Origin of the sequence: Pikeienuella sp. (genome assembly GCF_046290545.1) — a bacterium.
Lineage (GTDB): Bacteria > Pseudomonadota > Alphaproteobacteria > Rhodobacterales > Rhodobacteraceae > Pikeienuella.
In genome coordinates this window covers 56,146-112,200 of record NZ_JBKAGV010000016.1, presented here as the reverse complement: position 1 = coordinate 112,200, position 56,055 = coordinate 56,146, and the positions used below count along the sequence as shown (strand labels likewise).

Below are 56,055 nucleotides of genomic sequence, written 5' to 3'. Positions count from 1 at the left end.
ACCATAACACTGTCGCCTTGAAGGTTCACCAATGATCTGGCGACGCAACGGGTTTCGACCGAGAGCGCAGGCCTCAAGACCTCGTGTTCGTAGTCGTCGACGTAGAAGGCGGCGCTTCCCGGCGCCAGTCGATCCCTGACGATCACGCATTCTCCCGAGCCGTGGGCGCGGGCTATCGCGAGCGCAACACCCGGGAACAGGCTCCAGCTGTTGATCGTCGGTTCTTCGAGTATGGACCGCATATCCACCACGACTCCATCCAGCCGGAGACCGCGATAGATGTAGTAGCGTGGCGCGTCCGATGAAGAGGCGACAAGTTTCTCGAGCCGCCGGAGGCGGCTCGACGCTTTCCCACCACTGCGAACAAGCGCGACGTCAGCCGCAAGCCCTTCGTCCTGATAGTCTCGCACAAGCTCGACCAGCGAAGGCGGGAGGCCTCTGGTTTCATAGCTGGAGAAGGGCGACGTGCCGGAGGACTTCTCGTGTAGCCATTGCGCAATGTCCTGGATGGCTTCGAAATGTCCCAAGGAACGCCTCCGGCTCCGAAATCAAGATCGGTCAATCAGAAGCGTTCTTTCACCCGCATTTCGAATGCCCGCAGCTCCCGCAGGTCATGCACCCTTCGACCATGCGCATCCCCCGCGCGCCGCAGGCGGGGCAGGCGGGGCCGGCGGGGCGGTCGCCCACAGCGAGGCGCTGCGCCTCCGGGTCGGCCTTCAGGCCGAGCCCCTCCCCGGCGATGAAGCCGGTCTCCACCAGATGCCGCTCGATCACGCCGCCGATGGCCGCGAGGATGGAGGGGACGTAGCGGCCCTCCATCCAGGCGCCGCCGCGCGGGTCGAACACCGCCTTCAGCTCCTCGACGACGAAGCTCACGTCCCCGCCGCGGCGGAAGACGGCGGAGATCATCCGCGTCAGCGCGACCGTCCAGGCGAAATGCTCCATGTTCTTCGAGTTGATGAAGACCTCGAAGGGCCGCCGCCGCCCGCCGATCACCACGTCGTTGATGGTGATGTAGATGGCGTGCTCGCTTTCCGGCCATTTCAGCTTGTAGGTCGCGCCGTCGAGGCTTTCCGGCCGGTCGAGCGGGCGGGACATGTAGACGACCTCGCCCGTCGCATGCGGGGTCGGCGCCTCGCTCTCCGCCACCGCCTCCACCTTCTCGGCGGCCGGCGCCTCGACGGAGAGGACGGAGCCCGTCACCTCGTTGGGCCGGTAGGTCGTGCAGCCCTTCAGCCCGCTCTCATAGGCGAGGCGATAGACGGCCTGGAAATCCTCGAAGGCGATGTCGGCGGGGCAGTTGATCGTCTTGGAGATCGAGCTTTCGACATAGGGCTGCGCGGCGGCCTGCATCCGCACATGCTCTTCCGGCGTCAGCTCCTGCGCGGTGACGAAGTGATCGGGCAGGGGGGCGGCGCCGTTCTTCTCCCGCCAGAGGCGGACGGCGAAATCCTCCACCAGCTCCTCCCGCCGCCCGCCATCCGGCAGCAGCACCTTGCGGGTGTAGGAAAGGGCGAAGACGGGTTCGATGCCGGAGGAGACGTTGCCGGCGAGGAGGGAGATCGTGCCCGTCGGCGCGATGGAGGTGAGGAGCGCGTTGCGGACGCCATGCGCCGCGATCTCCGCCTTCACGTCCTCGTCGAGGGCGGAGATTGTTTCCGTGGCGAGGTATTTCTCCCGGTCGAAGAGGGGGAAGGGCCCCTTCTCCGCGGCGAGGCGCGCAGATGCGAGGAAGGCCTCGCGCTGGATCGCCTTCATCCAGCGCCCCGTCTCCGCCGCCGCTTCCTCGCTCCCGTAGCGGAGGCCGACCATCGCCAGCGCATCCGCAAGGCCGGTGACGCCGAGGCCGATCCGCCGCTTCGCCCGCGCCTCTTCCTCCTGCTGCGGCAGCGGAAAGCGGGAGACGTCCACCACGTTGTCCATCATCCGCACGGCTGTGGCGACAAGGCGGGCGAGCGCCGCCTCGTCGAGCCGCGCATCGGCCTCGAACGGCGCCTTGACCAGCGCCGCGAGGTTCACCGAGCCGAGGAGGCAGGCGCCGTAGGGCGGCAGCGGCTGCTCCCCGCACGGGTTCGTCGCCGCGATCGTCTCGACATAATTGAGGGGGTTCCGCCGGTTGATCCGGTCGATGAAGATCACGCCGGGCTCGGCCACGTCATAGGTCGCGCGCATGATCCGGTCCCACAAGGCGCGGGCGGGCAGGGTGCGGAAGACGCGGCCGCCGAAGACGAGATCCCAGGGCAGGTCGGCCTTCACCGCGTCCATGAAATCGTCCGTCGCCAGGACGGAGAGGTTGAACATGCGAAGGCGCGCAGGGTCCCGCTTCGCGTCGATGAAGGCCTCGATGTCCGGATGGTCGCAGCGCATCACCGCCATCATCGCGCCGCGGCGGGAGCCGGCGGACATGATGGTGCGGCACATCGCATCCCACACGTCCATGAAGGAGAGGGGGCCGGAGGCGTCCGCCCCCACGCCCTTCACCGGCGCGCCCTTCGGGCGGAGCGTGGAGAAGTCGTAGCCGATGCCGCCGCCCTGCTGCATCGTCAGCGCGGCTTCCTTCAGCGCGTCGAAGATGCCGGCCATCGTGTCCGGCACCTTGCCCATGACGAAGCAGTTGAAGAGCGTCACGTCCCGCGCCGCGCCGGCGCCGGCGACGATCCGGCCGGCGGGGAGGAAGCGGAATCCTTCCAGCGCGGCGCGGAATTCCGGCTCCCATTTCGCCGGCTCCGCCTCCGCCGCGGCGAGGGCGCGGGCGATTCGCGACCATGTGTCCGCCACCGTCTCGTCCACGGGCGTTCCCTCCGGCGTTTTCAGCCGGTATTTCATGTCCCAGATCTGCTCGGCGATGGGGGCGGCGAAGGCTGTCATCCGTGATCTCCCGTCGGGCCGAACATAATAAGAACAGAGAGGCGGTTCGGCAAGCGTGCTCCATCTACAGAAACTTTGCGTCGGCGCCGATGGCCCCGAGGATCTTTTCGCCTGGCAGGAAAGCCGCCCCGACCAGTGGGGCGGCGTCATCCATGTGACCCGCACGCGGCCAAAGCGGGCGGAGGAGATTCTGGCGGGCGGCTCGCTCTACTGGGCGATGAAGGGCGCACTGCTCTGCCGCCAGCGGATCATCGGGCTGGAGCCGGTGACGGGGGCGGACGGGGTCGCGCGCTGCGCAATCGTGCTGGACCGGCGGCTTGTCCGCACCCGCCCTGCGCCGCGCCGCCCCTTTCAGGGCTGGCGCTATCTCGAGGCGGCGGAGGCGCCGGCGGATGCGGGCGCGTTCGATCCCTCCGATTCGCTTCCGGAGGAGATCCGCCGCGCGCTGGCGGAGATCGGGGTTGTCTGACCGTTAACGCTTCCTCACCCTTCCGTACGGGCGGTTTGCTTTTTCGTGACGCGCGTTCAAGATAATGAACGCCACTTCCACGGAGCGGAACATGCTCGACATGGTGACAGCGCAGCTCTCCTCCTGGCCCGTCGCCGTCACCCTCGCGGACCCGGCGGCGGAGGATTGCCCGATCCTATACGCCAACCCGCATTTCGAGGCGCTGACGGGTTACAAGGCGGAGGAGGCGGAGGGGCGGAACTGCCGCTTCCTGCAGGGGGAGGGGACGGACAGGGATGAGGTCGCCCGCCTTTCCGCTTCGCTCGGCGAAGGCAAGCCGGCGGAAGTCTGCCTCCTCAACTACCGGAAGGATGGCTCGCCGTTCCACAATTTCCTGTCGATCACGCCGATCCGCACCGGCCGCGGACGGGTTCTGCTCGTCGGCAGCCAGCAGGAATTCGACCTGCGCGCGGCGGAGGCGGCGCGGTCCGCGGAGCGGCGCATGGCGCTCCTCGCCGGAGCGCGGGAGGGGCTGACGCGGCGAACCGGCGCGGCGGAAATCGGGATCGAGACCTACCGGATGCGCTCCGACGCGGTGCGGATGCTGGTGCAGACCTATGTGCAGCGGGCGCAGCTTGGCGGGCAGGCGCTCTAGCCCAGCTTGAAGCAGACCTCGCCCAATCCTTCGATCCGCATGGTGAACCGCCCCGGATGATCGACCGGGTGGAGCGGCATGTGCGAGCCGCAGAGGAGGACCTCTCCGGCCTTCGGCGTCACGCCGTGGGCGTTGAAGAGGTTGGCCATGAAGGCCACGGCGTCGAGCGGATGCTGCGGGGCGGCGCCCTTCGCGTCGAGGATCACCTCGCCGTCATGCTCCACCACGGTGCGGAGCGCGGCCGGGTCCAGCGCCTCGGGCCGGAGGCCGTTCTCCACGTCATAGCAGAGGCCGGCGTTGAAGATGTTGTTGGCGACGACGGAGGCGGGGTGGGCGGGCGAGCCGTCGCGCCGGTCCAGCAGCTCGAAGGCGACGGTGAAGCGGGCGACGGCCTCCGCCGCGCTTTCCCGCGTCCAGCCCCCCGCTCTCGGCGCGAGGTCGACGGCGAGGATGGCGCAGATTTCGGGCTCCATCATGAAGTTCCGGAAATCGGCCAGCTTCAGGTTCGCGTCGCCGCGGCAGATATCGTCCGCGAAGACATGGCCGACGATGGGGGCCTTCACCCCCATCTTCTCCATCAGCGCGGGGAGGTTCCAGCCGATCTTCCGCCCGCCGATTCCGCCCTTCGCGGCGGCGACGATCGGCGCCATCTCGAACTGCGCGGCGTAGCCGGCTTCGATGGGCGCGCCCTGATCCTCCATCGGGCGGAAGGGCCGCCCCTCGACGAGGTCTTGGGCGACCATCTGCGCGTATGTGGCCATCGGCATTTCCCCCAGGCTCTTTCCTTCGGGCTTGGCTAGCACGAGAGGGCGGAGGGGGGAAGCTATGGGGCGGGGGCCATGCGCCAGAGCGCGCCGGGGCTGTCGTCCGTCGCGAACCAGATCGAACCGTCCGGCGCCTCGCGGACGTCGCGGATGCGGCCGAAGACATCGGCGAAGAGCCGTTCCTCCCCGACGATCTCGTCTCCCTCCCGCTCGAGGCGGGAGAGGAGCTGATCCTTCAGCGCGCCGACGAAGAGATCGCCCTTCCAGCCGGGGAAGAGATCGCCGCGATAGATCGCGAGGCCGGAGGGGGCGATGGACGGGTCCCAGTAGAAGACGGGCTGGGCCATGCCCTCCTTCGCCGTTCCCTCGCCGATCTTGCCGCCGGAATATTGCCGGCCATAGGAGATGACGGGCCAGCCGTGGTTCACCCCCGCCTCGGGCCGGTTGATTTCGTCGCCGCCGCGGGCGCCGTGCTCCACCGTCCAGAGCCTTCCCGCCTCGTCGAGCGCGGCGCCCTGCGGGTTGCGGTGGCCGTATGACCAGATTTCGGGCTGCGCGTCCTCCCGCCCGAGGAAGGGGTTGCCGGGGTATGGGGAGCCGTCCGCCATGATGCGGAGGACGGAGCCGTGATGGGCGGCGAGGTTCTGCGCCTGCTCGTCGTCGCCCCGGTCCCCGAGGGTGACGAAGAGGGAGCCGTCCGGCATCGGCACGATGCGGGAGCCGAAATGGCGGCCGCCGGCGCCGGAGGGCTCCATGCGGAAGATCACGGTCAGATCCTCCAGAAGCGGCTCCGGCCCGCGGACGAGGCGGGCGCGGGCGACCTCGGTGCGGCCGGAAAAGACGCCGTCCGCCCCGGCATAGGAGAGGAAGACCACCCCGCTCTCCGCGAAGTCATGCGCCAGCGCCACGTCCAGCAGCCCGCCCTGCCCGCTGTCCCGCACCTCCGGGGCGCCTTCGAGCGGGGGGGAGAGGCGGCCGTTTTCCCAGAGGCGGAGGGCGCCCGGCTTCTCCGTGATGAGGATCGCCCCGGTCTCCGCGAAATCGGGGAGGAAGGCGAAGCCCCAGGGCTGGTCGAGGCCGGGGACGGCCTCCGTGACCTCCACCGGGCCGGCCGAGGTCTCGAAGGTCTCGGCGGCGGCCGGGAGGGGGAGGAGGGCGGCGAGAAGGATCAGGGCGTGTCTCATGCGCGGGAGATGGGGCCGGAGGAGCGGAGGGGCAAGACGGGGGCGGGGGCGGGGTGTGCGGCGACGGGGAGCATGGGGTTACGTGTTTGTTTTTTAGACGTAATCGAAAAGTGTGTGCGGCGCGCGGGCGCTGCGTGAGGCTCCGCGGCCCGATCTCGACGCGACGACCCGGCCGCGTTGGCGGGAGGGTTGCGCCGGAGCGCGCTCGCCGCCGGGGGTGGCGGTTGGGGAGGTTGGCGGGGGGGGGGGCGGGCCGCGGGCGCTGGCTGGCGGGCGGGGGGGCCGCGAGGGACGGGATGATGGCCTTCGTTCGCGAAGGGGGGCGACGGGGCGGGATGGGGGCGTTGTGCTTTGGGTTTGGGGGAGGTGATGGGCGCAAGGGGGAGGGTGGTGGATGGGCAGGGGCGGTTGGGGTGGGGGGCAGTTCCAAGAGGGCGACGCTGAAACTGATCGGAAAGCGCGCTCTGAAGGTCGAGTGCAACGGTTTAATCTGGGGGCCTGTCTGAAGGACCCGAGCGAAAGATGAGAATGAACCAGAGCGAAAAGATTCTAGTCTATCCGGGGGTCACGTAGTTCCTTGAATGCTTCACTCGATGGCGTCCATTGCATCGGAAGTCTCCAGCGTTGGCCCGATGCAGAAGAAGCAATCCTCGCCTTAATTGCGGGCCACCATCGACATATTAATGCTGCCTGACCCCAACGTTTCAATTCAGGCCAACCGGTAGGCGGCCAAATAGAAATCAGACCAGATTCAGTATACGCACGAAGATTGACTGGTTTTTGTAGGATACGATGATCGCCTGAGATCATCGCGGTCCCGCCTTCGTCCCGAAATTGAAACATCCATGCCGGATCATCAAGGCCAGCCCCGTAGTCTTCCTTGACGGAGCGAATCTCGATTGATGGTTCTCGCTCCAATGAACGGAGCGCATAAACTATGTGCTCAGAGATGTTTTCATCAAATTTTATTTTCACGCTGCTATTCTCTGTTCAAAACCTATTGCCTGCGTAACTGATTCAACATCGGTCCCATGCCAGTCTGCTACGGCTTCTACATTGCCCTCGGCAAGGAAAGCAGCCGCTAGCGTCTCTGTTGGCACATGTCCGTTCTCAACAACAGGACGGCCGAAAGCAAAGCGCGGATCGATAACTACGCGAGGAAATTCACCAAGCGGATGCAGAGTTGCTGCAACATCCTCGATATAAACAACGGTGTCAAAGAGCGATGGCTCAACTACCGATGGGAACGCAAGCTCATCTGTCATAATGTCCAGTAGTCGACGCTCGCCGTCATCTGCAGCAAACTCCATCATTACATTTTTTCCGTCCGTCCTGAATCGGCCCTTAGCGAAAGGATGATCGAAGTGGTAATCGGCACGAAGTTTGCCCGCGACCTTTCGAATGGTTTGCAGCGAGAGGCCATGCATACGGAAATGAGCCACGAAACGTGCTTCTACGAGCCCCAGAAAGGGCACAAGTAGTGGGCCGTCCATTTCGTCGAACGGCGTCAAAATCGCCGGAGGCAGACGGCCACCGCCTGTCTTTCGGAACCATGAAGTAACCGTCGATGCAGGCAGCCCTGCCATTTTCGCGGTAAATGCAACAGGGTATACACCTGCTCTTATCGCAGAACGCCAGTCGATCGACCGCTCATTGCCCATGACCAGACCCTTCAGCCCTTTTCCGGAGGCCATAAACAGAACAAAAGGGAGAAATCCCCGACGCAGGTGCAGTGTGCTATCATTTTGTGCTGTCAGCCGCCATAGGGCGAATTCATCCACCCCTCACCGCCATCCCTCCGCGCAACACGTCGGCACCCCGTCGCGACTCGCCCGCCAGACCGCAGTCAGGCTTGCCGCCGCCTCGCGCCCTCCTTCCCATCCAAACGCTCCCGCGGGACCTGGCCCAAGGCAGTTCCCGCCCAACATCCGGAGCCGGAAGCCCCACTGTTCCCCCCCCGCTTGACGGATTCAACCGATCAGGACCACACTTCGCGCCGGGCGGCCCTTCGCCTTTCGTCCGGGCGAACGCCCTTCCGGGAACTCGCGGCCAGGCTGGGCCGAGGAGGAGCGCGTCATGTCCCATGTCTTTCCGCGACACACGAAATCGGCCCCGCCCGTCGCCGTGGGCGGGGAGGGGTGCTGGCTGGTCGATGCGGCGGGCAGGCGTTATCTCGACGGGTCGGGGGGGGCCGCCGTCTCCTGCCTCGGGCACGGGGACCGGGAGGTGATCGCGGCGGTGAAGGACCAGCTGGACCGGCTGGCCTTCGCGCATACAGGCTTCTTCACCTCGGAGCCGGCGGAGGCGCTGGCGGACCTTCTGATCGCGGAGGCGCCGGCGGGGCTCGACCGGGTCTATTTCGTCTCCGGCGGGTCGGAGGCGACGGAGGCGGCGATCAAGCTCGCGCGGCAATATTTCGTCGAGACCGGCCAGCCGCAGCGCGGGCGGCTCATCGCCCGGAAGCAGAGCTATCACGGCAACACGATCGGCGCGCTTTCCGCCGGGGGGAACGAATGGCGGCGGGCGCAGTTCGGGCCGCTCCTCCTCGACGTCTCCCATATCGAGCCCTGCTATGAATATCGCCTGCGGCGGGACGACGAGAGCGCGGAGGAGTATGGCCGCCGCGCCGCCGACGCGCTGGAGGCGGAGATCCTCCGGCTCGGGCCGGAGAGCGTGATGGCCTTCATGGCGGAGCCCGTGGTGGGCGCGACGGCGGGGGCCGTGCCCGCCGTTCCCGGCTATTTCCGCCGCATCCGGGAGATTTGCGACCGCTATGGCGTGCTCCTCATCCTCGACGAGGTGATGTGCGGGATGGGGCGCACCGGCTCGCTCTTCGCCTGCGAGCAGGACGGCGTGGCGCCCGACATCCTCTGCATCGCGAAGGGGCTCGGGGCGGGGTATCAGCCGATCGGCGCCATGCTCTGCTCGGGCGCGATCTATGAGGCCATCGAGGGCGGCTCCGGCTTCTTCCAGCACGGGCATACCTATATCGGCCATCCGGCGGCGACGGCGGCGGGGCTCGCGGTCCTGAAGGCGCTGAAGGCGCGCGGGCTTGTCGCCCGCTCCGCCGCGATGGGGGAGGCGCTGGCGGCGCGGCTGGAGGCGCGGCTCGGCCAGCATCCGCATGTCGGCGATCTCCGCGGGCGCGGCCTCTTCCGCGGGGTCGAGCTGGTGGCGGACCGGGAGACGAAGGCGCCCTTCGACCCTTCGCGCAAGGTCGCCGCGAAGGTGAAGGCCGCGGCCTTCGAGGCGGGGCTGATCTGCTATCCGATGGCCGGGACCATCGACGGGCGGACGGGCGACCATGTCCTTCTGGCGCCGCCATTCATCATCTCCGAGGACGAGCTGGACATGCTCGTCGACCGCCTCGCCGGGGCGATCGACGCCGCGATCTGAGCCGGATTCGCGCGGCGGTTGCGTCTTTCTGCACATCGGCCTAGGCTTTTGTTAAGAATTCGCGTCACGCCCCGGCTCGCGGGGCGGGCGGTATCCCAAGAAACCGATAACGGGAGAAGCCTATGAAGCTCATGAATCTCACCGCAGCCGCAGCGACGGCGCTGACCTTCGCCACGGGCGGCGCGATTGCGCAGGAGCGGTTCATCACCATCGGGACGGGCGGGCAGACTGGCGTCTACTACGTCGTCGGGCAGTCGATCTGCCGGCTCGTGAACCGCGGCACGGCGGATCACAACCTGAAGTGCACCGCCCCCTCCACCGGCGGCTCCATCGCCAACATCAACGCGATCAAGGCCGGGGACATGGACATGGGCGTCGCCCAGTCCGACTGGCAGTTCCACGCCTATAACGGCTCCAAGGATTTCTCGGGCGACAACAAGTTCGACAATCTCCGCGCCGTCTTCTCCGTCCATCCGGAGCCGTTCACCGTGGTGGCGCGGGCGGACAGCGGGGTTTCGTCCTTCGACGACCTGAAGGGCAAGCGCGTCAATGTCGGCAACCCGGGCTCCGGCCAGCGGGCGACGATGGAGGTGGTGCTGGAGGCGCTCGGCTGGTCAATGGACGATTTCGCCCTCGCCTCCGAGCTGAAGCCGGCGGAACAGTCCGCCGCGCTCGGCGACAACAAGGTGGATGCGATCATCTACACGGTCGGCCACCCGAACGGCTCGATCCAGGAGGCGACCTCCACCGTCGAGGCGAAGCTCATCCCCGTGACCGGCGCGGGCGTCGACAAGCTCGTCGCGGACAACTCCTTCTACGCCAAGGCGACGATCCCCGGCGGGATGTATGCGGGAACGGATGCGGACGTGGAGACCTTCGGCGTGAAGGCGACCTTCGTCACCTCCGCGGATGTGGCGGACGACGTGGTCTATACGGTCGTGAAGGCCGTCTTCGAAAACTTCGAGCGGTTCAAGGGCCTGCACCCGGCCTTCGCGAACCTGACCGAGGCCGAGATGATCTCCGGCGGCCTCTCCGCCCCGCTCCATCCGGGCGCGGAGAAGTACTACAAGGAGCGCGGCTGGATGTGAGCCGCGCCTGACGACGCGCCGGGCCTTGCGGGGCCCGGCCAAGAAATGACCCGCCGCACCAGGCACGGGCGCGCATCCGACAGGAGCATCCCATGAACGAGAAGAGCGCGGGCCAGGGCCTAAGCCAGGCGGAGCTCGACGAACTCGTCGCGTCCTCCGACACGGGCGGGCGCAATCCGACAGGGCCCGCGGGCTGGCTGATCCTCGCCGTCGCGCTCGCCTGGTCGCTCTTCCAGCTCTGGATCGCCTCGCCCATCCCCTTCATGGTCGGGTTCGGCGTCTTCAACGACACCGACGCCCGCGCCTTCCACCTCGCCTTCGCGCTCTTCCTCGCCTTCGCCGCCTATCCGGCGGCGCGGACGCCGGCGCAGCTCGTGCTGGGGCTCGGCGTTCCGGCGCTGCTCGCCTTCCTCTTCATGTTCGGCGCGAAGGAGGGGACGGAGACCTGGTGGATTCCGGTCGTCGCCGGGCTCCTGATCGTGATGATCCTGCTCGGCTCCCCGCGGGACCGGATTCCCCCCTGGGAATGGGCGCTCGCGCTGATCGGCGCGGCGGCCTCGCTCTACATCTTTGTCTATTACAACGAGATCGCGAAGCGCGTCGGCGCGCCGATCCAGCAGGACTTCATCGTCGCGGTGATCGGCCTGTTCGTTCTTCTCGAAGCCACGCGCCGCGCGCTCGGCCCGGCGCTGATGATCGTCGCCTCCGTCTTCCTCGCCTATACGTTCCTCGGGCCGCTGATGCCGGGGATCATCGCGCACAAGGGCAACTCGCTTTCCGAGGTCGTGAACCACCAGTGGATCACGACGGAGGGCGTTTTCGGCATCGCGCTCGGCGTCTCCACCTCCTTCGTCTTCCTCTTCGTGCTTTTTGGCTCGCTCCTGGACAAGGCGGGGGCCGGCAACTACTTCATCCAGGTGGCGTTTTCGCTGATGGGGCACATGCGCGGCGGGCCCGCGAAGGCCGCCGTCGTTTCCTCCGCAATGACGGGCCTGATCTCCGGCTCCTCCATCGCGAACGTCGTGACGACCGGGACCTTCACCATCCCGCTGATGAAGAAGGTCGGGTTCTCCTCGGAGAAGGCCGGGGCTGTCGAGGTCGCGTCCTCCGTCAACGGGCAGATCATGCCGCCGGTCATGGGGGCCGCGGCGTTCCTCATGGTCGAATATGTCGGCATCCCGTATTTCGACGTGGTGAAGCACGCCTTCCTGCCGGCGACGATCTCCTACATCGCGCTCGTCTACATCGTGCATCTCGAAGCCATGAAGGCGGGGATGCAGGGGCTGCCGCGGGCCTATGAGCCCAAGCCCATCGTGCAGCGGCTGATCGGGATCGCCTTCACGGTCGCGCTCATCTGCGCGCTCTCCTTCGGGGTCTATTACGGCATGGGATGGATGCGGCCCGCCTTCGGGGCCGCCGCCGGATATGTCGTCTTCGCGCTGCTGACGGCGGCCTATGCCGGGCTGCTCTGGGTCGCCTCGCGGGAGGCGCCGCTGAAGCTCGACGATCCGAACGCGCCGGTGCAGACGCTGCCGCTGCCGGGGCCGACGATCCGCTCGGGCCTCCATTTCCTCCTGCCCGTCATCGTCCTCGTCTGGGCGCTGATGGTGGACCGGCTCTCGCCGGGGCTCTCCGCCTTCTGGGCGGCTTCCTACATGATCTTCATCCTCGTCACGCAGCGCCCGCTCATGGCGATCTTCCGCGGGGAGAGCGATTTCGCGAAGGACGTGGCGCAGGGCGTCCGCGACCTGATCGAGGGATTGATCGCCGGGGCGCGGAACATGATCGGCATCGGCATCGCCACGGCGACGGCCGGGATCATCGTCGGCGCGGTGAGCCAGACGGGCGTCGGCTCCTCCCTCGCCGACGTGGTGGAGGTTCTCTCCGGCGGGAACATCATGGCGATCCTGCTGCTGACCGCCGTACTCTCCCTCATCCTCGGCATGGGGCTGCCGACGACGGCGAACTACATCGTCGTCTCGGCCCTGCTCGCGCCGGTGATCGTGACGCTCGGGCAGCAGAACGGGCTGATCGTGCCGCTGATCGCGGTTCATCTCTTCGTCTTCTATTTCGGGATCATGGCGGATGTGACGCCGCCCGTCGGCCTCGCCAGCTTCGCGGCGGCGGCGGTTTCGGGCGGGGACCCGATCCGCACCGGCGTCGTCGCCTTCTTCTATTCGCTGAGGACGGCGGCGCTGCCGTTCCTCTTCGTCTTCAACACGGAGCTCCTGCTGATCGACGTGACATGGGCGCAGGGGATATTCGTCTTCCTTGTCGCGACGACGGCGATGCTGCTCTTCGCGGCGGCGACGCAGGGCTGGTTCCTTGCGCGGAACCGGATTCACGAGACGGTCGCCCTCCTCCTCATCGCCTTCACGCTGTTCCGGCCGGGATACTGGATGGACATGGTCGCCCCGCCCTTCACGGAGAGCGCGCCGGCCGAGATCGAGGCGGCGGCGGGGAATGCGCCGCCCGGCGCGGAGCTTCGGCTGGAGGTGAACGGGCTGAACGCCGTCGGCGACCCGGTGACCTTCACCGCGCTCCTGCCGCTCGGCGAGGGCGCGACGGGGGCGGACCGGCTCACCGCCGCCGGGCTCGAATACATCATCGACGGCGAGACGACGACGATCGACAATGTCGCCTTCGGCTCGAAGGCGCAGGAGGCGGGGCTCGACTGGGACCAGCAGATCACCCGCGTCCTCGCCCCGGCGCCGCAGCCTTCGAAATATTTCATGTTCATCCCGGCGCTGGCGCTGCTCGCGCTGGTCGTCCTCATGCAGCGTCGGCGCGCCGGAGCCGCGCCCGCGCCCGCCACGGCCTGAGAGGAGGCGAAGATGTTCTCCACGATCCTTTTGCCGGTGGACCTCGGCCATGACGCCTCCTGGGAGAAGGCGCTGCCGGCGGCGCTCGGCTTCGGCGGCGCGCTGCATCTTCTGAGCGTCGCGCCGGATTTCGGCGAATCCGCCGTCTCTTCCTACTTTCCGCCGGATTTCGAGGCGAAGGCGCGGGCCGGGCTGAAGGCGCGGCTCGACGCCTTCGGGGCGGAGCGCGCGCCGGGGGCGGCCGCGCATGTCGCCTTCGGGGATATCGACCGCGCGATCCTCGACGCCGCGAGCCGCATCGGGGCCGACCTGATCGTCATGGCGTCGCACAAGCCGAGCGAGCTCCGCTCCTTCTTCATCGGCAGCCACGCGGAACGGGTGGTGCGGCACTCCCCGATCCCCGTTCTCGTGATCCGCTGAAGCCGGGCTGGCGCCGCATCTGCGAATGGTCATAATCGACGAACCGAGACCGAGACAGGAGCCGGACCGAGAATGACCCCTTTCGCCATCGCCGGCGTGCAGATGCACGTTGCGGCCCTCCATTCCAACGTGGAGGCGATGCGCCACCGCATCGACGTGCTGATGGCCCGCTTTCCCTGGGTGCAGATGGCGCTCTTTTCCGAGCTTGCGCCCTATGGCCCGCTGGACCGCTTCGCCCAGCCTTTCCCGAACGACGTGATCGACCAGTTCCAGCATGACGCGCGGCGGCACGGGATCTGGCTCATCCCCGGCTCGATGTTCGAGAAGCTGGAGGACGGACGCATCCGCAACACCTCCGTCGTCATCAACCCCGAGGGCGAGATCGTCGCGAAATATGCGAAGATGTTTCCGTTCCGGCCCTATGAGGCGAATGTGGACGCCGGGACCGAGTTCTGCGTCTTCGACGTGCCGGGCGCGGGGCGGTTCGGGCTCTCGATCTGCTATGACATCTGGTTCCCGGAGACGACGCGCCACCTGACGGCGCAGGGCGTCGAGGTGCTGCTGCATCCGGTGCTGACCGGGACGACGGACCGGGACGCGGAGATCGCCATCGCGCGCGCCACGGCGGCGCAGTTCCAGTGCTATGTCTTCGACGTGAACGGGCTGGCCGCCGGCGGCGTCGGGCGCTCGCTCGTCGTCGATCCGGCGGCGACGGTCCTGCATCAATCCGCGGGGCAGGAGGACATGTTCCCCATCGAGGTCGATTTCGACCTCGTGCGCCGCCAGCGCGAGACCGGGCTCAAGGGGCTCGGGCAGGTGCTGAAGAGCTGGCGGGACCGCTCCGCCGATTTCCCGATCTATGACCGGGCCTCCGGCGCCGACGCCTGGCTCCACACGCTCGGGCCGCTCGAACTCCCGCAGAAGGGTTCGCGCGCCGGCATGGCGCCGCCCGACCCGCGCGCGCCGCTCAACGCCTACGAGGCGCCGGTCGCGCCGCTGACCCCGCTCGCCCTCCTGAAGGGCGGCCAGGGATAGACTGCAGCCCGGAGGTCCGGGCGAGGAGAATGACATGAACATCGCCGCGCCCGAGCCGAAGCTGCCCTCCATCGGGGACTATTTCAGCGCCACGCAGCTCCGCGCAGACCGGTGGAGCGCCCTGCGGGAAACGGCAGAGGCGCTCACGCGCCACGGGCCGCAGGGCCGGAAGGGGGCGAAGCTGGTGGCGGAGGCGGAGACGCTGCTCGCCGCTCTCGGCCCGATCGAGCGCTACTGGGCCTTTCCCGGCCACGCCGCCTTCGCCCATCTGAAGCGGATGCTGGACGGGCGGCAGATCCCCGAATTCGCCTTCGCCGCCCGCCGCGTCGCCCGCGCGCTCGCCACCGGCGCCTATCGCCGCCGGCACGTTCCGCTCATGACGGCGGAGAACGAGGCGGAGGATATCGAGGACGACACGCTCTCCCCCGGCGCGCGGGCGCTTGGCCGGCCCTATTTCGAGGTGCTGATCGTCGACAACGTGACGGATGCGCAGGAACGCTGGCTCCGCGCCTCCCTCCTCGCCATGCGCCGGCCGGAGGACGCCTTCGTCTACGAGCCGGTGATCCTGCCGAGCCTCGAGGATGCGCTGATCGGCATTCTCTTCAATCACAACGTTCAGGCCGTCGTCGTCCGCCCCGGGCTGAAGCTGAAATCCGCAAACAAGCTGCCGATCCTCAACGCCTATCTCAACCGGCTGGGCGAGGAGGAGGATGTGGACGCGCTGGAGCCCTCGCATTACGGGCCGGAATGCTGCCGGCTGATCGCCAAGGTCCGCCCCGAACTCGACGCATACCTCATCACGGACCGTTCGGCGGAGGACATCGCCGGGCTCGACCTCGGGGGGTGCCGCCGCGTCTTCTACAATCAGGAAGACTTTCTGGAGCTGCACCTCAACATCCTCCGCGGCGTCGCGAAGCGCCACAAGACGCCGTTCTTCACGGCGCTGAAGGAGTATTCGAAGCAGCCGACCGGCGTCTTCCACGCCATGCCGATCAGCCGCGGCAAGTCGATCACCCGCTCGCACTGGATCCAGGACATGGGGGAGTTCTATGGCCCCAACATCTTCCTCGCGGAGACCTCGGCGACTTCGGGCGGGCTCGACAGCCTGCTGGAGCCGCGCGGGCCGATCAAGGAGGCGCAGGAATACGCCGCACGGGCCTTCGGGGCGAAGCAGACCTTCTTCGCGACCAACGGCACCTCGACCTGCAACAAGATCGTGGTGCAGGCGCTGATCCGCCCCGGCGACATCGTGCTGGTGGACCGGGACTGCCACAAATCCCACCATTACGGGATGGTGCTGGCGGGGGCCAATGTCGTCTACACCGAGTCCTATCCCCTGCACGAGTATTCGATGTACGGCGCCGTGCCGATCCGCGAGATCAAGGAGAAGCTGCTTGACCTGAAGGCGGCGGGCAAGCTCCACAAGGTGCGGATGATCCTCCTCACCAACTGCACGTTCGACGGGCTCGTCTACAATGTCGAACGGGTGATGGAGGAATGCCTCGCGATCAAGAAGGACCTCGTCTTCCTCTGGGACGAGGCGTGGTTCGCCTTCGCCCGCTTCAGCCCGACCTACCGGCAGCGGACGGCGATGCATGTCGCCGGCGCGCTGCGGGAGAAGCTGCGCTCGGCGGCCCATGCGAAGGCCTTCGCGGAACAGCAGAAGGCGCTGGAGGGCGCGGACCGCGAGACATTGCTCAAGACGCGGCTCATCCCGCCGCCGGACGCGCGGGTGCGCGCCTACGCCACCCAGTCCACGCACAAGACGCTGACCTCGCTGCGGCAGGGCTCGATGATCCATGTCAACGATCAGGACTTCAAGGGAGAGGTCGAGCAGGCGTTCCACGAAGCCTACATGACCCATACCTCCACCTCCCCGAACTACCAGATCATCGCCTCGCTCGATGTCGGGCGCCGGCAGGTGGAGCTCGAAGGCTTCGAGTTCGTGCAGCACCAGGTCGAGGCGGCGATGGGCATCCGCCGCGCGGTGGCCACGCATCCGCTGCTGAAGAAGTATTTCCGCATCCTCACCGCGGGCGAGATGATCCCGGAGGAGTATCGGGAAAGCGGCGTGACGAGCTATTACGACCCCGAACAGGGCTGGTCCGACAAGTGGGACATCTGGAGCCGGGACGAGTTCGTGCTGGACCCGACCCGCGTGACCCTCGCCGTCGGCGGCACGGGATGGGACGGGGACACGTTCAAGACCCGCATCCTGATGGACAAGTACGGGATCCAGATCAACAAGACCTCCCGCAACACCGTCCTCTTCATGACGAATATCGGGACCACGCGCTCCTCCGTCGCCTATCTGATCGAGGTGCTGGTGGAGATCGCGAAGGAGCTGGACGAGCGGCTGGACGACGCCTCGAAGATGGAACGGCTCGGCTTCGAGCGCCGGGTGCGGAGCCTTGTGGAGCTGGTGCCGCCTCTGCCGGATTTCAGCCGCTTCCACGAGGCCTTCCGGGAGGGCGAGACGCCCGAGGGCGACATCAGGAGCGCCTTCTTCCTCGCCTATGACGAGGAGAATTGCGACTATCTCGCGCTCGACGGCTCGGTGATGGCGGCGCTGGACGAGGGGCGGATGCTCGTCTCGGCCAGCTTCATCATCCCCTATCCGCCCGGCTTCCCCATCCTCGTGCCGGGGCAGGTGATCAGCCGGGAGATCGTGGCCTTCATGAAGGCGCTGGATGTGAGCGAAATCCACGGCTACCGCCCCGACCTCGGGCTGCGCGTCTTCACCGACGCGGCGCTGGCGGCGGCTTCAGGCGAAACGGCGAAAAAGACAGGGAGACACAAAAATGCCGAAGAAAAAGCTGAATAACATCTCGGAGATCCGGAGGTTCTTTCACACCAACAGCGACCCGGTCTATTTCGTCTCGGCGACCAACTTCAACCTGCTCGGGCTGGACGAATGGGTGAAGAACTTCAAATACATCTGCTATATGGATTGCTTCGACGGGCGGCACCCGAATGTCTTTGTGCCGTCGGAAGCGCCGCATGACGAGTTCCAGTCGATCGAGGACATCAACAACTACCTGCTCCAGCACAAGGAGGTGGTGGACCTCATCAAGCGCCGCGGCGGAAAGCCGAAATTCGTCTTCCTCATGTTCGACGAGAAGACGGAGGAATTGGTGAAGGAGCTTGGCGGGGAGCTCTGGTTCCCCAAGGCGAAGCTCCGCACGAAGATGGACAACAAGATCGAGACGGTGCGCGTGGGCGACAAGGCGGGCGTGCCTTCCGTGCCGAACGTGCTCGCCGAAGTGCCGAGCTACGAGGCGCTGCGGGAGATCACGGAAAAGGCCGGGATCGGGCATGACCTCGTGCTGCAATCCGCCTTCGGCGACAGCGGGCACACGACCTTCTTCATCAAGTCCGAGGCGGATTTCCGCCGGCACGAGCATGAGATCGTCGGCGAGGGCGAGATCAAGATCATGAAGCGGATCGACTGCCGCGGCTCGGCCATCGAGGCCTGCGCCACGGCGGAGGGCACCATCGTCGGCCCGCTGATGACGGAGCTTGTCGGCTTTTCCGACCTCACGCCCTATCGCGGCGGCTGGTGCGGCAATGAAATCTTCTCCACCGCCTTCCCACCGAAGACGCGCAAGATGGCGCGGGACCTCACCTTCAAGTTCGGGGAGCAGCTGCGGAAGGAGGGCTATCGCGGCTATTTCGAGCTGGACTTCCTGATCGAGAAGAAGAGCGGCGACATCTGGCTCGGGGAGCTCAACCCGCGGATCACCGGCGCCTCCTCCATGACGAACCACGCCGCCTTCGCCCATGCGGACGCGCCGCTCTTCCTCTTCCACCTGCTCGAATTCAGCAGCAAGCCCTTCAGCCTCGACGTGGAGGAGCTGAACGCCCGCTGGGCCGACCCGGACATGATCGATTCATGGTCCCAGATGGTCATCAAGCACACGGATGACAGTGTGGACGTCATCACCCAGGCGCCGCAATCCGGCATCTACCGGATGATGCCGAACGGGCGCGTCGTCTTCGACCGGTTCGATTATCACCGGCGGGCGGTGGAGAGCGAGGACGAGGCCTTCTTCCTCCGCATCCTCCGGCCGGGCGATTTCCGCTATGAGGGCGCGGACCTCGGCATTCTCGTGACCCGCGGGCGGTCGATGACCAAGAATTTCGAACTGACGGACCGTTCGAAGAAGTGGATTCACGGGATCAAGACGGCCTTCTCCGCCCGCCCGCTGCCCTCGGCGGCGGCGCTGGAGGATCACGCCTTCAAGATCATGTGAGATGCGGCTCCTCTTCCGCGCGGTGGAGGAGGCGGAGCCCGGCCCGAAATGGGCCGGGCTCTTCGCGGAATACTGGCCGGCCTACCGGCGCTGGTGGGGGCGCGAAGGGGTCGCGGCGCGGCCGACATGGCGCGAGGGGCGGAACGCGATCCGCCGGCACATGCCGGAAATCCTCGACCTGCATGAAGAGCTTTCGGAGCTGGCGGGCGGCGGGGACGCGGCGGCGCGGTTCCTCTCCTTCTTACGCCCGCCCGCCTATCTCGCCGGGTGCAGCCAGGCGGTATGGCCCGGTGAGACGCCGCTGCTCGTCCGGAATTACGACTACAACCCGCACGCCTTCGACGCGGTGCTGCTGAAGACGCGGTGGCGGCGCGGCGTGATCGCGATGACGGACGGGCTCTTCGGCGTCATCGACGGGATGAACGATGCGGGCCTCGCCGTCTCGCTCACCTTCGGCGGGCGGCGGGAGATCGGGGAGGGGTTCGGCGTTCCGCTCATCCTCCGCTATGTGCTGGAGACCTGCGAGAATGCGGCGGAGGCGGCCGCGGCGCTGAAGCGCATCCCCTGCCACATGAGCTACAACGTCACCGCGCTGGACGCCGCGCGGCGCTTCGTGACCGTCTGGCTCGCGCCGGATCGGGAGGCGCTGGTGACCCATGCCCCGGTCGCCACCAATCATCAGGAGCGGGTGGAATGGGCGCATCACGCCCGCTTCACGGCGACGGTGGAGCGGGAGCGGTTCCTCCTGCAGCGGCTGACGCTTCACCCCGAGACGGAGGAGCGGTTCATCGGCGCGTTCCTCCGCCCGCCGCTCTATTCGACCGCCTTCGCCGCGGGCTTCGGCACGCTCTACACGGCGGCCTGGCGCCCCGCGGAGGGGGCGATGGCGCTCTGCTGGCCGGGGGCGGACTGGCCCCAGAGCTTCGCCGCCTTCGAGGAGGGCGCGCGGCAGATCCTGACGCCGGAGGCGATCCCGGCGCCGTTATGACGGGGCGGGGGGGCGCGCCCGCCGGCCGCATCGCCTGCGCCCTCTCCACAGTGACGCGCCGCTCCCCTATGCTCGGCTAAAGCCACGGAGACCGCGCCATGACCCTCGCCCCCCGCCACGAAACCCTGACGCGCCTTGTGGACGTGGCGGCGGGGCGCGCGCCCGCCGATCTCGTCATCCGCGGGGGGCGGTGGGTGAACGTCCATTCGGGCGAGGTCATCCCGGATACGGATGTCGCCATTGTCGCCGGACGGTTCGCCTATTGCGGGCCGGACGCTTCGCATTGCGTCGGGCCGGAGACGGAGGTTGTGGAGGCGGAGGGGCGGTTCCTCGTTCCGGGCCTGATCGACGCGCATATGCATGTCGAGAGCGGGATGGTGACGGTGACGGAGTTCGTCCGCGCCGTGCTCCCGCATGGCGCGACGACGCTCTTCATCGACCCGCACGAGATCGCGAACGTTCTCGGCCTCGCGGGCGTGCGGCTGATGCATGACGAGGCGATGGCGGCGCCCGCCAATGTCTTCGTGCAGGCGCCCTCCTGCGTCCCCTCCGCGCCGGGGCTGGAGACGGCGGGGGCGGAGTTCGGGCCGGAGGAGATCGCGGAGATGGTCCGCTGGCCGAACATCGTCGGCCTCGGGGAGGTGATGAACTTCCCCGGCCTCGCCGCGAACGACCCGCGGATGGCCGGGGAGGTCCGCGCCGCGATGGCGGCGGGGAAGGTGATCGGCGGGCATTACGCCGCGCCCGATCTCGGCCGCGCCTTCCACGCCTATGTCGCGGGCGGAGCCGAGGACGACCATGAGGGCACGCGGGCGGAGGACGCGGCGGCGCGCGTCCGGCAGGGGATGCGCGCCATGCTCCGCCTCGGCTCCGCCTGGCATGACGTGGCGCAGCAGGTGCGCGCGGTCACCGAGATGGGGCTCGACAGCCGGCATTTCGTGCTCTGCACCGATGACAGCCATTCCGGCACGCTCGTCCGCGAGGGGCATATGGACCGGGTGGTGCGCCACGCGATCGAGCAGGGCGTCCGCCCCGTCACGGCGATCCAGATGGCCACGATCAACGCCGCCTGGCATTTCGGCATGGAGCGGGAGATCGGCTCGATCACGCCGGGAAGGCGGGCGGATTTCCTGATCGTCTCCGACCTCGCGGCGCTGGCCATCGACCGCGTCTATGCGCGCGGGCGGCTGATGGCGGAGGCGGGGCGGCTCGTCGCCGACATTCCGCCCTATGAATACCCCGAGAGCGCGAAGGGGACGGTCCGCCTCGCGCGGCCGCTCGGCGCGGCGGATTTCGCGGTGAGGGCGCCCGCGGGGGCCAATTCAGTCCGCGCCCGCGTCATCGGCGTGGTGGAGAACCAGGCGCCGACGAAGGCGCTGGAGGCCGACTTGCCGGTGCGGGACGGGCTTGTAGAGCCGGAGGGCGGCGTCGCCCGCATCGCGCTCGTGGAGCGGCACCGGGCGACGGGGGAGGTGGTGAACGCCTTCGTCTCCGGCTTCGGCTATGACGTTCCCTGCGCGCTCGCCTCCACCGTGGCGCATGACAGCCACCAGATGATCGTCGTCGGCACCTCTTCGGCGGACATGGCGGCGGCGGCGAACCGGCTTGCCGAGGTCGGCGGCGGGATCGCCTTCTTCCGCGAGGGGGAGGAGAAGGCGCTGATCGAGATGCCGGTCGCCGGGCTCATGTCCGTCGAGCGGGCGGAGATCGTCGCGGCGAAGGCGGACCGGCTTCTGGAGGAGATGGCGGCGGCGGGGTGCCGGATGAACAACGCCGTCATGCAGCATTCGCTGCTCGGTCTCGTCGTGATCCCCGAGCTGCGCATCAGCGACAAAGGCCTCGTGGACGTGCGCACCTTCGAGACAGTGGACTTGTTCGTCTGACTGCGCATATCTTCTGCGCATGACCGATGGAGACGCAAGATGCTCGACCGCCCGCAGCGCAAGCGCGCCGTGAACCTCTCGCTCGACGCTGCGCTCGTCGAGGAGGCGAAGGCGCTCGGCGTCAATCTCAGCGCCGCTGCGGAGGCGGGGCTCCGCGAAGCGGCGCGGGAGGCGTGGCGGCGGGAGAATGCGGAGGCCATCGCGCGCGCGAACGAGTGGGTCGAGAAGAACGGATTGCCGCTCGCCCGGTTTCGCCAGTTCTGATGGCGAAATACGATGTGCACGTCTTTGGCGAAGGCTTTCTGCTCGACGTGCAGGACGATTATCTGAGCGCCCTGAACACGCGGATCGTGGTCCCGCTGCTACCGAAGGCCGACGCGGCGTTCGTCTCCGAGAAGCTGAACCCGGTCTTTCTTGTCAACGGCGAGGAAATGGTCATGGAAACCCATCTCCTCGCCGCTGTTCCTGCTTCATCGCTCGGGCGGCCCGTCGGCTCGCTCGTCGAGCGGTTCGACGAGATCACCCGCGCGCTAGACTTCGCCTTTCACGGCTTCTGAGCCGCTTCAGGCCCGGATGAAGGTTCCGTTCCGAAGCTCCTTCACCGCCTGCATGATTTCCTCCCGCGTGTTCATCACGATCGGGCCGTGCCAGGCGACGGGCTCCTTCAACGGCGCGCCGGAGACGAGGAGGAAGCGCACGCCTTCCGGCCCGGCCTTCACGGAGACCTCGTCGCCCCGGTCGAAGACGACGAGCGTGCGGTCGCCGCTCATGTCCCGCACATGCACCTCCTCTCCGTTCACCTCCTTCTCGACGAGGACGCCGAAGGGCTTCGAGGCGTAGGCGAAATCGGCGCGGCCGGCGAAGACATAGGCGAAGGCGTGGCGGTCCACCTCCACCTTGAAGCGCTTCGAGAGGCCCGGCGGCATCGAGATGTCGAGGAAGCGCGGGTCCGCCGCGATCCCGTCCACCGGGCCCGACTTGCCCCAGAAATCGCCGCAGACGACGCGGACGGCGGTGCCGTCATCGTCCGTCACGGTCGGGATCTCGCCGGACTTCACGTCCTGATAGCGCGGCGCGGTCATCTTCTGCGCGGCGGGGAGGTTGGCCCAGAGCTGGAAGCCGTGCATCCGGCCGAGCGCGTCGCCGCGCGGCATCTCCTGATGCATGATCCCGCGCCCCGCGGTCATCCACTGCACGTCGCCGCCGCCGAGCACGCCGCGGTTGCCGAGACTGTCCCCGTGCTCGACCTCGCCGGCGAGGACATAGGTGATCGTCTCGATCCCGCGATGGGGGTGCCAGGGGAAGCCCTTCTCGTAGTGCCGCGGGTCGTCGTTCCGGAAATCGTCCAGCATCAGGAACGGGTCGAGCTCCGAAGGGTCGCCGAAGCCGAAGGCGCGGGAGAGGTGCACGCCGGCGCCTTCCAGCGTGCGCTGGCCGGCGGCGGTGCGGGCGACGGGGCGGATGGACATGATGCGTCTCCTTGTTCTTCGCTCCGGGATATAGACCCAAGGCGCCCGCCCGTCAGGCGCCGGACGGGAAACAGTCTCTTCCCCCGCCGGCGCCGGGCCGCCATATAGGGCCTTCGAAGGGGGAGCCGCCTTGCGCCTGACCGACATCGCCGACGACATCATTCGCCTCGCCGAAGAGGCGAGGGACGGCGCGGCGGAGATGCTGTTCGAACCCACCGTGCGCCTCGGCGTCACCGGCCTCAGCCGGGCGGGGAAGACCGTGTTCATCACCTCGCTCGTCGCCAACCTCCTCGCCCGGGGGCGGATGACGCAGTTCCGGGCGGAGGCGGAGGGGCGGCTCCTCTCCGCCATCGTCACGCCGCACCCCGACCGGGGGACGCCGCGCTTCGCCTATGAGGACCATCTCGCCGCGCTTTCAGGCGCGGAGCCACGCTGGCCGGAAAGCACGCGGCGGATCAGCCAGATACGGGTTTCCCTTCGCTACCGGCGCGAAGGGCTCTTCGCAGGGCTCCAGGGGCCGGGCGCGCTCCATCTCGACATCGTGGACTATCCCGGCGAATGGCTGCTCGACCTCGGGCTGCTCGACGCCGAATTCGACGAATGGTCGGCGAAGGCGCTGGCGGCGGCGGCATTGCCCTCGCGCGCGCCGCACGCCGCCACATGGCGCGCCGCGCTCGCCGCGCGGGACGGGGCGGCGCCTTTCGACGAGGCGGAGGCGCAGCGCCTCGCCGCGGCCTTCACCGGCTATCTCCGCGCCTGCCGGGAGGCGGGGCTCTCCGGCTTCGCGCCGGGCCGGTTCCTGATGCCGGGGGACATGGAGGGCTCGCCCGCGCTCGCCTTCTGCCCCTTGCCCCCGAAAGCGGGGCGGGATGCGCTCCACGCGGAGTTCGCCCGCCGGTTCGACGCCTATCGCCGCCATGTCGCGAAGCCCTTCTTCCGCGATCACTTCGCGAGGCTCGACCGGCAGATCGTGCTCGTGGACCTGATGACGGCGCTTTCCGACGGCCCGGCCGCCGTGGCGGACCTCGCCGGCGCGATGACCGAGGCGCTTTCCGCCTTCCGGCCGGGGCGCAATTCCTGGCTCGCCTCGATCCTCGGCGCGCGGATCGACCGGATCCTCTTCGCGGCGACGAAGGCGGACCATCTCCATCATTCCGAGCATGACCGGCTCACGGCGATCCTCTCCGCGCTCCTTTCCGACAGCGTGTCGCGCGCCGCCTTTCGCGGGGCGGAGACGCGGGCGATGGCCATCGCCGCTCTCCGCGCGACGGTGGAGCAGGAGGCGGAGGGGATGCGCGCCGTAAGGGGCCGGCTCCTCGCCACGGGCAAGGAGGCCGCGCTCGACCCCGGCGAATTGCCGCGGGACCCTGCGCCCGTCCTCGCCGCCGCCCGCGCCTCCGCGGGGGAGCCGGGGGGCGGCTGGCTCGACGGGGAGTTCCGGGCCATGGCCTTCGGGCCGCCGCGCCTCACGGCGGGGGAGGGGCTGCCGCATATCCGGCTCGACCGGGCGCTCGACTTCCTGATCGGGGACAAGCTGACATGAGCGAGACGACAGGACGGCGGGGGCCGAAGCTGATCGAGGAGGGATTGGAGCGGCTGCCGCCCGCGCCCGCCTCCGCCGCCGAGGCGCCGCCCGTCGACGACGCGCCGCCGCCGACCCCGCCGCTTCGCGCCGGGAGGCGCGGCCTTTCGCTTGCCGGTCTCTTCTGGGCCGGGCTCGGCGGGCTCCTGACATTTGCGCTCGGGCTCTGGGCGGTGGAGGTGGTGGAAGCGCTGCTGGCCCGCAATCTCTGGCTCGGCCGCGTCGCGCTCGGGCTCGCGATCCTCGCCGGGGCGGCGGCGCTCCTCGTCGCGCTCCGGGAGATCGCCGGCCTCTCCCGCCTCGGCCGGATCGACGCGCTCCGCCTGCGCGCCGCCGCAGCGCGGGAGGGGCGGGACAGGGCGGCGGCCGCCGCGGCGCTCGACGGGCTCTCCGCCTTCCTCTCGGGGCGCCCCGAACTCGCCGCCGCGCGGGCGGAGGCGAAGGCGCGGGCGGCGGACCTGATGGACGCCGACGCGCTCCTCGACCTCGGGGAGCGGCGGCTCCTCGCCCCGCTCGACGCGGCGGCGGAGCAGGCGGTGAAGCGCGGCGCGCGGGAGGCGGCGACGGCGACCGCGCTGATCCCGCTTCCCGCGCTCGACGTCCTCCTCGCCTTCGCGATCAATCTCCGCATGATCCGCCGCGTGGCGGAGATCTATGGCGGCCGTTCCGGCTGGGCCGGCTCGCTCCGGCTCATGCGCGCCGTCGCGGCGCATCTGGCCGCGACCGGGCTCATCGCGCTGGGGGACGATCTCCTCGGCCCGACGCTCGGCGGCGGCGCGCTCGCGAAGCTCTCCCGCCGCTTCGGGGAGGGCGCGGCGAACGGCGCGATGACGGCGCGGATCGGAATCGCGGCGATGGAGGTCTGCCGCCCGCTACCCTTCGTCGCGCGCGCCGCGCCGCGGGTTCCGGCGCTCATGGCGGGGGCGCTGCAGGGCTTCCTCCGCCGCGGCGAGGGCGAAGATCGTTAACGCGGCATTTCGTTAACGGAATCGCGGGGATTACCCGGTAGCCCTCGGCTTCGGACAGCCAGGGTGACGCATGAAGCACTTCGACCACAAGGCGACGGCGGAAGAGGCGGCGGAGGCGCCGGGCGCGGCGCCTGCGCCCGATGCGCTCGCGCATCTCGCGCAGTGCGACATGCTGGACGCCGGCGTGGTGGCCTGGGACGCGAAGGGCCGGTGCGACTTCGTGAACGACCGTGCGGTGGCGCTCCTCGAACTCGAGGATTACGGGCTGAAGCGGGGGGACCGCCGCTCGGACCTCTTCGAGCATTTCGTGAACCGGGGCGTTCTGGACGCCGCGCGGATCGAGGGCCTGCACGGGCTCTACCGCTCCGGCGAACCATTCGCCTTCGAGACGACGACGCCCTCCGGCCGCCACCTCCTTCACAAGGCGCGCCCGCGCAACGGCGGCGGCCACGCCATCGTCTCCATCGACGTGTCGGAGCTTCGTGCGCGCGAGCTGAAATCCGAGGAAGGCCGCGCGCGGGCGGAGAAGATGGAGCGCAAGCTCGGCGTGGAGCTTGCGCGGCTGAATTCGGAAAAGGCCCGCGTGGAGGAACGGCAGGAAGAGCTTCAGCGCCTCAGCCTCGTCGCCGCCCACGCGAAGGACCTCATCGTCATCACCGACCCGACCTATCGCGTCGCCTGGGCCAACGAGGCCTTCCGCCGGCATAACGGGCTCGACCTCGAGATGGACCTCCTCGGCCGCTCCGCGCGCGACGTGCTGACCGGGCCGGAGAGCGCGCCGGCGACGCTGGCGCGGATCGACGAGGCGGTGCGGAGCCGCCAGTCCGTCACCATCGAGATGATCTGCCACCGGCGGAACGGCCCCCCCTACTGGATGGAGCAGGAGATCATCCCTGTCTTCAACGACCGGGGGGAGCATACGAATTTCATCCTCGTCGGGCGCGACGTCTCCGAGCGCAAGCGCGCCGAGGCGGAGGCTGCGGCGGCGCGGCGGTTCGAGGAGGCGAAGCGCACCGAATCCCGGATGCTCGCCGAGTTCAACGAATGGCTCCAGTCGAGCGACACGCTGGACGAGCTCTTCGCCGTGGTCAGCACCTTCCTCGGCAAGCTGCTGCCGGGCTCCTCCGGCGCCGTCTACACCTATCCGACGACGCGCGACGCGCTGCACCGCGCCTGCGCCTGGGGCGCGGCGGCGCAGATCGAGGAGTTCGAGCCCTCCGCCTGCTGGGCGCTCCGCCGCGGCCGCCCCTATTTCTACGGCGACAACACGATCGACATCTGCTGCGACCATGTGATGGCGACGCGGACGGACGGCCCGCCGGAGCATCAATACTGCCTGCCGATCATCGCGCATGGCGACACGGTCGGCCTTCTCTCCGTCGAACTCGGGGCGGATGCGGGGCAGGACACGCAGAAGCTGGTGAACTTCTGCGCCGAGCATATCAGCCTCGCCATCGCCAACGTGAAGATGCGGGATCTCCTGCGCGAGCAGTCGACGAAGGACCCGCTGACCGGCCTCTACAACCGGCGCTATTTTCTCGACTATGCGCGCCGGGAGCTGGCGCGCTGCGCGGCGCAGGGCAGGGAGGCGGCGCTCCTTTCCTTCGACGTGGACCATTTCAAGCGGTTCAACGACACCTACGGCCATGAGGCGGGGGATACGGTGCTGAAGGCGCTGGCCGAGCTCCTGCAGAAGACCTTCCGCCAGGCGGATGTGCCCTGCCGCTTCGGCGGGGAGGAATTCGTCGTCGTCATGCCGGGCTGCGGGGAAGAGCGGGCCATCGAACGGGCGGAGCAGCTCCGCGCCGCGGTCGAGGCGCTTCAGCTTCGCCATAGCGGCGAGACGCTGCGGGTGACGATCTCCATCGGAGTGGCCACTACGGGCGAGGAGGCCAGCGCCATCCAGGACCTGCTGGCGAACGCCGACGAGGCGCTCTACGCTGCGAAGGATGCGGGGCGGAACCGGGTGCAGGCCGCCGCCTGAGGCGATTTTGCGCCGCCCGGCCCCGCGCCGGGTGGCGCCGCGGGGCCTGGCCCGCTACGTCATGCGTCGCCGGCCGGGAGCGCGCGATGACAGAATCCGAACCAGAGCGCCGCCCCGAGGCGGACGTGGAAAGGGACGACGAGGCCTACGGCCTCGATTCCGAGGTCGTGTCCGAGGTGCTCGAAGCGCTGGAGGCCGAAGACGCGCCCCGCGTCCTCGCCCTTGTCGACGACCTCCACGTCGCGGACCTCGCGGACCTCATCGAACAGATCGGCTCGGCGGATCGCGAGGCGCTGATCCGCGCCCTCGGAGACGGGCTGGACGCCGAGGTGATCTCCGAGCTCGACGAATCGGTGCGCGACGAGGTGCTGGATTTCGTCGATCCCGCCGTGCTCGCCAAGGCGGTGAAGGAGCTGAACTCCGACGACGTCGTCTATCTGGTCGAGGATCTGGAGGACGCGCAGAAGGAGAAGGTGCTGGAAGCGCTGGACCCGGAGGAGCGGGTCGTCGTCGAGCAATCCCTCGCCTATCCGGACTATTCCGCCGGCCGCATGATGCAGCGGGAGCTGGTGAAGGCCCCGCCGTTCTGGACCGTCGGCCAGATGATCGACTCGATGCGCGCGGCGGAGGAGCTGCCGGACCCGTTCTATGAGGTCATCGTGGTGGACCCGGCGATGAAGCCGCTCGGCGTCATCCCGCTCGGGCGGATCATGGGTTCGGGCCGGCCCACGCTCCTCTCCGCGATCATGAACGAGGATTTCCACGCGATCCCCGCGACGCAGGAATCGGACGACGTCGCCTACGCCTTCAGCCAGTATCACCTCGTCTCCGCCCCGGTCGTGGACGAGGACGGGCGGCTCGTCGGCGTCATCACCATCGACGATGCGGTCGAGGCGATGGGCGACGAGGCGGAGGAGGACATCCTGCGCCTCGGCGGCGTCGGCGACGAGAGCCTGGCGGACCGGGTGTGGGACATCACGAAATCCCGCTTCCCCTGGCTCGCCGTCAATCTTCTCACCGCCATTCTCGCCAGCCTCGTGATCGACATCTTCGAGGCGGAGATACAGGCCTATGTCGCCCTCGCCGTGCTCATGCCCATCGTCGCCTCGATGGGCGGCAATGCGGGGACGCAGACGCTCACCGTCGCGGTCCGCGCCCTCGCGACGCGCGATCTCACCGCCGCGAACATGTGGCGGGTGATTGGGCGCGAGGCGCTGGTGGGGCTCATCAACGGCGTCGCCTTCGCGGTTCTCGTCGCGATCATGGGGGTGATCTGGTTCGGGGACCCGATGCTCGGCGTCGTCCTCGCGGTCGCGATGATCGGCAACCTCCTCGTCGCCGGCCTCGCCGGCATCGCCATCCCACTGGCGCTCGACCGCGCCGGGGCCGATCCGGCGCTGGCCTCGGGCACGTTCGTCACCACGGTGACGGATGTGGTGGGATTCTTCCTCTTCCTCGGGATCGGGGGGTGGCTGCTGCTGTGAGCGACAAGGCGATGAAATCCGCAGAGTTCGAGGAGCGTTTCGACGCCGGCGAAGACGTCTCCGCCGCAGTGGACTGGTCGAAGGCGCGGCGCGTCAATGTCGATTTCCCCGCCTGGGTCGTCTCCGCGCCTGACCGGGAGTCGAAGCGGCTTGGCGTCACCCGGCAGGCGCTCATCAGGATGCGGATCGCCGATCGGCTCGGCTGAGGCCCTTCACCCGCGCGCCGGGCGCCAGAGCGGGCCGGCGGCGAGGAGGAGGACGAGGACGTTGATGAGCGCGTTCGCCGCGTTGCCGGAGGCGATGGAGCCCGCGCTGTCCAGCACGAACCAGGCGAGAAGGCCGGTCATCACCGCCCGGCGCACGCCCTCGGGCGCCGCGTCGAAGACCGCGCCGGAGAGCATCCAGATCGTGACGCCCCAGCCGAAGAGGAACCCGCCCGTCAGGGCGGAGAGGAACCGCGTGTCGGGATGTTCCCAGGTCGTCCCCCCGTCGGGCGGCCAGGCGAGGAGGTCGAGCGACCAGCGCGCCGGCTCCAGCGTCGCCTCCATCGTGCCGAGGAAGAAGACCGGGCCGAAGGAGCCGACGACGAGAGCCGCCACCTTCAGCCAGAGCTTGTGCATCCCGATCGTCGCCATCGCCGCCTCCCTTTCCGCCCGGGTAGCGGGCGCGGGCGGCGGCGCGCAATGATCCGGAAGGTCAGTGACGCAACGTCGCCTCTCGCCTAGTCTCGGCGCATGGAGGGGTTCGGAGACGAATTGCGGTCGTGGCGGAAGGCGCGCCGGCTGAGCCAGATGGGGCTCGCCGCGGCGGCGGACGTCTCCGCCCGCCACATCGCCTGTATCGAGACGGGAAAGGCGCGGCCGAGCGCGGAGATGGTGGCGCGCCTCGCCGAGGCGCTGGCCCTTCCGCTCCCGGCGCGCAACCGCCTCCTCGCCCGCGCCGGCTTCGCGCCGCGCTGGCGGGCGCGGGACTGGCCGGAGGCGGAGATGGCGCCCGTCCGCGCCGCAATCCGCCACATGCTCGAAAGCCATGCGCCCTTTCCCGGCCTCGCGGTGGACAGGCTCTGGCGCATCCTCGCGCTCAACGGCCCGGCGCGGGCGCTCTTCGGGCCCTTGGGGATCGGGGAGGGGGCGGACCTCCTCGCGCTCATGGTCTCGGGCGCGCTCGCGCCGCATGTCGAGAACTGGCCCGAGGTCGCGCGCCACGCCGCGCTCAGGCTCCGCTCCGAAAGCGCCGCGCAGGGCGGGGCGCCGGAGCTCGATCATGCGGCGGAGCGGCTGGCGGCGGAGGCGGGGCCGGGCGGGGAGCAGGCGGGGCCGGTCATCCCCGTCATCCTCCGCGCGGGCGGGGCCCGGCTTTCCCTCTTCGCCGCGCTGGCCGCCTTCGCCACGCCCGCGGACGAGACGCTGGAGGACCTCAGGATCGAACTCTACTTCCCCGCCGATCCCGAGACGGAAGCCGCGCTGCGGGCCGCTGCGGCGGGATAGCGAGGGGCGTTCAGCCCCGCGCCCGCCGCCGCCGCCGCCCGCCTTCCTCGTCCCCGCTTCCGCCGAAGGCGACGGCGGGGAGGGTTACGACGCCGTTCAGGACGGGGAACGGGTCCGTCTTGTGCGGCACGGCGATGGCGTTCACGAAATGCTCCTGAAAGCGCGGCTCCGTCGCCGTCTCCACCTTCTCGATCCGGCGCACCACGCTTTCGATCTCCCGCCGCGCGGCGGAGTTGAGGAGCGCGATGCGCGCGCCCGTGCCGGCGGCGTTGCCGGCGGAGGAGACCTTCTCCAGCGGGCAATCGGGGATCATGCCGAGCACCATCGCGTGTTTCGGGGAGATATGCGCGCCGAAGGCGCCGGCGAGGATCACGCGGTCCACCTTCTTCACCCCGCGCCGGTCCATCAGCAGCCGGGCGCCGGCATAGAGCGCGGCCTTGGCGAGCTGGATCGCGCGGACGTCCGCCTGCGTGACGAGGATGCGCCGGCCCTCCGGCGTCTCGTGCAGAAGATAGGCGTGGGTTCGCCCGTCCGGCACGCAGCGGCCCGTTCCCGCGGCGGCGGCGGAGCCGATGGCGCCGTCCTCGTCGATCACCCCGGCGAGGCGCATCTCCGCGATCACCTCGATGATGCCGGAGCCGCAGATGCCCGTCACCCCCTCGCGCCCGAGGGCGGCGGCGAAGCCCGGATCGTCGGACCAGAGCTCGCAGCCGATGACGCGGAAGCGCGGCTCCTTCGTCGCGGGGTCGATCTCCACCTTCTCGATCGCGCCGGGAGCGGCGCGCTGCCCGGCGCTGATCTGCGCCCCCTCGAAGGCGGGGCCGGTGGGGGAGGAGCAGGCGAGGACCTGCCGGCGGTCGCCAAGGAGGATTTCCGCATTGGTGCCGACATCGACGACGAGCACGAGATCGTCGGAGACGTTCGGCCCCTCCGAAAGCGCCACCGCCGCCGCGTCCGCCCCCACATGGCCGGCGATGCAGGGCAGGATGTAGATGCGGGCGTTCGGGTGCATCTCCATGCCGATCTCGGTGGACCAGAAGTTCAGCGCCGAATTGGTGGCGAGCGCGAAGGGAGCCCAGCCGAGCTCCTTCGGGTCGATCCCGAGGAGAAGGTGGTGCATCACCGGGTTGCCGACGAAGACGGCCTCCACGATCTCCTCCCGGTCCACCCGCGCCTCGGCGGCGACCTGGCCGATGAGGGCGTTCGCCGCCTCCCGCACCGCCTTCGTCATCGCCGCGGCGCCGCCGGGGTTCATCATGGCGTAGGAGACGCGGCTCATCAGGTCCTCGCCGAAGCGGATCTGCGGGTTCATCAGGCCGGAGGAGGCGAGCACCTCCCCCGTCACGAGGTCGCAGAGATGGCAGGCGACGGTGGTGGAGCCGACATCGAAGGCCGCGCCGTAGATCGAGCCCTCATGGAAGCCGGGCCAGACCTGGATGATCCGCGCGGGGCCCAGCCCGTCCCCGTGATGGACGGCGACGGTGACCTTCCAGCCGCCTTCCCGCAGCGCGGGCTGGAGCATCTGGAGCGTGCGGAGGTCGCCCACGGCGTGGGCGAGGCCCCATTGCGCCGCCAGCGCCTCCTGCAGCCGTTCGAGGTCTCCGCTCGGATGCTCCATGTCGGGCTCCGCGACCTCGACGTAGTAAAGCCGCGTCGCCGGGTCCATGACGATCTCGCGCGCCTCCGCGCGCTTCCGCACGACCTGCTTGTGGACCTGGCTCTCGGGTGGCACGTCCACCACCACGTCGCCCTGCACCGTCGCCTGGCAGCCGAGCCGGCGCCCGTCGATCATCCCGCGCTTGGCGCGATAGCGCTCCTCCACGGCGTTCCATTCGGAGAGCGCATCCTCCGCCGAGGTTACGCCATGCTTGGAGAACTCGCCGAATTGCGGGGCGACCTGGCATTTCGAGCAGATGCCGCGCCCGCCGCACACGCTGTCCAGATCGACGCCGAGCGCGCGGGCGGCGGTGAGGATCGGCGTGCCCACGGCGAAGCGGCCGCGCTTGCCCGAGGGCGTGAAGACGACGAGGGGGTCTGTGTCGCTCATTTCGGTTCCCATGCTGCGCCTGCGCCAGCTATTCCTTTTCGCGCGACAATCCAACGCCGCATGGCGCCGCGCGACGCAAGCGGAGCGGAAAGCGGCGGAAGGGAAAAGAGATGCCGAAACCAGCCTACATTCTCAACGGTCCGAACCTCAACATGCTGGGGGAGCGGGAGCCGGACATCTATGGCCACACCACGCTCGCCGACATCGAGCGCGCCTGCGCGGCGCTGGGGCAGGCAATCGGCCTCCCGGTCGTCTTTCGCCAGACGAACCATGAGGGCGTGATGGTGGACTGGATTCAGGAGGCGCGGCGGGAAGGCTCCGCGCTCATCCTCAATCCGGCCGGATTCTCCTTCCACTCGGTTCCCGTCCTCGATGCGGTGCGCATGTTCGGCGGCCCGATGATCGAGCTTCACATCTCCAACATCCACGCGCGGGACGCGCAGCACCGCCATTCCATCATCGCCGCGGCGGCGACTGCGGTGATCTGCGGCCTTGGCGCGGCGGGCTATCCGGTCGCGCTCCTCGCCGCGGCGCGGCTCCTCGGGATGGAGACGCCGATGATGCCGGAGGGGCTTCGCGCGGCGCCCTGAGCCTCAGCCGCGCCGGCGGCTCCGCCGACCGTCCCGCGCGCCGCGGGCGCCCTCGTCGCCGCCGGCGACCTTGTTGAAGCGGATCCACGCCGCGCCCGAAGGGTCGTTGTTCAGAAGGAAATCCGCGGCCTTGATCGCCTCGATCTCCTTCGAGGGGCCGGCCTTCGCCGAGCCGAGGCCGATCAGGGGGACGAGAACCTCGGGGTCGATCCCCTCGGGGAAGATCACGCCGAGCGCCTCCAGCTCCGCGATCCGCTCCGCGATCTTCTTCGGCGTCGCCGCCGCCTGCAGCGGATTCATGATCGCCGAGGTCATGCCCGCCGCCGCCGCCATCGGCAGGAAGGCGTTGTTGATGCCATGCCGGTTCGGCAGGCCGAAGGAGATGTTGGAGGCGCCGCAGGTCGTGTTGACGCCAAGCTCCTCCCGGAGCCGCCGGACAAGGGCGAAGACCTGCTGGCCCGCCGTCGCCATTGCGCCGATGGGCATGACGAGCGGGTCGACCACGATGTCATGCGCGGGAATGCCGAAATCGGCGGCGCGCTCGACGATCTTCTTCGCCACGGCGAAGCGCACGTCCGGATCCTCGGAAATGCCGGTGTCGTCATTGGAGATCGCCACGACCGGCACGTCGTATTTCTTCACGAGCGGCAGGACGAGCTCCAGCCGTTCCTCCTCCCCCGTCACCGAATTGAGGAGCGGGCGGCCCTCCGCCGCCTTCAGGCCGTTCTCCAGCGCGCCGGGAACGGAGCTGTCGATGCAGAGCGGCACGTCGACCAGCGCCTGCACCCGCTCCACCATCTCCTTCATCAGCGCGGGCTCGACGAAGTTGTTGTCGGCGTAGCGCGGGTCCTCCGCCATCTTGTTGGAGAAGACTGCGCCCGAGTTGATGTCGAGAATCGCCGCGCCCGCGGCGACCTGGTCCAGCGCGTCCTTCTCCACGGTGGAGAAGTCCCCCATCTCGAGTTCGGCGGCGAGCTTCTTGCGCCCGGTCGGGTTGATCCGCTCCCCGATCACGCAGAAGGGCTGGTCGAATCCGATGATGACGGTCTTCGACCGGGAGGCGACGACAGTGCGGGTCATGGGTCTCTTTCGTCTCGGCTCAGGCCGTGGCGGCCATCTTGCGGGCGCCGCGCATGGCCCCCGTGAAGTCCGCCGTAGCGCGAATCCCGCCGAGGGGAAAGAAGTGAACCCGTCGCACCGCGAAATCCGGGTTCGCCGCGCCGTGCGCCGCGAGATCGGCGAGGAAGGCTTCGGGCGTGAAGGGCAGCATCAGCTTCGTCACATCCGCCGCCCGCCGCTGCAGCACGCGGACGGAGGGGCCGACGCCGCAGGTCATCGCGAATTTCACCAGCGTCTGGAGCTTCGCCGGGCCCGCGACGCCGATATGGACGGGGAGGGCGATCCCCTCCTCCCGCAGCCTTTCGGCCCATTCGATCACCGGCTCCGCCTCGAAGCAGAACTGTGTCGCAATGGCCATCTCGACGCCCGCCTCGCGCGCCCAGTCCTGCTTCCAGCGGAGCGCGGCCATGGCGTTCGCGCCGTCGCCCGCAGGGTCGATGTCCCGGTTGCCCTCGGGGTGACCGGCGACATGGATGCGGCGGAAGCCCGCCTTCTCGAAAAGGCCGGTGCGCATCAGCGCCATGGAATCGGAGAACTCGCCCGCGGGGGAGGAGACGCCGCCGGCGAGCAGCAGCGCCTGGTCCACCCCGGCCTCGCCCTGGTAGCGGGCGATCCAGTCCGCCAGAGTCGCCCGGTCCCGGATGATCCGGGCCGGGAAATGCGGCATGACGGGGAAGCCCTCGGCCGCGAGGCGCTTCGCCGTCCGCACCATCTCCTCGATCGGCGTGCCGTCGATATGCGCGATGTAGATGCGGGAGCCCTCGGGCAGGAGCGGGCGGAAATCCTCGATCTTCTCGGCCGTCCGCGGCATCACCTCGATGGAGAAATCCTCAAGGAGGGCGGCGACGCCTCCCGACGCGGCGGGCTGGGCGGCTTTGCGGCCCGAGAAAAAGCTGAGGATGTTCGCCATGCCCGTGCTCCCCGTTCGCGGCTACGCCGCGCTGTTCCAACCGTCATTCGCGATGAGCGCCTTTATCCGCTCCGCGTCGTATTCCGCTTCGAGCCGGGCGGCGATGGCGGCGGCGAGCGCCGCGTCGTCGGCCTCCGACTCCTCCTCATGCGCCGCCTTCCGCCATTCGGCGAGATAGGCGTCATCCCCTCGCGCGCCGACCTTCATGGCGCAGCGGTCGATGGCCTGCTCGAACCGCTCCGGCAACTGGACCTTGGCGGCCCGCCGGCCCTTGCCGACGATGACCTGCGCCGGAATGTCCCTCCAGTAGACCGTCACCACCTGCGTCACGCTTCAAACTCCTGTCCTCATCCCGCAAATGCGCCGCCGCGCGGGTTCCGGCGCGCATGATCGCGACCGGCGGCGCGCGCTTTGCGACACGTCTTGCGACGTGGAGCGACGACGCGCCGCGCGCAAGTCGCCTTTTCGCCTTGTAGCGTCGGTTTTTCGCCTGTATCTCCGATCCGTGTAGTTCGCGATCCTTGTGGGAAGGCGCATCCGATGACGACTCCGACGCCGACGATCTCCTTCGAATTCTTCCCTCCCAAGGGGCCGGAAGGGGCGCTCAGGCTGTGGCGTTCGGTCGAGCGTCTCGCGCCGCTCGGGCCGTGCTTCGTCTCCGTCACCTACGGCGCCGGCGGCTCGACGCGGGAGCGGACGGTGGCCGCGATCCAGACGATCCGGGACCGTGCGGGGCTCGACGTCGCGGGCCATCTCACCTGCGTGGGCGCGACGCGGGAGGAGACGCTGGCGGTCGCACGCACCTACGCCAAGCTCGGCTGCCGCCGCATCGTCGCGCTGCGCGGCGACCCGGCGAACGGGGCGGAACGCTTCACGCCGCATCCGGGCGGGTTCTCCGGCTCGGTGGAGCTCATCGAGGCGCTGAAGGCGGAGGGGCGGTTCCACGTCTCCGTCGGCGCCTATCCGGAGCCGCATCCCGAAGCTGCGGGGGAGGGGGCGGACGTCACGCATCTGAAGCGCAAGTTCGACGCCGGCGCCGATGACGCGATCACCCAGTTCTTCTTCGACGTCGAGACCTTCCTGCGCTTCCGCGACCGCTGCGCGAAGGCGGGAATCGACCGGCCGATCATCCCCGGGGTGCTCCCGATCGAGAACTTCGCCCGGATGAAGGGCTTCGCCGCCCGTTGCGGCGCCCGCGTGCCGGCCTGGATGGAGACGGCCTTCGCCAATGCGGAGGAGACGGGCGCGGGCGAGCTGCTCTCCATCTCCATCGCGGCCGAGATGTGCGACACGCTGCGGCGCGAGGGGGCGGGGCATATCCACCTCTACACGCTCAACAATCCGGACCTGCCCTATCAGGTCTGCCAGGCGCTGGGCGTGGAGACGACGCCGATGCGCATCGCCGCCACCGGGGGCTGCGCCTGAACCCAGCGCCTTGCGGCGCACCTGCCGCTCGTTTACCTCTGGTTCGACAAGAGCAAGAACCGGAGGACGGCATGGACGGGGACTCGAGCCCGCAGGACGCGCGCGCCTTTCCCTCCGAAGCGGGCGCACCCGTCGCCGGCCTCGACCTCGGCACCAACAATTGCCGCCTGCTGATCGCGAGGCCGGACGGCGCGCGCCTTCACGTGGTGGACAGCTTCTCCCGCGCCGTGCGGCTCGGCGACGGGATAGACCGCTCCGGCGCGCTCGATCCTGCGGCGATGGACCGGGCGGTGGCCGCGCTCGCCATTTGCGCCGACAAGCTGAAGCGGGCCGCGCCCCGCCGCGTCCGCGCCGTCGCCACCGCCGCCTGCCGGCAGGCGCTGAACGGCGGGGAATTCGCCGCCCGCGTGCGGGAGGAGACGGGAATCCGGCTGGAGATCATCGGCCCGGAGGAGGAATCGCGCCTCGCCGTCGCCGGCTGCGGGCCGCTGGTGGACCCGGAGGCCGAGCGCGTGCTCGTCTTCGACATCGGGGGCGGCTCCACCGAGTTCGTCCTGCTCGACCTGTCCGCGGTGCCGCCGGAGGAGCGCGCGGCGGCGACGCGGGCGACGCCGCCGCTGAAAGCCGGAGCGGGGCATGGCGCGCGGATCGTGGACTGGGCCTCCATCCCCGTCGGCGTCGCCACGCTGGAGGACAAGTTCGCGGAGATCGCCGACCCTTCGAAGCGCTTCGGGCTCATGAGCTGGTATTTCGAGGAGCTGATCGAGGGCTTCGCCGCGCGGATGGCGGACGAGGCGGTCGGCCGCTCGCTCCAGCTCATCGGCGCTTCGGGTTCGGTCACCACGATCGGCGCCGCCCATCTCGGCCTTCGCCGCTATGACCGGAGCCGGGTGGACGGGCTCTGGCTCCCGCACCGCGCCGCGCGGCGCATCGCGCGCGAATTCGCCTGCCTCTCGGACGAGGCGCGGGCGCTTCATCCCTCCATCGGGCATGACCGGGCGCGGCTGATCGTGGCGAGCTGCGCGATTCTCTCCGCCATCCTCTCCGCCTGGCCGACGGACCGGCTTCGCGTCGCCGACCGGGGGCTGCGCGAAGGGCTGATCTACACGCAGGCCGCATCGTGAGCGCGGCGGGAGGCGGATCGGGCCGCGGCGCGCGGGAGCTGCGCCAGAAGGTCAAGACGGCGAAGGGGCGGAAGCTTTCCTCCAAGCTCTGGCTGGAGCGGCAGCTGAACGACCCTTACGTGCGCCGCGCGCAGGCCGAGGGTTATCGGGGCCGGGCCGCCTTCAAGATCATGGAGATAGACGACCGGCACCGCTTCCTCGTTCCCGGAGCGCGGGTCGTGGATCTCGGCTCTGCGCCGGGGGGCTGGCTTCAGGTCGCCGTGCCGCGGATCAACGCGCTGGGGGAGAAGTCCGGCAAGCGGGTTGGCCGCATTGTCGGCGTCGATCTTCAGGCGGTCGATCCGGTTCCCGGGGCCGAGCTGCTCCAGCTCGACTTTCTCGAAGAGGGCGCGGAGGAGGCGGTGAAGGCCGCGCTTGGGGGGCCGGCGGACGTGGTGCTATCGGACATGGCGCCCGCGAGTTCCGGCCACCGGGGCACGGACCATCTCCGCATCGTCGCACTCTGCGAGGCGGCGGCGTATTTCGCCTTCGACGTGCTGGAGCCGGGCGGAACCTTCGTCGCCAAGGTGTTTTCCGGCGGGGCGGAGGGGGAGCTTCTGGCGGAGCTGAAGCGCCGCTTCGCCAAGGTCTCCCACATGAAGCCGCCCTCCTCGCGGAAGGACAGCGCGGAGAAATTCGTGGTCGCGACCGGCTATCGCCCGGCGCCCGATCCCGAAGGGCCGGAGGCGCCGGGCCAGGTGTCCGACAGCCTGTAGCCGCGGGGCCACGGGTCCTCCGGGTCGAGCATGTGCTGGTGGATGCCGGTGATCCAGGCCCGCCCCGTGATCTCGGGCAGGATGGCGGGGCGCCCCGCGACCTCCGTCTCCCCGGCGATGCGCCCGTGGAATTCCGAGCCGAGGATGGAGCGCTGGATCAGCCGCTCCCCCGCCTTCATCTCCCCCGAAGCATGGAGCAGCGCCATGCGGGCGGAAAGCGCGGTGCCGGTGGGCGAGCGGTCGATCTTCCCGGGGCGGATGGCGACGGCGGCCTTCGCGGTCAGCGTGTCTCGCTCCCGCTCCAATGGCCCGGCGAAGAGGCAGAAGGAGATATGGCGCCAGTCGGCGTCGCCCGGGTGGTCGAAGCCGATCTGCTCGTTCGCCGCCGCGGTGATCCGCACGCCGAGCTCCGCCAGCGCCTTCGCCTCCGAGGGCTCGATCCGGAAGCCGAGCGCGGTGGCGTCCACCACGAGGAAGGAATCGCCGCCGAAGGCGATGTCCACGCGGAGGTCGCCGAGGCCAGGCACGTGCAGCGCCGCGCCAAGCGCCGCGGCGAAGGAGGGCATGTTCCGCACCGTGATCGAGCGCGCCTTGCCGCCGGCGCATTCCGCCCGCACCGCGACGAGCCCGCCCGGCGCCTCAAGCATGAACTCCGTCACCGGCTCCGTCATCGGCAGGATGCCGGTGTCGAGCAGCACGGTCGCGACGCAGATCGAATTGGAGCCGGACATGAGCGGCGTGTCCGCCGGCTCCATGATGATGAACCCCATCGCCGCCTCCGGGCGCTTCGGCGGGACGAGGAGGTTCACATGGCGGAAGACGCCGCCTCGCGGCTCGTTCAGGAGGAAGTCGCGCAAGGCGCCGTCCCGCTCGATCCAGTCGCGCTGGGCGGCCAGCGTCTCCCCCGACGGGGGCGCGACGCCGCCGACGATCACGTCCCCCACCTCGCCCTCGGCATGGGCGGAGACGACGTGGATGGTGCGGAGGGAGCGCATCGCGGGAGGCTATCGCCCGGCGCGCCGCGCCGCAACGACGCCGGGTCAGGCTTGACCTCGCCGCCGCCGCGCCCGTCTATGGCGGCAAAACAAGACAGGGGAAACGGCGTGGCGGAGCGGCTGGTCGTCGGCGGGGCGAGCGGATACTGGGGCGAGGCGAGCCACGCGACGGCGCAGCTTCTCGCCCATCCGGGCCTCGACGTTCTGATCTACGACTATCTGGCGGAGATCACGCTCTCCATCATGGCGCGGGCGCGGGCGAAGGACCCGGGCGCGGGCTTCGCGCCGGATTTCGTCTCGGCCGCGATGGCTCCGAACCTCGCGGAGATCGCGGCGAAGGGGGTCAAGGTCGTCTCCAACGCCGGCGGGCTCAACCCCGAAGCCTGCGCCGCCGCGCTCCGGGCGGAGATCGCGAAGCGGGGGCTGAAGCTCCGCGTCGCGGTGGTGGAGGGGGACGACCTGACGGCGCGGGCGGCGGACTTCGCGGAGCGGCGGGAGATGTTCTCCGGCGCCGCCTTCCCCGACCCGGCGAAGGTCGCCTCGATCAACGCCTATCTCGGCGCCTTCCCCATCGCCGCCGCGCTGTCCGCCGGGGCGGATATCGTGGTGACGGGCCGCGTGGCGGACAGCGCGACCGTTCTCGCAGCCTGCATCTGGCGGTTCGGCTGGGGGGCGGGCGACCTCGACCCGCTCGCGGGCGGCTCCCTCGCCGGGCATATCCTCGAATGCGGGCCGCAGGCGACCGGCGGCAACTTCACCGACTGGCGGGAAGCCGGGGACATCGCCGATATCGGCTATCCGCTGGCGGAGATCGGGGCGGACGGCGCCTTCACCGTCACCAAGCCCGCCGGAACGGCGGGGCTCGTGACGCGGGAGAGCGTGGCCGAGCAGATGCTCTACGAGATCGGGGACCCGCAGGCCTATCTGCTGCCCGATGTCGTCTGCGATTTCAGCGGGGTTCGCATCGCCGCGGAGGGGCCGGGGCGGGTCCGGGTCTCCGGCGCGAAGGGCGGGGCGCCGACGGGGCGGCTCAAGGTCTCCTGCACCTGGCAGGACGGGTTCCGCGCCGGCTATCTCTTCAATTTCAACGGGCGCGAGGCGGGCGCGAAGGCCCGCGCCTTCGCCGAGGCCGGGCTCGCCCGCGCCCGCGCGAAGCTCCGGGCGATGAACGCGCCGGATTTCGCGGAGACCTGCATCGAGGTGACGGGCGGGCGGCCCGGCGCAGGGGCCTATGAGGAGGTCGCGCTCAAGACGGCGGTGAGGCACGAGGATTCCCGCGCGGTCGGGCTCTTCCTGAAGGAGACGATGGGGGCGGGGCTCGCCACGCCCCCCGGCCTTCATGGCTTCACCGGGGCGGGGCGGCCGAAACCCTCTCCCGTCATCCGCCTCTTTTCCTTCCTGATCGACACCGCGGAGGCGCCGCCGCGCGTGACGCTGGAGGGAGAGCCGCTCCCCTTCGCGCCGCCCGCGCCGCCGCCGCCCGAACCCGCGCCCGCGCCGCATCCCTTTCCGGAGGCGGAGGGGGAGGCTGTCGCGTTGCTCCCACTCGAAGCCCTCGCCGTCGCCCGCTCGGGCGACAAGGGGGACGCGGCGAATGTCGGGATCATCCCGCGCCGCCCGGAATATCTGCCCTGGATCGCGGCGGCGCTGACCGACGAGGCGATCCGTGCGGCGATCCCCTTCGCCAAGGGGCGGATCGAGCGCTTCCACCTGCCGGGGATTTCCGCGATGAACCTCCTTCTCCACGAGGCGCTTGGCGGCGGCGGCGTGGCATCGCTTCTCAATGACGCGCAGGGCAAGGGCTACGCGCAGCGCCTCCTCGCGCTCGACATTCCGGTTCCGGCGGCTTTGGCGGAGGGGCTCGCATGACGTTCCGCAGCATGGTCGCCCCCGGCTCCGCCGCCTTCGAGGCGAACGCTGCGGCCATGGCCGCGCAGGTCGCCCGACTCCGCACGCTGGAGGCGCGGGCGGAGCGCGAATCCGAAGCCTCCCGCCCGCGGATGGAGGCGCGCGGCCAGATCACCCCGCGGGAGCGGCTGGCGCGGCTGCTCGACCCCGGAATGCCCTTCCTGCGGCTCCATTCGCTGGCCGGCTACATGGTCGACACGGACCGGGAGGAGAAATCCGTCCCCGGCTCCTCCCTCATCGTCGGCATCGGCTTCGTCTCCGGCGCGCGCTGCATGGTCTGGGTGGACGACAGCGGCATCAAGGCCGGCGCGATGGGGGCGATGAGCGGGCCGGTCGCCCTTTCCATCCAGCGCATCGCGCTGCGGCAGAAGCTGCCGCTCGTGCATCTGGTGGAGAGCGCGGGGGCCAACCTCATGCGCTACGAGGTCCAGCACTGGGCCGAGGGCGGGCGCATCTTCGCCAATCTCGCGCGGCTCTCGGCGGCAGGCATCCCGACTGTCGCGGTGCTGCACGGCGCCTCGACCGCGGGCGGCGCCTACATGATCGGGCTTTCCGACTACGTTGTCGGCGTGAAGAAGCGCGGCATGGCGGCCCTCGCCGGCGCCGCGCTCGTGCAGGCGGCGACGGGCGAGGCGGCGGAGGAGCGGGCGCTCGGCGGGGCGGAGATGCATGCGGAGGTTTCCGGCCTCGTCGAATATCTGGCGGAGGACGATGCTCATGGCGTGGCGCTGGCGCGCGGCGCGGTCGCGCGCATCGGCTGGAACCGGCGGCTGGAGCGGCGTGAGGTCAAGGCCTTCGTGGCGCCGCTTCACAGCCCGGACGAGCTTTCCGGTATCGTCCCCGCCGACCCGAAGGAGCCCTATGACGCGCGGGAGATCGTTCTGCGGATCGTGGACGGCTCTGATTTCAGCGACTTCAAGCCGGATTTCGGGCGGTCCACGCTCTGCCTGCAGGCGGCGATCAACGGGATACCCGTCGGGATTCTCGCCAATAACGGGCCGATCGACCCGGCAGGGGCGAACAAGGCGGGGCAGTTCATCCAGCTGATGGACCAGGCGGAGACGCCGCTGATCTTCCTTCATAACACGACCGGCTATTTCGTTGGAACGGAATATGAAAGGGCCGGGATGATCAAGCACGGCTCGAAGATGATCCAGGCCGTCGCCAACGCCCGGACGTCGAAGATCGCGCTCCATGTCGGCGCCTCCTACGGCGCGGGGAATTACGGCATGGCGGGGCACGGTTTCGACCCGGATTTCCTCTTCGCCTGGCCCAACGCGCTCACGGGCGTGATGGGCGGGGCGCAGGCGGCGGGGGCGATGGAGGCGGTCGCGCGAGAGGGGGCGAAGCGCAAGGGCGCGCCGCTGGACGAGGAGGCGCTGGCCGCGCAATCCGCCGCGATCCGCGCCGTGTTCGACCGGCAGACGGACGCGTTCTTCACCTCGGGCCGCTGCCTTGATCATGGCGTGATCGACCCGCGGGACACGCGGCGCGTTCTCGGCTTCTGCCTTGAGACGGTGATCGAGGCGAAGGCGCGGCGGCTCCAGCCGAACGCCTTCGGCGTGGCGCGGCTGTGACCGGGTTGCCTGCCTCCCCGGCGCTGGAGCTGGAACTCGCGGATGGCTGGCTCACCGTCTGGTTCCCCGAGCCAGAGGCGCGAAACCCTCTCACCGCCGCCCGCGTCGCCGCCCTCGTCGCGCTCTGCGAGGCACTGAAGGGGCGGCGGGACGTGCGCGGGGTGACGTTCCGGGGCAGGGGGGGCGTGTTCTGCGCCGGGGGCGATCTCAAGGGCTTCCGCGCCGCGCTTCAGGGAACGCGGGAGGAGATCGTCGCGATGTCCCTCGCCGGGGCGGAGGCCTTCGCCGCCGTGGAGGCGCTGGAGCAGGTGACGGTGATGGCGGTGGAGGGCTTCGCGATGGCGGGCGGCTTCGGCCTCGCCTGCTGCGGCGACGTGGTGATCGCCCACCGGGAGGCCCGCTTCGCGCTCACCGAAGCGCGGATCGGCATCGTTCCCGCCCAGATCGCGCCCTATGTGCTCGCCCGGCTCGGGGCGCGGGAGGGGCGGCGGCTGATGCTCACCGCGGCTCAGCTCGACGCGGAGGGCGCGAAGGCGGGGGGGCTGGCGGACGAGGTGACGGAGGACATGGAGGCGTCGCTCGCCCGCATCCGCGCCGCGGTGCTCGCCTGCGGGCCGGGCGCGCTGGCCGCGACGAAGGCGTTGATCCGCGCGCTGCCTGACCGGAGCCGGGGCGAGGCGCGCGAGGCCGCCGCGCACGCCTTCGCCGACGCGCTCCTGTCGGAGGAGGGGCGGGAGGGCGTGGCCAGCTTTCTGGAGAAGAGGAAACCTTCATGGGCGCCGCGATGAAACCGGGGGCGATGAAGTTCGACACGATCCTCGTCGCCAACCGGGGGGAGATCGCCTGCCGCGTCATCCGCACGGCGCGGGCGATGGGGCTCCGCACGGTCGCGGTGCATTCGGAGGCGGACCGGGGCGCGCCGCATGTGCTGATGGCGGACGATGCGGCGGAGATCGGGCCGGCGCCCGTCTCCGACAGCTATCTCCGGGGCGACCGGATCATCGCGGCGGCGCTGGCTTCGGGCGCGGGGGCGATCCATCCGGGCTATGGCTTCCTTTCGGAGAATGCGGCCTTCGCGGAGGCGGTCGCCGAGGCTGGCCTCGTCTTCATCGGCCCGCCCGCTTCCGCGATCCGCGCGATGGGAGACAAGGCGGCCTCGAAGCGGCTGATGCGGGCGGCGGGCGTGCCGCTCGTCCCCGGCTATGACGGGGAGGACCAGTCGGAGGCGCGGCTCCTCGCCGAGGCGGAGGCCATCGGCTTTCCGCTCATGGCGAAGGCGAGCGCGGGCGGCGGCGGGCGGGGGATGCGGCTGGTCGAGAGGGCGGCGGACCTCGCCGATGCGCTGGCCCGCGCGCGGGACGAGGCTGCGCGGGCCTTCGGGGACGGGCGGCTGCTGCTGGAGCGGGCGATCACGGGCGCGCGGCATGTGGAGATCCAGGTCTTCGCGGATGGTCACGGCGCCTGCCTCCATCTCGGGGAGCGGGATTGCTCGGTGCAGCGCCGCCACCAGAAGGTGCTGGAGGAGGCGCCGTCCCCCGCCGTCGACCCGGCCTTGCGCGCCGCGATGGGGGAGGCGGCGGTGGCCGCCGCCCGCGCGGTGGATTATCGCGGGGCGGGGACGGTGGAGTTCCTGCTGGACGCGGCGGGCGCCTTCTACTTTCTCGAAATGAACACGCGGCTTCAGGTCGAGCACCCCGTCACCGAGTTGGTGACGGGGCTGGACCTCGTGGAGCTTCAGATCCGCGTCGCGCGGGGCGAGGCGCTGCCGCTCCGGCAGGAGGATGTCCTTCTCGGCGGCCACGCCATCGAGGCGCGGCTCTATGCGGAAGACCCTGGCGCGGGCTTCCTGCCCTCCACCGGGCCGATCCGGCTCTGGCGGCCCGCTTCGGGGCCGGGCGTGCGGATCGACGCCGGGATCGCGGAGGGGGGCGAGGTTTCGCCCTTCTACGATCCGATGCTGGCCAAGGTCATCGCCCACGGGCGGAGCCGGGAGGAGGCGCGGCTCCGGCTGATCCGCGCGCTGGAGGAGACGGCGCTGGCCGGGCCGGAGACGAACGCGGCCTTCCTGATCGACGCGCTTTCCCACCCCGTCTTCGCCGCAGGCGAGGCGACGACGGGCTTCATCGCGGAGGCGTGGCCTGAAGGCGTCGCGGCTGAAGCGCCGGCGTCGGAGACATGGGCGCTCGCCGCGGCGCTGGCGCTCGACGCCGCAAGGGAGGCGGCGCTGGCGGAGGCGGGGTTCGTGGCGGCGGACCAGATCGGCTGGCGCTCCGACGCGCCTTCGGAGGCGCGGATCGAACTCGAATGCCGGGGCGAGGCGCGGGCGATGCGGGCCGTGGCGGTTCCGGGCGGCTGGCTGGTGCGCGACGGCGACGAGGAGAGCGAGGTTCTGGTCGAGGCGCCGGGCCGCGCGCGGCTGCGGGGCAGGGGCCGCGCCTTCGCCGCCGCCATCGGGGCGGACGGGGCGCTGGCGCTCGTCTCGGGGCGGGAGCGGGGGGTGTTCCACCCGGTCGCGCCCGGCGGCGGCGCGGCGGCGGCGGAGGGCGGGCTCGTCCGCGCGCCGATGCCCGGCCTCCTGATCGAGATGCGGGCGGAAGCGGGGCGGGAGGTCGCCGCCGGGGAGCCGCTCGCCGTCATCGAGGCGATGAAGATGCAGCACCGCATCCTCGCCCCGGTCGCCGGGCGCGTCTCCGCCGTCCATGCCTCAGCGGGGGCGCAGGTGGCGAGCGGGGCGCCCCTTTTCGAGGTCGAGGCGGGGGGCTGAGGCGGGGTTTCGAGGGGCCCGAGGGGGATAACCATGGTTATCGGGCTCGGAGGATTGATTTTGTTTGAAAAAAGTCGTGATCGGTTTTGAAACGATTCTGAGGCCGGGCGGAGGCGCCGGTTGTGATGGGTGCGGAGGGACGTGGCCGCCCCTGGGCTGACGCCGCCTGACGATTGCGGTCTGGCGGTTGATGGCGTCAGGTCTTCGGACGATCGCGCACCTTGAAACGTCGCGATGCGTCCGCCCCCGGGCAGGGGCGGCCGCGGCCCGTGCTGGTCGCACGGGCCAAGGGGGGATCGAAGCGCCGCCCCCTCTGGCGCCGTCCCCGGCTTTCCGCCACTCTCCCCGGAAAACCGGGAGGAGCCCATGCGCGCCGTCGTCATCCATGCGCCGAAGGATTTGCGGATCGAGGAGCGGGAGGCGGGCGCGCCGGGGCCGGGCGAGGTTCTGGTGCGGCTCGCCGCCGGGGGCGTCTGCGGCTCCGATCTCCATTACTACAATCATGGCGGCTTCGGCGCGGTGCGGCTGAAGGAGCCGATGATCCTCGGCCATGAGGTTTCCGGCCATGTCGAGGCCTTGGGCGAGGCGGTGGAGGGCCTCGCGCCCGGCGATCTCGTCGCCATTTCCCCCTCCCGCCCCTGCGGGCGCTGCCGCTATTGCGCCGAGGGGCTGCGGAACCACTGCCTGAACATGCGGTTCTACGGCTCCGCCATGCCCTTCCCCCATATCCAGGGCGCGTTCCGGGAGATGCTGGTCGCCGACGCATCGCAATGCGTGAAGGCGGAGGGGCTCGCGCCCGGCGTCGCGGCGATGGCGGAGCCGCTTTCCGTCTGCCTCCATGCCGCTCGGCGGGCGGGCGAGTTGCTCGGGCGGAAGGTTCTGGTGACCGGCTGCGGCCCCATCGGCGCGCTCTCGATCCTCGCCGCGCGGCGGGCCGGGGCGGCGGAGATCGTGGTGACCGACCTTTCCGCCGCCGCGCTCGCCCACGGGCTCCGCGCCGGGGCGGACCGGGCGGTGAACGTCGCCGAGGCGCCGGAGGCGCTGGCGCCCTATTCGGCGGACAAGGGGTATTTCGACGTGCTCTTCGAGTGCACGGGCGCCCCGCAGGCCCTCGCCGCCGGCATCGCCGCGCTCCGCCCGCGCGGCGTGATCGTGCAGGTCGGCCTCGGCGGGGACATGAACGTGCCGCTCCAGGCGCTGACGGCGAAGGAGCTGGACCTCCGCGGAGCCTTCCGCTTCCACGAGGAATTCCCGGTCGCCGTGCGGCTGATGCAGGCCGGGCTGATCGACCCCGCGCCGCTCATCACCCACACGATGAAGCTGGAGGATGCGGAGGAAGCCTTCCTCGCCGCCTCCGACCGCAGCCGCGCGATGAAGACACAGATCGCCTTTGCGTGACGTTCCGCGCTTGCCGGCGCGGCCTTTCGGCGCGAGACTCGCGGATGGGTTGAAGGGAGCGGGCCATGGACGTGCTCGAAGGGGCGGCGGCCTTCGCCGTCGTGATGATCGTCTTCTCCACCATCGTGACCGGGATCGCGGAAGCCTTCCTCCGCCTCCTCGCCATGCGGCAGAAGGTGCTGGCCGACGCGATCGAGAGCCTGATCGTGAACGAGATCCTGCCCGCCGCGAAGGCCGGGCTGAAGGGCGCGCTCGATACGGACGGGGACGGCAACCTCTCCGCCGAAGACCTCAAGGCGCAGGTCGCGAAGCTGAGCCGGAGCCCGCTGGCGAAGGCAGGCTCGAAAATCCTCCTCGCGCCGATGCGCTTCGGTCATGAGCAGATCACCACCTATTCGCTGCTCCAGCGCCTCGCGAAATCCGAGTTGGGGGATGCGCTCGCGCACAAGGGCCGGGCCGAGCTTCGCGCCGTGCTGACGGACATCGCGCGGACCTATGAGCGCTACGCCGCCGCGGCGGCGGAGCGGTTCCGCTACAAGGCGCATCGCTATACCGCGGTCATCGCCGTGCTCTTCGCCTTCGGCGCGAATATCGATGCGGGGCGGGTCTTCGTCTACCTCATGGACAATCCTGGCGCCCGCGCCGCGATCATCGCGGAGGTCGACGCGGCGAAGGCGGCGAACGACGCGGCGCTGGCGAAGCTCGACGCGGCGCTCGCCGCCACGGGCGAGGGGACGCTCGAGGAGGTGAACGCGGCGGTGGACGGGCTGACGGAAAGCGTCGCCGCGCTTCGCGACGTGGAGGGGCTGCCGATCGGGCCGAGCTATTACCCGTTCTGCGGGTCAAGCCTTTCCGAGGTCACGATTCTTGGCCGCTCTCTCAAGGACGTCTTCGCCGCGGAGGGCTGCGCCGGCAACCCGGACCGGACCTATTTCGGCTGGATCGCCTACACGCTCCTCGCCGGCATCCTGATCGGGCTCGGCGGGCCGTTCTGGTACAATGTCTACGCCTCGCTCGCGCGGGTCCTCAATGTCGGCCGCGCCTTGGGCGGCGAGACGATCAGCGACAAGGCGGAGAACCAGCCCGCAAGCCGGAAGGCGCTGACGGAGGAGGACATCGTGACGACCTTCGAGATCGCGCGGGCGGGGCGGAGTTCGTAGGGGAAGGGCCTTGGCCGGGTTCTTGTCCCCGGCCTCGATCAGCGGCTTTCCGGGGGAAAGCCGCCGGGGCCGTCGCCCGGAGGCGAAGGCCGGAGGGCGAGGGGCGCCGAGCCGCCGCGTCGGCCGAAGATCTGACTGCGGTCGCCGCGGCGGGCGCGGGATCGCGGCCGCCGGAGGGCGGCGGCCGCGGGCGGATCAGCCGCGTGTCTGATCCGCCGGGCGCTTCTGGAAGCGGTGCGCGTCCTTTCGGACCGCCGCCCTCCCCTCAGAGCGCCTTGTCGGAGATCGCGTGCGTCCAGGCGCCTTCCGGGGCCTTCGAGATCACCGGGTCCGAGCCGCCGGAGAGGAGGCTCTTCACCGTCCGCTCATAGGCCGCCGGGTCGAGCGCGCCGGTGGAGCCGGCGGTGAGCTTCGCCACCTCGCCCATCATCCGCTTCTGGTGCTCTTCGGTCTGCGCGCCGGTCGCGTCATTCTCCAGCACGATCCCGGCCGCCTCGTCGGGGTTCGCCTCGGCGTATTTCCAGCCCTTCATCGAGGCGCGGACGAAGCGCACCATCTTGTCCTCGAAGGCCGGGTCCGCGAGGTTCTGCTCCAGAACATAGAGCCCGTCCTCCAGCGTCGCGACGCCCTGCTCCTCGTACTTGAAGACGATCAGGTCGTCCGGGCTGATGCCGGCGTCGATGATCTGCCAGTACTCGTTATAGGTCATGGTCGAGACGCAGTCGGCCTGCTTGTTCAGGATCGGGTCGACGTTGAAACCCTGCTTCAGCACCGTCACCCCGTCATCCCCGCCTTCGGTCGGCAGGCCGAGCTGCGCCATCCAGGAGAGGAAGGGGAACTCGTTGCCGAAGAACCAGACGCCGAGCGTCTTGCCCTTGAAGTCGGCGGGCGAGGTGATGCCGGTGTCCTTCCGGCAGGTCAGCATCATGCCCGAGGAGGTGAAGGGCTGCGCGATGTTCACCAGCGGCAGGCCCTTCTCCCGCGCGGCGAGGGCGGCGGGCATCCATTCGACGATCACATCGGCCCCGCCGCCCGCGATCACCTGCGGCGGCGCGATGTCCGGCCCGCCGGGGAGGATCTCCACATCGAGCCCCTCCTCCTCGTAGAAGCCCTTGTCCTTGGCGACGTAATAGCCCGCGAACTGGGCCTGCGTGACCCATTTCAGCTGGAGCGTCACCTTGTCCGCCGCATGTGCGGCGCCGGCGGCGAAGATCGCCGCGACGGCCGTCAGCATCAGTTTTTTCATTTCGCCTCTCCTGTTTTTGAAACGCGCCCGCCTATCCCCTTTGAGACGGGTGCCAGAACGTGACGGCGCGTTCGATGGCCGCCACAATGCCATAGAAGGCGGAGCCCGCAAGCGCCGCCACCGTGATCTCGGCCCAGACCATGTCCACATTCATCCGCCCGACCTCGGTGGAGATGCGGAAGCCCATGCCGACGATGGGCGTGCCGAAGAATTCCGCCACGATCGCGCCGATGAGCGCGAGCGTGGTGCAGATCTTGAGGCCGTTGAAGAGAAAGGGCGCCGCGGCGGGCAGCCGCAGGCGCAGGAGCGTCTGGCCGTAGGAGGCGGCGTAGGTGCGCATCAGGTCCCGCTGCATCGCCTCGGATGCGGAGAGGCCGGCGACGGTGTTCACCAGCATCGGGAAGAAGCACATGATGGCGACGACGGCGGCCTTCGACTGCCAGTCGAACCCGAACCACATCACCATGATCGGCGCGATCCCGACGATGGGGAGCGCGGCGGCGAGGTTGCCGACGGGGAGGAGCCCGGCCTTCAGGAAGGGCGAGCGGTCTATCGCGAGGGCGGTCAGCACGCCGGCGCCGCAGCCGATCACATAGCCCGCGATCACGCCGCGGAAGGTCTGCACGAAATCCGCCCAGAGGATCGGCGTGGAGCCCGCGAAGCGCACGGCGATGGCGGAGGGCGGGGGGAGGAGGACGGGCGATATGCCGAAGCCCCGCACCACGGCCTCCCAGAGCGCAAGGAGCGTCGCGCCGAAGATGAGCGGCGCGAGCCAGCGCGCGGCCTTCGTCCGGCGCGTCAGCCAGACATTCGCTCCCCAGGCCCCGAGCCAGAGCGCGAGCGCGAGGAGGACCCACCCGCTCACGCCCGCCGCCCCCGGAGCGCGAGCCGCTCCACGAGCCCGATCGCCGGCACCAGCGCGCCGGCCATCACCGCGGCGGCGATCAGCGCGGCCCAGATCATCATCGTCTGCCCGTAATAGGAGCCGTTGAGGAGCCGCGCGCCGATGCCGCCGCCCTGCGAAAGCGTCATCTCCGCCACGATGGCCCCGACGAGCGAGGCGGCGACGCCAACCTTCATCGAGGCGAAGAGATAGGGCACGGAGGCGGGGAGGCGGAGCTTGAGGTAGGTCTGGAAGGTGCTGGCGCTGTAGGTGCGCATCAGGTCCACCTGCATCGCATCCGCCGCGCGGAGCCCCTTCACCATGCCGACGGCGACGGGGAAGAAGCTGAGATACATCGAGATCATCGCCTTGGCCGCGATGCCCGATATGCCGGCGGCGTTCAGCACCACGATCATCATCGGCGCGATGGCGAGGATCGGGATCGTCTGGCTCGCGATGATCCAGGGCATGACGGAAAGGCCGGTCGTCCGGCTCGCCGTGATGGCGACGGCGAGGGCGACGCCGAGGATCGTGCCGAAGGCGAAGCCGAGGAGGGTGGAGGAAAGCGTGATCCAGCCATGCCAGACGAGCGAGCGCTTCGAGGTCGGGCTGGTCTCCACCACCGTCTTCCAGAGCTCCGCCGCCACCTGATGCGGGGCCGGGAGCATCGGCCGATCCTGCGCCATGGTCTTCGGCACGATCTCCGCGAAGGTGATCTCCACCCCCGCCCGCTCCGCCTGATCCCGCTCCCATTGCGCGTTGAGGAGGACGGCGCCGCCATACCAGGCGGCGAGAAGGGCGATGAGGATGGTGAGGACGGGGAGGAGGCGGGTCATCGGGCGATCCCTCGACCGTCTTCCCGGCCCCGGGCGCCCTCCTGGCCCCGGACCTGATCCGGGGCCTCGCAGGCATGAGCGCCGCGCTTCACCCAACGGGGCCCCGGATCAAGTCCGGGGCCGGGCGAACGTCGCCCGAAAAATTTCGAAATTTCCAGAAATCCTTTAGAATCAAGCTTCCAACCCTGATTTCCATGGAAATCCGCCGCGCCCTGCGCCTTTCCCCCCTCAATCCTCATAACTGTGCCCCGCCCGGAGCCCCTCCCGCACCCGCGCCGCCACCGCCAGAAACTCGGGCGTCTCGCGGATGTCGAGCGGCCGTTCGCGGGGCAGGGGGCTTTCGATCACGTCGATGATCCGGCCGGGGCGCGGGCTCATCACCACGATGCGGGTGGAAAGATAGACCGCCTCGGGGATCGAATGGGTGACGAAGCAGATCGTCTTCTCCGTCCGCGCCCAGAGGGCGAGGAGCTGCTCGTTCAGATGGTCGCGCACGATCTCGTCCAGCGCGCCGAAGGGCTCGTCCATCAGCAGGAGGTCGGCGTCATAGGCCAGCGCCCGCGCGATGCTGGCGCGCTGCTGCATGCCGCCCGAAAGCTGCCACGGGTATCTCCGCTCGAACTGCGAAAGGTCCACCAGCGAAAGGACGCGCTTCACCCGCTCGTCCTGCTCCGCCCGGCCCATGCCGATGATCTCCAGCGGCAGGCGGATGTTCCCGCCGATGGTCCGCCACGGATAGAGCGAGGCGGCCTGAAAGACGTATCCATAGGCCCGCGCCTTCCGCGCCGCCTCCGGGCTCACGCCGTTCACCGTTATGGAGCCGCCGGTCGGTTGCTCAAGGTCCGCGATCACGCGCAGGAAGGTCGTCTTCCCGCAGCCCGAAGGCCCGATGAAGGAAACGAAATCCCCCTTCGCCACGTCGAGATCGACGTTGGAGAGCGCATGGACCGGCCCGTCGTTCGTCTCGAAGACGAGGTTGAGGCCGGAGGCGGAGACGGCTGGGCCCATCAGACCCCGCTCGCGGGGATGCCCGACCGCTCCACCTTCCGCGGCGCGGTGAGCGCCTTCCAGGTCGAGAGGGCCTTGTTGACCGCGGTGTAGGGCTCCCGCGCGACGAACTCGCCCGTTCCGGGCTTCACGCTCATCGCGCCTTCCGTCGCGGCGACATGACCGCGGGTGAGGGTGAAGCGGGGGAGGCCCTTCACCGTGATCCCCTCGAACACGTTGTAGTCGATGGCGCTCTGCTGGCTCGCCGCGCTGATCGTCTTCTCCCGCGCCGGGTCCCACACCACGAGGTCGGCGTCCGCGCCGACCATCACCGCGCCTTTTCGGGGATAGCAGTTGAGGATCTTCGCGATGTTGGTGGAGGTGACGGCGACGAATTCGTTCATCGTCAGCCGCCCGGTGGCGACGCCGCGCGTCCAGAGCACGGGCATCCTGTCCTCCAGCCCGCCGGTGCCGTTCGGGATCTTGGTGAAATCGCCGACGCCATAGCGCTTCTGCTCGGTGGTGAAGGCGCAATGGTCCGTCGCTACGACTTGGAGCGAGCCGGCGGCGAGGCCGGCCCAGAGCGAGTCCTGATGCTTCTTGTTCCTGAACGGGGGCGACATGACGCGGCGCGCCGCATGGTCCCAGTCCGGGTGGGCGTATTCGCTGTCATCGAGCACGAGATGCTGGATCAGCGGCTCGCCATAGACGCGCCGCCCGTTCTGCCGCGCCCGGCGGATCGCCTCGTGCGCGTCCTCGGAGGAGGTGTGGACGACATAGAGCGGCACGCCCGCCATGTCCGCGATCATGATCGCGCGGTTCGTCGCCTCCCCCTCCACCTCGGCGGGGCGGGAATAGGAATGCGCCTCGGGGCCGTTGTTGCCTTCGGCCATCAGCTTCGCCTGAAGCTCGGCCACAACATCCCCGTTCTCGGCGTGCACGAGGGGGAGGGCGCCGATCTCCGCGCAGCGGCGGAAGGAGGCGAAGAGCTCGTCGTCATTCACCATCAGCGCGCCCTTGTAGGCCATGAAATGCTTGAAGGTGTTGATGCCCGCCGCGGTGACCTTCGGCATGTCGTCGAAGACGCGCTCCCCCCACCAGGTGATCGCCATGTGGAAGGAATAGTCGCAATTCGCCTTCACCGCCTTGTTGGACCACATGGCGAGCGCGTCCGTCAGCGGCTGGTCCGGGGCGGGGAGGGCGAAATCCACCACCATCGTGGTGCCGCCTGAGAGGGCGGCGCGGGTGCCGGATTCGAAGTCGTCGGCGCTGTAGGTGCCCATGAAGGGCATTTCGAGATGGGTGTGCGGGTCTATGCCGCCGGGCATGACGTAGCAGCCGGTCGCGTCCAGCGCGGGGGCGCCGGAGAGGTTCGGGCCGATCTCCGTGATCTTCCCGCCCTCTATCCGCACGTCCGCCTTGTAGGTGAGGTCGGCGGTGACGATGGTTCCGTTCTTGATGATGGTCATGGCGAGGTCCTGTCCTGTGGCGACAGGTCCCGGACCTGATCCGGGACCTCGATGGATTGGGCGGAGCGGCGGCCACGGGCGTTGCGAGCTAGCCTTTGCCGCGTTGCGCTCCGCTCGTCGAGGCCCCGGATCAAGTCCGGGGCCTTGGCGGCTTCAGAGGGGAACTTGATCGCAGAGGTCGCGCCAGTGCGGGTTGTGCTCCGCGATGAGCGTGCCCTTCCACGCCCTTCGCCAGCGCTTGATTTGCCGTTCGCGCTGCAGCGCCTCGTTAAGGGTCTCGTGGACCTCGAACCAGACGAGGGTATGGATGCCGTATTTGCTGGTATGCGCCTCGACCGCTCCGGCGCGGTGCTGTTCGACGCGGCGGCGGAGGTCGTTGGCGCAGCCGGTATTGAGCGCGCCGCCGGGGCGGGAGGCGAGGATGTAGGTGAAGAAGGGGATGGCGCGCCTCCTTCGTCAGGGCCCCGGATCAGGTCCGGGGCCGGGGAACCGCATGTTTCCCTCACCCCACGATCTCCGCCGTCTCCACCACCGCGTGGAGCAGCACGTCCGCGCCCGCGGCCGCCCAGTCCTTCGTGATCTCCTCCGCCTCGTTGTGGGAGAGGCCGCCGACGCAGGGGCACATGACCATCGCGGTCGGGGCGATGCGGTTGATCCAGCAGGCGTCATGCCCGGCGCCGGAGACGATGTTGCGGTGGGAGTAGCCGAGCCGATCGGCGGCGCCGCGTAGCGCCGTGACGCAGCCTTCGTCGAAGGTCACCGGGTCGAAATGGCCCACGGGCTCGATCTCGATCCCGAGGCCGAGTTCGGCGGCGATCTTCGGCGCCTCGGCCTCCAGCCGGGCCTTCATCCGTTCGAGCTTCGCAAGCTCGGGGGAGCGGAAGTCGACTGTGAAGACGGTCTTGCCCGGAATGACGTTGCGGGAGTTCGGATAGACTTCGACATGGCCGACGGCGCCCACCGCGTCCGGCTGCTCCGACATGGCGATGGTGTGGACGAGTTCGGTGACGCGGGCCATGCCGAGCCCGGCGTTGACGCGCATCGCCATCGGGGTGGAGCCGGTATGCGCATCCCGCCCCGTCAGCGTGACCTGGAGCCACCAGAGGCCCTGGCCGTGGGTGACGATGCCGATATCCTTGCCCTCGGCCTCCAGGATCGGGCCCTGCTCGATATGGAGTTCGAAGAAGGCGCGCATCTTCCGCGCGCCGGCGGGCTCCGCGCCCTTCCAGCCGATGCGGGCCAGTTCGTCTCCGAACCGAAGGCCCTTCGCATCCGTGCGGCCATAGGCGTAATCCCGGTCGATCACGCCGGCATAGACGCCGGAGGCCATCATGGCGGGGGCGAAGCGCGTGCCCTCCTCGTTCGTCCAGTTCACGATGACGATGGGGTGGCGCGTCTTCACGCCGAGGTCGTTGAGGGTGCGGACGAGTTCGAGCGCGCCGAGGACGCCGAGGACGCCGTCATATTTCCCGCCCGTCGGCTGCGTATCGAGATGGGAGCCGACATAGACCGGGGGAAGGTCCGGCTCCGCGCCCTCGCGGCGCATGAACATGTCCCCCAGCTCGTCCACGCCCATCGTGAGGCCGGCGTCTTCGCACCAGCGCTGAAAGAGGCGGCGGCCCTCCGCGTCCTCGTCCGTCAGGGTCTGGCGGTTGTTGCCGCCGGCGATTCCGGGGCCGATCTTCGCCATGTCCATGAGCGAATCCCAGAGACGGTCCGGGTTGATCCTGAGGTTCTCTCCGGGCGCGGGCATCGGCTCCCCCTTTGTCTTGACCATCCGGTAAAATCGACGCTAGCCATAATCTTGGGGCGGTCAAGCCCCGCGCCGGGGCCGCCGCATGAACGCGCCGAGAACCAGAATCCAGGCCGAGAACCGGGCGCGCATCGCGGCCGCCGCGCTCGACATTTTCAGCGCGGAGGGTTTCCGCGGGGCGACGGTGGATGCGATCGCGGAGCGGGCGGGCATGTCGAAGCCCAACCTGCTCTATTATTTCCCGACGAAGGACGCGATCTATCGCGAGGTGCTGGAGCGGCTGCTGGAGGACTGGCTCGCGCCGCTCCGCGCGCTCGACGAGGCGGGGGAC

General features: G+C 69.5%; 50 protein-coding genes (2 of these 50 cut by a window edge). 30 read left to right on the top strand and 20 right to left on the bottom strand.

Annotated elements, in window-relative coordinates; all coding sequences use genetic code 11:
* Together ACE37J_RS15730 and ACE37J_RS15725 are read right to left on the bottom strand one after the other, a co-directional pair.
* Positions 1 to 527, bottom strand: partial view of a hypothetical protein gene (locus tag ACE37J_RS15730; RefSeq protein WP_409712608.1) — the 5' portion only. It extends 34 nt beyond the left edge of the window; only the first 527 of its 561 coding nucleotides appear in the window; it begins with the start codon at positions 525 to 527; its stop codon lies off the left edge, out of view.
* A gap of 49 nt (positions 528 to 576) precedes the next feature.
* Positions 577 to 2,868, bottom strand: a complete 2,292-nt coding sequence (locus ACE37J_RS15725) for an adenosylcobalamin-dependent ribonucleoside-diphosphate reductase (protein WP_409712606.1) — start codon at positions 2,866 to 2,868, stop codon at positions 577 to 579.
* A gap of 55 nt (positions 2,869 to 2,923) precedes the next feature.
* Between ACE37J_RS15725 and ACE37J_RS15720 the strand changes: the two genes are divergently transcribed.
* Both ACE37J_RS15720 and ACE37J_RS15715 read left to right on the top strand, forming a co-directional pair.
* Complete coding sequence (locus tag ACE37J_RS15720; RefSeq protein WP_409712604.1) at positions 2,924 to 3,337, top strand: DUF1489 family protein; 414 nt, start codon at positions 2,924 to 2,926, stop codon at positions 3,335 to 3,337.
* Positions 3,338 to 3,401: 64 nt separating this feature from the next.
* On the top strand, positions 3,402 to 3,971 hold the full coding sequence (locus ACE37J_RS15715) for a PAS domain-containing protein (protein WP_409712602.1): 570 nt from the start codon (positions 3,402 to 3,404) through the stop codon (positions 3,969 to 3,971).
* Here ACE37J_RS15715 and ACE37J_RS15710 read toward each other — a convergent pair.
* The 4 genes from ACE37J_RS15710 to ACE37J_RS15695 all read right to left on the bottom strand — a co-directional run bounded on the left by ACE37J_RS15710 (position 3,968) and on the right by ACE37J_RS15695 (position 7,700).
* The gene (locus tag ACE37J_RS15710; RefSeq protein ID WP_409712601.1) at positions 3,968 to 4,732 is read right to left on the bottom strand and encodes a hypothetical protein; all 765 of its coding nucleotides are present in this window, start codon (positions 4,730 to 4,732) and stop codon (positions 3,968 to 3,970) included. The genes ACE37J_RS15715 and ACE37J_RS15710 overlap by 4 nt on opposite strands.
* Before the next feature lie 62 nt (positions 4,733 to 4,794).
* The gene (locus tag ACE37J_RS15705; protein WP_409712599.1) at positions 4,795 to 5,919 is read right to left on the bottom strand and encodes a PQQ-dependent sugar dehydrogenase; all 1,125 of its coding nucleotides are present in this window, start codon (positions 5,917 to 5,919) and stop codon (positions 4,795 to 4,797) included.
* Positions 5,920 to 6,468: 549 nt separating this feature from the next.
* Positions 6,469 to 6,894, bottom strand: a complete 426-nt coding sequence (locus ACE37J_RS15700) for a hypothetical protein (protein WP_409712598.1) — start codon at positions 6,892 to 6,894, stop codon at positions 6,469 to 6,471.
* Positions 6,891 to 7,700 (bottom strand): DUF433 domain-containing protein, encoded by an 810-nt coding sequence (locus ACE37J_RS15695; protein ID WP_409712597.1) that lies wholly within the window; start codon positions 7,698 to 7,700, stop codon positions 6,891 to 6,893. Before ACE37J_RS15695 ends, ACE37J_RS15700 begins: the two co-directional genes overlap by 4 nt.
* Positions 7,701 to 7,995: 295 nt before the next feature.
* On the opposite strand from ACE37J_RS15695, the gene ACE37J_RS15690 reads away from it, so the two are divergent.
* From ACE37J_RS15690 to ACE37J_RS15640, 11 genes are all read left to right on the top strand, one after another.
* On the top strand, positions 7,996 to 9,315 hold the full coding sequence (locus tag ACE37J_RS15690) for an aspartate aminotransferase family protein (protein ID WP_409712596.1): 1,320 nt from the start codon (positions 7,996 to 7,998) through the stop codon (positions 9,313 to 9,315).
* A 122-nt stretch (positions 9,316 to 9,437) separates the two neighbouring features.
* Positions 9,438 to 10,403: a TAXI family TRAP transporter solute-binding subunit gene (locus ACE37J_RS15685; RefSeq protein ID WP_409712595.1), complete on the top strand. Its 966-nt coding sequence runs from the start codon at positions 9,438 to 9,440 to the stop codon at positions 10,401 to 10,403.
* 92 nt (positions 10,404 to 10,495) lie between these two features.
* Positions 10,496 to 13,225, top strand: a complete 2,730-nt coding sequence (locus ACE37J_RS15680; RefSeq protein ID WP_409712594.1) for a TRAP transporter permease — start codon at positions 10,496 to 10,498, stop codon at positions 13,223 to 13,225.
* A 12-nt stretch (positions 13,226 to 13,237) separates the two neighbouring features.
* Complete coding sequence (locus tag ACE37J_RS15675; protein ID WP_409712592.1) at positions 13,238 to 13,645, top strand: universal stress protein; 408 nt, start codon at positions 13,238 to 13,240, stop codon at positions 13,643 to 13,645.
* A gap of 72 nt (positions 13,646 to 13,717) precedes the next feature.
* On the top strand, positions 13,718 to 14,680 hold the full coding sequence (locus ACE37J_RS15670; RefSeq protein WP_409712590.1) for a carbon-nitrogen hydrolase family protein: 963 nt from the start codon (positions 13,718 to 13,720) through the stop codon (positions 14,678 to 14,680).
* A gap of 34 nt (positions 14,681 to 14,714) precedes the next feature.
* On the top strand, positions 14,715 to 17,504 hold the full coding sequence (locus ACE37J_RS15665) for an aminotransferase class I/II-fold pyridoxal phosphate-dependent enzyme (protein ID WP_409712588.1): 2,790 nt from the start codon (positions 14,715 to 14,717) through the stop codon (positions 17,502 to 17,504).
* On the top strand, positions 17,482 to 18,933 hold the full coding sequence (locus ACE37J_RS15660; protein ID WP_409712586.1) for a biotin carboxylase: 1,452 nt from the start codon (positions 17,482 to 17,484) through the stop codon (positions 18,931 to 18,933). The genes ACE37J_RS15665 and ACE37J_RS15660 overlap by 23 nt, the downstream gene beginning before the upstream one ends.
* Position 18,934: 1 nt before the next feature.
* Positions 18,935 to 19,921, top strand: a complete 987-nt coding sequence (locus ACE37J_RS15655; RefSeq protein WP_409712584.1) for a C45 family autoproteolytic acyltransferase/hydolase — start codon at positions 18,935 to 18,937, stop codon at positions 19,919 to 19,921.
* A 98-nt stretch (positions 19,922 to 20,019) separates the two neighbouring features.
* Positions 20,020 to 21,804, top strand: coding sequence for an adenine deaminase (gene ade / locus ACE37J_RS15650; protein WP_409712583.1), 1,785 nt, complete (start codon positions 20,020 to 20,022; stop codon positions 21,802 to 21,804).
* 39 nt (positions 21,805 to 21,843) lie between these two features.
* Positions 21,844 to 22,068: a type II toxin-antitoxin system CcdA family antitoxin gene (locus tag ACE37J_RS15645; protein WP_409712581.1), complete on the top strand. Its 225-nt coding sequence runs from the start codon at positions 21,844 to 21,846 to the stop codon at positions 22,066 to 22,068.
* Positions 22,068 to 22,361 carry a CcdB family protein gene (locus ACE37J_RS15640; RefSeq protein ID WP_409712579.1) on the top strand — a complete coding sequence of 98 codons (294 nt, stop codon included), beginning with the start codon at positions 22,068 to 22,070 and terminating at the stop codon, positions 22,359 to 22,361. Before ACE37J_RS15645 ends, ACE37J_RS15640 begins: the two co-directional genes overlap by 1 nt.
* Before the next feature lie 6 nt (positions 22,362 to 22,367).
* Here the strand turns inward: ACE37J_RS15640 and ACE37J_RS15635 are convergent, their stop codons facing one another.
* Complete coding sequence (locus ACE37J_RS15635; protein WP_409712577.1) at positions 22,368 to 23,273, bottom strand: pirin family protein; 906 nt, start codon at positions 23,271 to 23,273, stop codon at positions 22,368 to 22,370.
* Between the two features lie 130 nt (positions 23,274 to 23,403).
* Between ACE37J_RS15635 and ACE37J_RS15630 the strand changes: the two genes are divergently transcribed.
* The 5 genes from ACE37J_RS15630 (at position 23,404) to brnA (ending at position 29,497) form a co-directional block, all read left to right on the top strand.
* On the top strand, positions 23,404 to 24,816 hold the full coding sequence (locus tag ACE37J_RS15630) for a YcjX family protein (RefSeq protein WP_409712575.1): 1,413 nt from the start codon (positions 23,404 to 23,406) through the stop codon (positions 24,814 to 24,816).
* A complete protein-coding gene (locus ACE37J_RS15625) occupies positions 24,813 to 25,823 on the top strand; it encodes a TIGR01620 family protein (RefSeq protein ID WP_409712574.1) in 1,011 nt (336 codons plus the stop codon). The genes ACE37J_RS15630 and ACE37J_RS15625 overlap by 4 nt, the downstream gene beginning before the upstream one ends.
* Before the next feature lie 70 nt (positions 25,824 to 25,893).
* On the top strand, positions 25,894 to 27,807 hold the full coding sequence (locus ACE37J_RS15620; protein ID WP_409712572.1) for a diguanylate cyclase: 1,914 nt from the start codon (positions 25,894 to 25,896) through the stop codon (positions 27,805 to 27,807).
* A gap of 86 nt (positions 27,808 to 27,893) precedes the next feature.
* Positions 27,894 to 29,291 (top strand): magnesium transporter, encoded by a 1,398-nt coding sequence (gene mgtE, locus ACE37J_RS15615; RefSeq protein WP_409712571.1) that lies wholly within the window; start codon positions 27,894 to 27,896, stop codon positions 29,289 to 29,291.
* Positions 29,288 to 29,497: a type II toxin-antitoxin system BrnA family antitoxin gene (gene brnA, locus ACE37J_RS15610; protein WP_409712570.1), complete on the top strand. Its 210-nt coding sequence runs from the start codon at positions 29,288 to 29,290 to the stop codon at positions 29,495 to 29,497. Before mgtE ends, brnA begins: the two co-directional genes overlap by 4 nt.
* Positions 29,498 to 29,503: 6 nt before the next feature.
* On the opposite strand, the gene ACE37J_RS15605 is transcribed toward brnA, so the two are convergent.
* On the bottom strand, positions 29,504 to 29,926 hold the full coding sequence (locus ACE37J_RS15605) for a hypothetical protein (protein WP_409712568.1): 423 nt from the start codon (positions 29,924 to 29,926) through the stop codon (positions 29,504 to 29,506).
* Between the two features lie 99 nt (positions 29,927 to 30,025).
* Here ACE37J_RS15605 and ACE37J_RS15600 point away from each other — a divergent pair, with 99 nt between their 5' ends.
* The gene (locus ACE37J_RS15600) at positions 30,026 to 30,778 is read left to right on the top strand and encodes a helix-turn-helix domain-containing protein (protein WP_409712567.1); all 753 of its coding nucleotides are present in this window, start codon (positions 30,026 to 30,028) and stop codon (positions 30,776 to 30,778) included.
* A gap of 10 nt (positions 30,779 to 30,788) precedes the next feature.
* Here the strand turns inward: ACE37J_RS15600 and ACE37J_RS15595 are convergent, their stop codons facing one another.
* Positions 30,789 to 32,825 carry an ASKHA domain-containing protein gene (locus ACE37J_RS15595; protein WP_409712565.1) on the bottom strand — a complete coding sequence of 679 codons (2,037 nt, stop codon included), beginning with the start codon at positions 32,823 to 32,825 and terminating at the stop codon, positions 30,789 to 30,791.
* Positions 32,826 to 32,935: 110 nt separating this feature from the next.
* On the opposite strand from ACE37J_RS15595, the gene ACE37J_RS15590 reads away from it, so the two are divergent.
* Positions 32,936 to 33,415: a type II 3-dehydroquinate dehydratase gene (locus ACE37J_RS15590; RefSeq protein ID WP_409712563.1), complete on the top strand. Its 480-nt coding sequence runs from the start codon at positions 32,936 to 32,938 to the stop codon at positions 33,413 to 33,415.
* Between the two features lie 3 nt (positions 33,416 to 33,418).
* Here the strand turns inward: ACE37J_RS15590 and ACE37J_RS15585 are convergent, their stop codons facing one another.
* The 3 genes from ACE37J_RS15585 to ACE37J_RS15575 are packed head-to-tail and all read right to left on the bottom strand — an operon-like array spanning position 33,419 to position 35,774.
* A complete protein-coding gene (locus ACE37J_RS15585) occupies positions 33,419 to 34,495 on the bottom strand; it encodes a methyltetrahydrofolate cobalamin methyltransferase (RefSeq protein ID WP_409712561.1) in 1,077 nt (358 codons plus the stop codon).
* A 19-nt stretch (positions 34,496 to 34,514) separates the two neighbouring features.
* On the bottom strand, positions 34,515 to 35,444 hold the full coding sequence (locus ACE37J_RS15580) for a methylenetetrahydrofolate reductase (RefSeq protein ID WP_409712559.1): 930 nt from the start codon (positions 35,442 to 35,444) through the stop codon (positions 34,515 to 34,517).
* 21 nt (positions 35,445 to 35,465) lie between these two features.
* A complete protein-coding gene (locus tag ACE37J_RS15575; protein WP_409712557.1) occupies positions 35,466 to 35,774 on the bottom strand; it encodes a virulence factor in 309 nt (102 codons plus the stop codon).
* A gap of 210 nt (positions 35,775 to 35,984) precedes the next feature.
* On the opposite strand from ACE37J_RS15575, the gene metF reads away from it, so the two are divergent.
* The 3 genes from metF to ACE37J_RS15560 all read left to right on the top strand — a co-directional run bounded on the left by metF (position 35,985) and on the right by ACE37J_RS15560 (position 38,748).
* Positions 35,985 to 36,869 (top strand): methylenetetrahydrofolate reductase [NAD(P)H], encoded by an 885-nt coding sequence (gene metF, locus ACE37J_RS15570; protein ID WP_409712555.1) that lies wholly within the window; start codon positions 35,985 to 35,987, stop codon positions 36,867 to 36,869.
* A gap of 71 nt (positions 36,870 to 36,940) precedes the next feature.
* A complete protein-coding gene (locus ACE37J_RS15565; protein ID WP_409712554.1) occupies positions 36,941 to 37,993 on the top strand; it encodes a Ppx/GppA phosphatase family protein in 1,053 nt (350 codons plus the stop codon).
* Positions 37,990 to 38,748, top strand: coding sequence for an RlmE family RNA methyltransferase (locus tag ACE37J_RS15560; protein WP_409712552.1), 759 nt, complete (start codon positions 37,990 to 37,992; stop codon positions 38,746 to 38,748). The genes ACE37J_RS15565 and ACE37J_RS15560 overlap by 4 nt, the downstream gene beginning before the upstream one ends.
* Here the strand turns inward: ACE37J_RS15560 and ACE37J_RS15555 are convergent.
* On the bottom strand, positions 38,685 to 39,743 hold the full coding sequence (locus tag ACE37J_RS15555) for a trans-3-hydroxy-L-proline dehydratase (RefSeq protein ID WP_409712550.1): 1,059 nt from the start codon (positions 39,741 to 39,743) through the stop codon (positions 38,685 to 38,687). The genes ACE37J_RS15560 and ACE37J_RS15555 overlap by 64 nt on opposite strands.
* 108 nt (positions 39,744 to 39,851) lie before the next feature.
* On the opposite strand from ACE37J_RS15555, the gene ACE37J_RS15550 reads away from it, so the two are divergent.
* From ACE37J_RS15550 to ACE37J_RS15525, 6 genes are all read left to right on the top strand, one after another.
* On the top strand, positions 39,852 to 41,612 hold the full coding sequence (locus ACE37J_RS15550; protein WP_409712548.1) for an acyclic terpene utilization AtuA family protein: 1,761 nt from the start codon (positions 39,852 to 39,854) through the stop codon (positions 41,610 to 41,612).
* A complete protein-coding gene (locus ACE37J_RS15545) occupies positions 41,609 to 43,228 on the top strand; it encodes an acyl-CoA carboxylase subunit beta (protein ID WP_409712547.1) in 1,620 nt (539 codons plus the stop codon). Before ACE37J_RS15550 ends, ACE37J_RS15545 begins: the two co-directional genes overlap by 4 nt.
* Entirely contained in the window at positions 43,225 to 44,016 is a 792-nt protein-coding gene (locus tag ACE37J_RS15540) for an enoyl-CoA hydratase-related protein (RefSeq protein WP_409712545.1), read from the top strand. The genes ACE37J_RS15545 and ACE37J_RS15540 overlap by 4 nt, the downstream gene beginning before the upstream one ends.
* The gene (locus ACE37J_RS15535) at positions 44,001 to 45,992 is read left to right on the top strand and encodes an acetyl/propionyl/methylcrotonyl-CoA carboxylase subunit alpha (RefSeq protein ID WP_409712543.1); all 1,992 of its coding nucleotides are present in this window, start codon (positions 44,001 to 44,003) and stop codon (positions 45,990 to 45,992) included. The genes ACE37J_RS15540 and ACE37J_RS15535 overlap by 16 nt, the downstream gene beginning before the upstream one ends.
* Positions 45,993 to 46,358: 366 nt before the next feature.
* Positions 46,359 to 47,390, top strand: a complete 1,032-nt coding sequence (locus tag ACE37J_RS15530) for an L-idonate 5-dehydrogenase (RefSeq protein ID WP_409712541.1) — start codon at positions 46,359 to 46,361, stop codon at positions 47,388 to 47,390.
* A 65-nt stretch (positions 47,391 to 47,455) separates the two neighbouring features.
* A complete protein-coding gene (locus ACE37J_RS15525) occupies positions 47,456 to 48,550 on the top strand; it encodes a hypothetical protein (RefSeq protein WP_409712539.1) in 1,095 nt (364 codons plus the stop codon).
* 265 nt (positions 48,551 to 48,815) lie between these two features.
* Here the strand turns inward: ACE37J_RS15525 and ACE37J_RS15520 are convergent, their stop codons facing one another.
* The 7 genes from ACE37J_RS15520 to ACE37J_RS15490 all read right to left on the bottom strand — a co-directional run bounded on the left by ACE37J_RS15520 (position 48,816) and on the right by ACE37J_RS15490 (position 55,724).
* Entirely contained in the window at positions 48,816 to 49,796 is a 981-nt protein-coding gene (locus tag ACE37J_RS15520) for an ABC transporter substrate-binding protein (protein WP_409712537.1), read from the bottom strand.
* Positions 49,797 to 49,827: 31 nt separating this feature from the next.
* Positions 49,828 to 50,598 carry an ABC transporter permease gene (locus ACE37J_RS15515; RefSeq protein ID WP_409712914.1) on the bottom strand — a complete coding sequence of 257 codons (771 nt, stop codon included), beginning with the start codon at positions 50,596 to 50,598 and terminating at the stop codon, positions 49,828 to 49,830.
* Positions 50,599 to 50,657: 59 nt separating this feature from the next.
* Positions 50,658 to 51,515 (bottom strand): ABC transporter permease, encoded by an 858-nt coding sequence (locus tag ACE37J_RS15510; RefSeq protein WP_409712535.1) that lies wholly within the window; start codon positions 51,513 to 51,515, stop codon positions 50,658 to 50,660.
* A 228-nt stretch (positions 51,516 to 51,743) separates the two neighbouring features.
* Positions 51,744 to 52,523 carry an ABC transporter ATP-binding protein gene (locus tag ACE37J_RS15505; protein ID WP_409712533.1) on the bottom strand — a complete coding sequence of 260 codons (780 nt, stop codon included), beginning with the start codon at positions 52,521 to 52,523 and terminating at the stop codon, positions 51,744 to 51,746.
* Positions 52,523 to 53,971, bottom strand: coding sequence for a dihydropyrimidinase (gene hydA / locus ACE37J_RS15500; RefSeq protein WP_409712531.1), 1,449 nt, complete (start codon positions 53,969 to 53,971; stop codon positions 52,523 to 52,525). Before hydA ends, ACE37J_RS15505 begins: the two co-directional genes overlap by 1 nt.
* Positions 53,972 to 54,124: 153 nt before the next feature.
* On the bottom strand, positions 54,125 to 54,394 hold the full coding sequence (locus ACE37J_RS15495; RefSeq protein ID WP_409712912.1) for a GIY-YIG nuclease family protein: 270 nt from the start codon (positions 54,392 to 54,394) through the stop codon (positions 54,125 to 54,127).
* 79 nt (positions 54,395 to 54,473) lie between these two features.
* Positions 54,474 to 55,724 carry a Zn-dependent hydrolase gene (locus tag ACE37J_RS15490; protein ID WP_409712529.1) on the bottom strand — a complete coding sequence of 417 codons (1,251 nt, stop codon included), beginning with the start codon at positions 55,722 to 55,724 and terminating at the stop codon, positions 54,474 to 54,476.
* Positions 55,725 to 55,809: 85 nt separating this feature from the next.
* Here ACE37J_RS15490 and ACE37J_RS15485 point away from each other — a divergent pair, with 85 nt between their 5' ends.
* Positions 55,810 to 56,055 carry the 5' portion of a TetR family transcriptional regulator C-terminal domain-containing protein gene (locus ACE37J_RS15485; RefSeq protein ID WP_409712527.1) on the top strand. The gene runs 366 nt beyond the window's last position, so the window shows 246 of its 612 coding nt (coding positions 1–246); the start codon lies at positions 55,810 to 55,812; the stop codon falls past the right edge of the window.

What these genes read in the sequence shown, in the direction of transcription:
- ACE37J_RS15725 (WP_409712606.1), bottom strand. Translation starts at nt 2,868, where the DNA reads ATGACAGCCTTCGCCGCCCCCATCGCCGAGCAGATCTGGGACATGAAA.
- ACE37J_RS15715 (WP_409712602.1), top strand. Translation starts at nt 3,402, where the DNA reads ATGAACGCCACTTCCACGGAGCGGAACATGCTCGACATGGTGACAGCG.
- ACE37J_RS15710 (WP_409712601.1), bottom strand. Translation starts at nt 4,732, where the DNA reads ATGGCCACATACGCGCAGATGGTCGCCCAAGACCTCGTCGAGGGGCGG.
- ACE37J_RS15705 (WP_409712599.1), bottom strand. Translation starts at nt 5,919, where the DNA reads ATGAGACACGCCCTGATCCTTCTCGCCGCCCTCCTCCCCCTCCCGGCC.
- ACE37J_RS15690 (WP_409712596.1), top strand. Translation starts at nt 7,996, where the DNA reads ATGTCCCATGTCTTTCCGCGACACACGAAATCGGCCCCGCCCGTCGCC.
- ACE37J_RS15685 (WP_409712595.1), top strand. Translation starts at nt 9,438, where the DNA reads ATGAAGCTCATGAATCTCACCGCAGCCGCAGCGACGGCGCTGACCTTC.
- ACE37J_RS15680 (WP_409712594.1), top strand. Translation starts at nt 10,496, where the DNA reads ATGAACGAGAAGAGCGCGGGCCAGGGCCTAAGCCAGGCGGAGCTCGAC.
- ACE37J_RS15675 (WP_409712592.1), top strand. Translation starts at nt 13,238, where the DNA reads ATGTTCTCCACGATCCTTTTGCCGGTGGACCTCGGCCATGACGCCTCC.
- ACE37J_RS15670 (WP_409712590.1), top strand. Translation starts at nt 13,718, where the DNA reads ATGACCCCTTTCGCCATCGCCGGCGTGCAGATGCACGTTGCGGCCCTC.
- ACE37J_RS15665 (WP_409712588.1), top strand. Translation starts at nt 14,715, where the DNA reads ATGAACATCGCCGCGCCCGAGCCGAAGCTGCCCTCCATCGGGGACTAT.
- ACE37J_RS15660 (WP_409712586.1), top strand. Translation starts at nt 17,482, where the DNA reads ATGCCGAAGAAAAAGCTGAATAACATCTCGGAGATCCGGAGGTTCTTT.
- ACE37J_RS15655 (WP_409712584.1), top strand. Translation starts at nt 18,935, where the DNA reads ATGCGGCTCCTCTTCCGCGCGGTGGAGGAGGCGGAGCCCGGCCCGAAA.
- ade (WP_409712583.1), top strand. Translation starts at nt 20,020, where the DNA reads ATGACCCTCGCCCCCCGCCACGAAACCCTGACGCGCCTTGTGGACGTG.
- ACE37J_RS15645 (WP_409712581.1), top strand. Translation starts at nt 21,844, where the DNA reads ATGCTCGACCGCCCGCAGCGCAAGCGCGCCGTGAACCTCTCGCTCGAC.
- ACE37J_RS15640 (WP_409712579.1), top strand. Translation starts at nt 22,068, where the DNA reads ATGGCGAAATACGATGTGCACGTCTTTGGCGAAGGCTTTCTGCTCGAC.
- ACE37J_RS15635 (WP_409712577.1), bottom strand. Translation starts at nt 23,273, where the DNA reads ATGTCCATCCGCCCCGTCGCCCGCACCGCCGCCGGCCAGCGCACGCTG.
- ACE37J_RS15625 (WP_409712574.1), top strand. Translation starts at nt 24,813, where the DNA reads ATGAGCGAGACGACAGGACGGCGGGGGCCGAAGCTGATCGAGGAGGGA.
- ACE37J_RS15620 (WP_409712572.1), top strand. Translation starts at nt 25,894, where the DNA reads ATGAAGCACTTCGACCACAAGGCGACGGCGGAAGAGGCGGCGGAGGCG.
- mgtE (WP_409712571.1), top strand. Translation starts at nt 27,894, where the DNA reads ATGACAGAATCCGAACCAGAGCGCCGCCCCGAGGCGGACGTGGAAAGG.
- ACE37J_RS15605 (WP_409712568.1), bottom strand. Translation starts at nt 29,926, where the DNA reads ATGGCGACGATCGGGATGCACAAGCTCTGGCTGAAGGTGGCGGCTCTC.
- ACE37J_RS15600 (WP_409712567.1), top strand. Translation starts at nt 30,026, where the DNA reads ATGGAGGGGTTCGGAGACGAATTGCGGTCGTGGCGGAAGGCGCGCCGG.
- ACE37J_RS15595 (WP_409712565.1), bottom strand. Translation starts at nt 32,825, where the DNA reads ATGAGCGACACAGACCCCCTCGTCGTCTTCACGCCCTCGGGCAAGCGC.
- ACE37J_RS15590 (WP_409712563.1), top strand. Translation starts at nt 32,936, where the DNA reads ATGCCGAAACCAGCCTACATTCTCAACGGTCCGAACCTCAACATGCTG.
- ACE37J_RS15585 (WP_409712561.1), bottom strand. Translation starts at nt 34,495, where the DNA reads ATGACCCGCACTGTCGTCGCCTCCCGGTCGAAGACCGTCATCATCGGA.
- ACE37J_RS15580 (WP_409712559.1), bottom strand. Translation starts at nt 35,444, where the DNA reads ATGGCGAACATCCTCAGCTTTTTCTCGGGCCGCAAAGCCGCCCAGCCC.
- metF (WP_409712555.1), top strand. Translation starts at nt 35,985, where the DNA reads ATGACGACTCCGACGCCGACGATCTCCTTCGAATTCTTCCCTCCCAAG.
- ACE37J_RS15565 (WP_409712554.1), top strand. Translation starts at nt 36,941, where the DNA reads ATGGACGGGGACTCGAGCCCGCAGGACGCGCGCGCCTTTCCCTCCGAA.
- ACE37J_RS15555 (WP_409712550.1), bottom strand. Translation starts at nt 39,743, where the DNA reads ATGCGCTCCCTCCGCACCATCCACGTCGTCTCCGCCCATGCCGAGGGC.
- ACE37J_RS15545 (WP_409712547.1), top strand. Translation starts at nt 41,609, where the DNA reads ATGACGTTCCGCAGCATGGTCGCCCCCGGCTCCGCCGCCTTCGAGGCG.
- ACE37J_RS15535 (WP_409712543.1), top strand. Translation starts at nt 44,001, where the DNA reads ATGGGCGCCGCGATGAAACCGGGGGCGATGAAGTTCGACACGATCCTC.
- ACE37J_RS15530 (WP_409712541.1), top strand. Translation starts at nt 46,359, where the DNA reads ATGCGCGCCGTCGTCATCCATGCGCCGAAGGATTTGCGGATCGAGGAG.
- ACE37J_RS15525 (WP_409712539.1), top strand. Translation starts at nt 47,456, where the DNA reads ATGGACGTGCTCGAAGGGGCGGCGGCCTTCGCCGTCGTGATGATCGTC.
- ACE37J_RS15520 (WP_409712537.1), bottom strand. Translation starts at nt 49,796, where the DNA reads ATGAAAAAACTGATGCTGACGGCCGTCGCGGCGATCTTCGCCGCCGGC.
- ACE37J_RS15510 (WP_409712535.1), bottom strand. Translation starts at nt 51,515, where the DNA reads ATGACCCGCCTCCTCCCCGTCCTCACCATCCTCATCGCCCTTCTCGCC.
- ACE37J_RS15505 (WP_409712533.1), bottom strand. Translation starts at nt 52,523, where the DNA reads ATGGGCCCAGCCGTCTCCGCCTCCGGCCTCAACCTCGTCTTCGAGACG.
- hydA (WP_409712531.1), bottom strand. Translation starts at nt 53,971, where the DNA reads ATGACCATCATCAAGAACGGAACCATCGTCACCGCCGACCTCACCTAC.
- ACE37J_RS15490 (WP_409712529.1), bottom strand. Translation starts at nt 55,724, where the DNA reads ATGCCCGCGCCCGGAGAGAACCTCAGGATCAACCCGGACCGTCTCTGG.